The 57671-nt window shown below is 48.9% G+C and carries 44 protein-coding genes (1 of these 44 only partly in view); 22 read left to right on the top strand and 22 right to left on the bottom strand.

Translation table 11 applies throughout. From position 1 onward, the window contains the following. From ACYVGO_RS08090 to ACYVGO_RS08060, 7 genes are all read left to right on the top strand, one after another. Positions 1–651: the 3' portion of a hypothetical protein gene (locus ACYVGO_RS08090; RefSeq protein WP_460968834.1), read on the top strand. Its footprint begins 129 nt before the window's first position; only the last 651 of its 780 coding nucleotides appear in the window; its start codon lies beyond the left edge, outside the window; its stop codon occupies positions 649–651. After that, on the top strand, positions 648–1160 hold the full coding sequence (locus ACYVGO_RS08085; protein ID WP_460968833.1) for a hypothetical protein: 513 nt from the start codon (positions 648–650) through the stop codon (positions 1158–1160). Before ACYVGO_RS08090 ends, ACYVGO_RS08085 begins: the two co-directional genes overlap by 4 nt. 254 nt (positions 1161–1414) lie before the next feature. Then, positions 1415–2038 carry a hypothetical protein gene (locus tag ACYVGO_RS08080; protein ID WP_460968832.1) on the top strand — a complete coding sequence of 208 codons (624 nt, stop codon included), beginning with the start codon at positions 1415–1417 and terminating at the stop codon, positions 2036–2038. 8 nt (positions 2039–2046) lie between these two features. Further along, positions 2047–2274, top strand: coding sequence for a hypothetical protein (locus ACYVGO_RS08075; RefSeq protein ID WP_460968831.1), 228 nt, complete (start codon positions 2047–2049; stop codon positions 2272–2274). 80 nt (positions 2275–2354) lie between these two features. Beyond that, positions 2355–2987 (top strand): hypothetical protein, encoded by a 633-nt coding sequence (locus tag ACYVGO_RS08070; protein ID WP_460968830.1) that lies wholly within the window; start codon positions 2355–2357, stop codon positions 2985–2987. A gap of 138 nt (positions 2988–3125) precedes the next feature. Beyond that, positions 3126–6143, top strand: a complete 3018-nt coding sequence (locus tag ACYVGO_RS08065; protein WP_460968829.1) for a two-component regulator propeller domain-containing protein — start codon at positions 3126–3128, stop codon at positions 6141–6143. A 4-nt stretch (positions 6144–6147) separates the two neighbouring features. Further along, positions 6148–6951, top strand: coding sequence for a LytR/AlgR family response regulator transcription factor (locus ACYVGO_RS08060; RefSeq protein ID WP_142775772.1), 804 nt, complete (start codon positions 6148–6150; stop codon positions 6949–6951). Between the two features lie 93 nt (positions 6952–7044). Here the strand turns inward: ACYVGO_RS08060 and ACYVGO_RS08055 are convergent, their stop codons facing one another. Then, on the bottom strand, positions 7045–8499 hold the full coding sequence (locus tag ACYVGO_RS08055) for a serine hydrolase (RefSeq protein WP_460968828.1): 1455 nt from the start codon (positions 8497–8499) through the stop codon (positions 7045–7047). A gap of 229 nt (positions 8500–8728) precedes the next feature. Here ACYVGO_RS08055 and ACYVGO_RS08050 point away from each other — a divergent pair, with 229 nt between their 5' ends. After that, complete coding sequence (locus tag ACYVGO_RS08050; protein WP_460968827.1) at positions 8729–9214, top strand: DUF6252 domain-containing protein; 486 nt, start codon at positions 8729–8731, stop codon at positions 9212–9214. A gap of 5 nt (positions 9215–9219) precedes the next feature. Here ACYVGO_RS08050 and ACYVGO_RS08045 read toward each other — a convergent pair whose 3' ends face one another. The 3 genes from ACYVGO_RS08045 to ACYVGO_RS08035 form a co-directional block, all read right to left on the bottom strand. Further along, the gene (locus ACYVGO_RS08045) at positions 9220–11193 is read right to left on the bottom strand and encodes a sensor histidine kinase (protein WP_460968826.1); all 1974 of its coding nucleotides are present in this window, start codon (positions 11191–11193) and stop codon (positions 9220–9222) included. A 148-nt stretch (positions 11194–11341) separates the two neighbouring features. Beyond that, positions 11342–12787 (bottom strand): Gfo/Idh/MocA family oxidoreductase, encoded by a 1446-nt coding sequence (locus ACYVGO_RS08040; RefSeq protein ID WP_460968825.1) that lies wholly within the window; start codon positions 12785–12787, stop codon positions 11342–11344. Between the two features lie 135 nt (positions 12788–12922). Then, complete coding sequence (locus ACYVGO_RS08035; protein WP_142775779.1) at positions 12923–13219, bottom strand: SCP2 sterol-binding domain-containing protein; 297 nt, start codon at positions 13217–13219, stop codon at positions 12923–12925. A 114-nt stretch (positions 13220–13333) separates the two neighbouring features. On the opposite strand from ACYVGO_RS08035, the gene ACYVGO_RS08030 reads away from it, so the two are divergent. Both ACYVGO_RS08030 and ACYVGO_RS08025 read left to right on the top strand, forming a co-directional pair. Next, a complete protein-coding gene (locus tag ACYVGO_RS08030; protein ID WP_460968824.1) occupies positions 13334–13786 on the top strand; it encodes a hypothetical protein in 453 nt (150 codons plus the stop codon). Positions 13787–13891: 105 nt separating this feature from the next. After that, on the top strand, positions 13892–14347 hold the full coding sequence (locus ACYVGO_RS08025) for a DUF2147 domain-containing protein (RefSeq protein WP_142775781.1): 456 nt from the start codon (positions 13892–13894) through the stop codon (positions 14345–14347). A 117-nt stretch (positions 14348–14464) separates the two neighbouring features. On the opposite strand, the gene ACYVGO_RS08020 is transcribed toward ACYVGO_RS08025, so the two are convergent. From ACYVGO_RS08020 to ACYVGO_RS07980, 9 genes are all read right to left on the bottom strand, one after another. Then, the gene (locus tag ACYVGO_RS08020; RefSeq protein WP_460968823.1) at positions 14465–15703 is read right to left on the bottom strand and encodes an alkaline phosphatase family protein; all 1239 of its coding nucleotides are present in this window, start codon (positions 15701–15703) and stop codon (positions 14465–14467) included. 183 nt (positions 15704–15886) lie between these two features. Next, positions 15887–16969 carry an endo-1,4-beta-xylanase gene (locus tag ACYVGO_RS08015; RefSeq protein WP_460968822.1) on the bottom strand — a complete coding sequence of 361 codons (1083 nt, stop codon included), beginning with the start codon at positions 16967–16969 and terminating at the stop codon, positions 15887–15889. Positions 16970–17106: 137 nt separating this feature from the next. Beyond that, entirely contained in the window at positions 17107–17910 is an 804-nt protein-coding gene (locus tag ACYVGO_RS08010) for an SDR family NAD(P)-dependent oxidoreductase (RefSeq protein ID WP_460968821.1), read from the bottom strand. Further along, positions 17910–20024: an alpha-glucuronidase family glycosyl hydrolase gene (locus ACYVGO_RS08005; protein WP_460968820.1), complete on the bottom strand. Its 2115-nt coding sequence runs from the start codon at positions 20022–20024 to the stop codon at positions 17910–17912. Before ACYVGO_RS08005 ends, ACYVGO_RS08010 begins: the two co-directional genes overlap by 1 nt. 142 nt (positions 20025–20166) lie before the next feature. Continuing rightward, on the bottom strand, positions 20167–21366 hold the full coding sequence (gene uxuA, locus ACYVGO_RS08000; RefSeq protein ID WP_460968819.1) for a mannonate dehydratase: 1200 nt from the start codon (positions 21364–21366) through the stop codon (positions 20167–20169). Positions 21367–21486: 120 nt separating this feature from the next. Further along, positions 21487–22926 carry an alpha/beta hydrolase family protein gene (locus ACYVGO_RS07995; RefSeq protein WP_460968818.1) on the bottom strand — a complete coding sequence of 480 codons (1440 nt, stop codon included), beginning with the start codon at positions 22924–22926 and terminating at the stop codon, positions 21487–21489. A gap of 60 nt (positions 22927–22986) precedes the next feature. After that, the gene (locus ACYVGO_RS07990) at positions 22987–24315 is read right to left on the bottom strand and encodes an MFS transporter (protein WP_460968852.1); all 1329 of its coding nucleotides are present in this window, start codon (positions 24313–24315) and stop codon (positions 22987–22989) included. A 236-nt stretch (positions 24316–24551) separates the two neighbouring features. Further along, the gene (locus ACYVGO_RS07985; RefSeq protein ID WP_460968817.1) at positions 24552–25829 is read right to left on the bottom strand and encodes a mandelate racemase/muconate lactonizing enzyme family protein; all 1278 of its coding nucleotides are present in this window, start codon (positions 25827–25829) and stop codon (positions 24552–24554) included. 121 nt (positions 25830–25950) lie between these two features. Then, entirely contained in the window at positions 25951–26895 is a 945-nt protein-coding gene (locus ACYVGO_RS07980; protein ID WP_460968816.1) for an RraA family protein, read from the bottom strand. A gap of 425 nt (positions 26896–27320) precedes the next feature. Between ACYVGO_RS07980 and ACYVGO_RS07975 the strand changes: the two genes are divergently transcribed. From ACYVGO_RS07975 to ACYVGO_RS07950, 6 genes are all read left to right on the top strand, one after another. After that, the gene (locus tag ACYVGO_RS07975) at positions 27321–29849 is read left to right on the top strand and encodes a glutaminase family protein (RefSeq protein WP_460968815.1); all 2529 of its coding nucleotides are present in this window, start codon (positions 27321–27323) and stop codon (positions 29847–29849) included. Between the two features lie 56 nt (positions 29850–29905). Next, a complete protein-coding gene (locus ACYVGO_RS07970; RefSeq protein WP_460968814.1) occupies positions 29906–31828 on the top strand; it encodes a glycoside hydrolase family 2 protein in 1923 nt (640 codons plus the stop codon). A 50-nt stretch (positions 31829–31878) separates the two neighbouring features. Beyond that, positions 31879–32877 carry a family 43 glycosylhydrolase gene (locus ACYVGO_RS07965; protein ID WP_460968813.1) on the top strand — a complete coding sequence of 333 codons (999 nt, stop codon included), beginning with the start codon at positions 31879–31881 and terminating at the stop codon, positions 32875–32877. A gap of 161 nt (positions 32878–33038) precedes the next feature. Then, positions 33039–33410 (top strand): BlaI/MecI/CopY family transcriptional regulator, encoded by a 372-nt coding sequence (locus ACYVGO_RS07960; RefSeq protein ID WP_460968812.1) that lies wholly within the window; start codon positions 33039–33041, stop codon positions 33408–33410. Beyond that, on the top strand, positions 33407–35341 hold the full coding sequence (locus ACYVGO_RS07955) for a TonB family protein (RefSeq protein ID WP_460968811.1): 1935 nt from the start codon (positions 33407–33409) through the stop codon (positions 35339–35341). The genes ACYVGO_RS07960 and ACYVGO_RS07955 overlap by 4 nt, the downstream gene beginning before the upstream one ends. A gap of 16 nt (positions 35342–35357) precedes the next feature. Continuing rightward, complete coding sequence (locus tag ACYVGO_RS07950) at positions 35358–36746, top strand: M56 family metallopeptidase (protein WP_460968810.1); 1389 nt, start codon at positions 35358–35360, stop codon at positions 36744–36746. A gap of 104 nt (positions 36747–36850) precedes the next feature. Here the strand turns inward: ACYVGO_RS07950 and ACYVGO_RS07945 are convergent, their stop codons facing one another. The 5 genes from ACYVGO_RS07945 to ACYVGO_RS07925 form a co-directional block, all read right to left on the bottom strand. Next, positions 36851–37258 (bottom strand): hypothetical protein, encoded by a 408-nt coding sequence (locus tag ACYVGO_RS07945; RefSeq protein WP_460968809.1) that lies wholly within the window; start codon positions 37256–37258, stop codon positions 36851–36853. A gap of 64 nt (positions 37259–37322) precedes the next feature. Further along, on the bottom strand, positions 37323–40601 hold the full coding sequence (locus ACYVGO_RS07940; RefSeq protein WP_460968808.1) for a M4 family metallopeptidase: 3279 nt from the start codon (positions 40599–40601) through the stop codon (positions 37323–37325). Between the two features lie 111 nt (positions 40602–40712). After that, positions 40713–41213 carry an FAD-binding oxidoreductase gene (locus ACYVGO_RS07935; protein WP_460968807.1) on the bottom strand — a complete coding sequence of 167 codons (501 nt, stop codon included), beginning with the start codon at positions 41211–41213 and terminating at the stop codon, positions 40713–40715. 156 nt (positions 41214–41369) lie between these two features. Beyond that, positions 41370–41876 carry a SixA phosphatase family protein gene (locus ACYVGO_RS07930; RefSeq protein ID WP_460968806.1) on the bottom strand — a complete coding sequence of 169 codons (507 nt, stop codon included), beginning with the start codon at positions 41874–41876 and terminating at the stop codon, positions 41370–41372. Between the two features lie 147 nt (positions 41877–42023). Continuing rightward, positions 42024–42830 (bottom strand): 3-keto-disaccharide hydrolase, encoded by an 807-nt coding sequence (locus tag ACYVGO_RS07925; RefSeq protein WP_460968805.1) that lies wholly within the window; start codon positions 42828–42830, stop codon positions 42024–42026. Between the two features lie 134 nt (positions 42831–42964). On the opposite strand from ACYVGO_RS07925, the gene ACYVGO_RS07920 reads away from it, so the two are divergent. The 3 genes from ACYVGO_RS07920 to ACYVGO_RS07910 all read left to right on the top strand — a co-directional run bounded on the left by ACYVGO_RS07920 (position 42965) and on the right by ACYVGO_RS07910 (position 47712). Beyond that, entirely contained in the window at positions 42965–44851 is a 1887-nt protein-coding gene (locus ACYVGO_RS07920) for a family 16 glycoside hydrolase (protein ID WP_460968804.1), read from the top strand. Positions 44852–44942: 91 nt separating this feature from the next. Then, a complete protein-coding gene (locus tag ACYVGO_RS07915; RefSeq protein WP_142775798.1) occupies positions 44943–46961 on the top strand; it encodes a c-type cytochrome in 2019 nt (672 codons plus the stop codon). Between the two features lie 160 nt (positions 46962–47121). Next, positions 47122–47712: a hypothetical protein gene (locus tag ACYVGO_RS07910; RefSeq protein WP_460968803.1), complete on the top strand. Its 591-nt coding sequence runs from the start codon at positions 47122–47124 to the stop codon at positions 47710–47712. A gap of 139 nt (positions 47713–47851) precedes the next feature. On the opposite strand, the gene ACYVGO_RS07905 is transcribed toward ACYVGO_RS07910, so the two are convergent. Next, a complete protein-coding gene (locus ACYVGO_RS07905) occupies positions 47852–48901 on the bottom strand; it encodes a hypothetical protein (protein ID WP_460968802.1) in 1050 nt (349 codons plus the stop codon). Between the two features lie 190 nt (positions 48902–49091). Between ACYVGO_RS07905 and ACYVGO_RS07900 the strand changes: the two genes are divergently transcribed. Then, positions 49092–50159: a PLP-dependent cysteine synthase family protein gene (locus ACYVGO_RS07900; protein WP_460968801.1), complete on the top strand. Its 1068-nt coding sequence runs from the start codon at positions 49092–49094 to the stop codon at positions 50157–50159. Positions 50160–50250: 91 nt separating this feature from the next. Here ACYVGO_RS07900 and ACYVGO_RS07895 read toward each other — a convergent pair whose 3' ends face one another. The 3 genes from ACYVGO_RS07895 to ACYVGO_RS07885 all read right to left on the bottom strand — a co-directional run bounded on the left by ACYVGO_RS07895 (position 50251) and on the right by ACYVGO_RS07885 (position 54992). Further along, a complete protein-coding gene (locus ACYVGO_RS07895; protein WP_460968800.1) occupies positions 50251–51117 on the bottom strand; it encodes a glycerophosphodiester phosphodiesterase in 867 nt (288 codons plus the stop codon). Between the two features lie 20 nt (positions 51118–51137). Next, a complete protein-coding gene (locus tag ACYVGO_RS07890) occupies positions 51138–54341 on the bottom strand; it encodes a TonB-dependent receptor (protein WP_460968799.1) in 3204 nt (1067 codons plus the stop codon). A gap of 252 nt (positions 54342–54593) precedes the next feature. Then, entirely contained in the window at positions 54594–54992 is a 399-nt protein-coding gene (locus ACYVGO_RS07885; protein WP_460968798.1) for a T9SS type A sorting domain-containing protein, read from the bottom strand. A gap of 271 nt (positions 54993–55263) precedes the next feature. On the opposite strand from ACYVGO_RS07885, the gene ACYVGO_RS07880 reads away from it, so the two are divergent. Further along, positions 55264–56868: a DUF1800 domain-containing protein gene (locus ACYVGO_RS07880; RefSeq protein WP_460968797.1), complete on the top strand. Its 1605-nt coding sequence runs from the start codon at positions 55264–55266 to the stop codon at positions 56866–56868. 86 nt (positions 56869–56954) lie between these two features. Then, on the top strand, positions 56955–57671 hold a 717-nt coding region (locus tag ACYVGO_RS07875), incomplete at its 3' end, for a DUF1501 domain-containing protein (protein ID WP_460968796.1).

Genomic DNA, 57671 nt, shown 5'->3' with positions numbered 1-57671 from the left:
TTAGGTTGTGGTCTGTTGTACCTATTGGCCACCTGGTGGGCGTTCAAAGGGTTCAGTGCGCATAAACTCAGCGCGTTGGTATCAATGGGGTTTTGTGCATTTGGCTTAGGCATTTATGCCTTAGTCTTCGTCATGGAACTAGGGCACAGCAGAGCGAGGCCGGGGCAGTACGATTATGATTTCACAACGCTAAGTGTCAGCGACAAAGCAATTGTAGCCCAAATCGCACATGATGCTGGACTAAGCCTGGAAGATGCCGTTTTCACCGAACACTGGACCATGGATAAAGCAGCAAAGTCGTCCAGCGTCACCAATACATTTGGCATTTGTGTACAGAAAGGAAAGGTAGTGGCCCTTAACCTGTCGAATCATCCGGTCAGGAATCTGGCTCTATTGGCAAAACTTCCGGATCTAGGCGATTTGTACCTAAGAAACTGCGCCTTGTCGGACATGAGCGATCTACGATCCACTAAACTAGACCGGCTGGATGTATCTGACAATCAGATTATCGACTTGAACACATTGCACGGTTGCCCTACTATTCAGTGGTTGACAGCGGAGAACAACCAGTTGACATCAACCGACGGAATTGATCAGTTCAAGCAGCTGGTCAGTAGCGATTTTACTGGAAATCCAATACCCAAGCCATGATAGCCGCGCTGTTACCTTTCCGTCAACTCACGTACCAAACCGATTTAACCCCTGAGCAGATCAGTCAACGGTTAACCGAAAACGTAATTACGGGCTTTAGTTTGTATAGTAAGAAGCCCTACTACGGCGGCTTCACACCCTACAGTTTTTCGGTGCGTAAAACGAGCAGTAATATCAAAAAGCAAGGGCTTGGTCCAAGCATAGATGGAACTTATAAAAGAAGCAATGGCAAACTACTGGTCACCCTTAGTCTGCGTCCGCACACAGCCTGGATCGTTGGGCTTTGCCTGTTTGGTTTCCCACTGGTGATGTTTGCCGTTCTTGGTATTACCGAGGTTCTCAAGACTGGCGAAATAGCTGTTTTGCTCAATTGTCTTTTTCCAGCTATAGTCTTATACGGCGTTTTCTGGCTCATTTTTCAGATACAAAGTAGTTCCGATATCCGCTTCTGGGAGCACACGCTGCAGCTAGAGCCAGTAAAAGATCGGAATGTGATGTCTGATTCTTAAATCAGACATATGAGGTTTCTCAAAACCTCATGTGTGAAAATAGGTTTTGAGAAACCTTTTTGGTGTCGGTTATTAGTAACCGACACCACAGAGTGAAAATCCTGTAATCCTGTCTAAAGATCATGCACAGGAAAATCCACAGATAAACCGAAATCCACCACTTTTCCGGCGAACACCGCCTATTATACAGTTGTGCTTTTGAGAGTTACAGATTCAGCTAAGTTTGACTTAGCAAAAATCTCCTCTACATAACCATGACTGACAAACTCCAGGTACTCTGCTTCGGCGCCTTTCTGATGGCCTATTATTACTTTGTACTACGGAAGTATAATACGCTGGGTTTCCGCATGTTCTCGTTGTTTTTCTTTATCGGACTCATCGTCTCCTATTGGTGGTACAGCAGCGATCAGGATCTGAAGAATATTCAGCAAAACGGTGTTCCTACCCAGGCGCTTGTCCTCAAAAAGACAGCTAACAGCCTTGAGGTTAGCTTCACCAACCCATCAGGCAAGTCATTGGTACGAACGCAAACGGGTGGTATTTCCGTCGACGAATTTGCCGCCGTGACTGAAGGCCAAACAGCCCCCATTCTCTACAGTCCCCGGAGTGACACGTTTTATTTGACCAGTAGTTTTCAGCGGCAGCTTAACGATACCATTTATATTCTGGGCTTTGCGGGCGTTTTGTTTCTGATTGGCACGTTGTGCTGGATTTTCCTATACAAATACCGGGTTCATGCCTACGGAGATGGGTCGATTTTCGAATATGTGACGGATGAAAGTGGGAAGGTCGTGCTCGATGATGCGAAGAACGGACTCACCAAATCCCTCCGCACGTACTCAACAATGTCTAAACTTGTCCAACTCTTTAGCCGCTAACCCTGACTATGAAATCACTATTTCCCTACTTCGTGATGATTGTTTTGTTCCTGGCAGGCACCCGGTTGGTCAATCGTCAGCAAACCTATATCCGATCAATTCAGGAGTCGTCAGACGCTGATACAGCCGCACTCACAAGCATGATTGATAGCGCGAACGTCTACGTTCGTGCTGACTATTCATTGGCCTCTGGCCGGAATAAATTAATAGCCAATCGGCCAGAGACCGATGAATAGTCGGCCCAAACGTAGACGTTCGCGCCATACGCACCACTTTTGGCTCGTCAACTCAATCAACTCAATCCTCATTTACGCGAATGAAACGTTCCTCTTTTTTCACCTTACTCATCATGATAACCGCCAAAACCCTTCTAGCTCAGGATGGTAGCTGGCGGATTGAACAGGCCCAGTTACCCGACGGCAAATCCTATAACGGATCCCTTACTATTTCCCGCGTCGGCCAGTCATTTGGCGTAAACTGGACAACAACGGCAGGCAATTACAGTGGTTTAGGCCTGCTGGCCGACGGCAAATTATTTGTTGGCTATGGCCTGAACAGCGGCTACGGCATTATAGTCTATAAAACGAACACCGCCACCCAGCGAATAGAGGGCGTCTGGACTGCATCGGGTCTGGATGGTGCGACCGGTACCGAAACGCTAACGGGCCGGGATGGCAACTATGATCTGATTGGTACGAACCCAGATGGGCGGGCCTATCGCGGTAAGCTATCCCTGTTAAAAACGGGTGATATTTTTCAGGCGCAGTGGCAGGTTGCCAATAGTGTTTACAATGGCGTTGGCTTTATGAGCGGTGACTATCTAGTGATCGGTTATGGACCGGGTCAGGCCTTTGGAACGGTAGAATACGTCATGACAGGCAACAAAGCCCGCGGTCGCTGGGCAATGGGGGGCGGTAGTCAGTTCGGCATTGAAAATATTACACGCTAATCATGTAATTTGCTAACAAGTAGTTAAAGATCTGAATTAAAAACTTTAACCACAGAGGCACAGAGAACACAGAGAGTAAGGGTATGATAACTCTGTGTTCTCTGTGCCTCTGTGGTTAATCTTATTTACCATCAACGTATGCGGTATGTATTGGTGTTCCTGCTGGTTTTTACCGCCCGTTGGGAAGCGCAGGCACAAATGCCTACGCTAACGTTCGAATACCTCACCACTAAAGAAGGACTGCCCTCCAATGACGTGTGGTGCATCACCAAAGACAAACAGGGCTTTTTGTGGATCGGTACAGGTCGGAGCATTTGCCGCTATGACGGCTATACTTTTCGTACACTGGACAACGAGAAATTAGGCTACTGTTCCGGCGTATCCACTGATTCTGCGGGGACGATTTATGCATCAATCTCCACAAAAGGACTATGCACGATTAACCCCGAAACCTTGACCTCCGAAACAATCCTCCAAAATAATTTTCAGGATGCAGACCGGACCAATGACATGCACGAACGGGTATTCGTCGACTCCTATAATCAGGTCTGGATGGGTGACTATACCTCGGTGAAACGGTATGATCCAGCTCGAAGAAAACGGCGCTTGTATTCCCTTTCCTCAATAGCCAACATTCACCAGGATGCTACATTCTTTGAGGATAAGCAGCGACAGCTTTGGATCATTTCGGAAATCGGGCTCTATCGATACGATCGCCAAAACGACCGGCTTACCTGTTTGTTAGGCCAGGAAGCTAATCAGGCCACTAACAAACGACCTATTCGCCTTGAAATGGCCTTTCAGGATACACAAGGCACGATCTGGATTGGTGGCTTCGATTCTGGATTGGTTCGGTTCTCTCCACGAGATCAGTCCTTTTCGTTCCTGAGTACCGAATTTGCCAACCAGAACGTCATTTGTGGTCAGGCCTCTGTTGATGCCAATGGGCGCAAGCTCCTGTTTATTGGAACTGAGAAAGGCTTAAGTCTCTATTATCCAGACAAAAACAAGGTGTATCACCTGCCCGAATTTTATAACAAGGGCATCCATGTTAAAGTCATGTATGACGACAAAGACAATGGGATTCTCTGGATCGGTACCCGCAAAGGATTAATCAAATACCGATATCGCAATCCGGGTATTCGTACCATCGATATACCCGCCAGCGCCGTTCGCTTGCCGGTTGACGTAACCTGCGCGTTACAACTACCGGGTAAGAACGTTTTGCTAGGCCTCTCGCACTCAGGCGTACTAAACTGGCAACCGTTAACTAACCAGTTCCAGTTATGGTCTTATCCAGTTAGTACCTTTACCTATCAGATTCGATGGATTCAAAATCACCCCATAGCCTTCACCGATAAAGGTGTGTTTGTGGGTGATACAACCAGAGGCACTTTCTCCAGTTTACCCGTGGCGTCCCGTTTATTTACCTCCACCGAATTCAGAGATGGGTTACAGGATCAGAAAGGACGATTCTGGATCGCCAATTTGACGGATGGCCTACGGGTTATTGACCCCGTAACCAATACAGAGCTGACACTCTGGCCCGAATCCGTGGGAAAGCAGCTTATCCAGAACAATTACATAAAAGCCATTATGGCCGGCACCGACGGAAAAATCTGGGTGGCTACCTGCCCAAATGGTTTGTACTATTTTGATGAGCAACGAGTCAGCTTTGTTAATATCAGTGATATACCCGAAAATAAGGGCAAAAACCTGAGTGGGCTTTGTATCAATGCCCTACAACGTGGAGAAGGAGGATCAATACTGGTGGCCTGTTGGGGTGGCGTCAATAAACTGTCGTCGACGGGTAAGATTCTGGCTTCGTTTGATTACCAGCACGATCAGCTAACAGATACGTACTGTTCTAATATCTGCGATGATAAAGCGGGAAATCTTTGGTTTAGTACCAACGAGGGCATTCACATTGCCAATCTCAACACCAGAAAGATCAAGTACCTGACCACCATTGAAGGGCTAAACAGCAACGACCCGATCGGGTTTCTGAAAAACGGGGCTGATGAGTTACTATTAGGACATATCAACACCATAAACGTACTCAATATCAACGCACTGAGTCGCGCTAAGGTAATTCCTCACATCGCCATCAGTTCGGTGGAGGTCAAAGGGAAAATGCTTCACCAGGACCTCACGAAAGAGATTGTTCTTCAGCCCGACGAAAATTCGATCACGCTGAATTTCTCGACCCTGAATTTTGAGCCTGCCTCCAAAAACGTATACAGCTACCAGTTAGAAGGATATGAACCCAACTGGGTCGATCTGGGCAACCAGCATACCGTTTCCTTCACCAACCTGCCTGCACGATCCTATACGTTACGAGTACGCAGCAGCGACAGTTTCGGTCTGAAAAGTGATAAGCCACTGGCTATTCAACTTACGGTAAAGCCTTATTTCACCAATACCTGGTTTTTCAGAACCCTCATTGGTCTATTAATTGCTGGCCTGATCGTACTCATGATGCGCTGGCGCGTGAACACCCTCGCCGAACGAAATAAGCTGGATTTGCAGGTAACCGAATGGCGATTAAAAGCCTTGCAATCGCAGATGAATCCCCATTTTTTGTTCAACTCACTCAACTCCGTACAAAGTTATTTGCTGACTAATCGCGGGGTTGAGGGAGCAAAGTACTTGTCTAAGTTTTCCAAGCTGGTGCGCCGAATCATGGAAAACTCGAACCACCCCTACCTTTCCTTCGAGCAGATTATCGATACCCTGCGGATGTATGTCGAGATCGAATCGTTCCGCTTCAACCACGAATTCAGTTATTCGTTCGACATCGAAGACAATGAGACACTGCTCGATGCCCATTTACCGCCTATGCTCCTGCAGCCCTACGTTGAAAATGCAATCTGGCATGGCCTTATGCCGAAAGAAGGACCTAAAACGCTGAAAATTTCGGCCTGCATTCAAGACAACCACATTGTTTGTTCGATTGAGGATAATGGTGTTGGGCGAGCATTTGCCCCACGCACCGAAGGCCACATCTCGCGCGGACAGGAAATGACAAAAGGCATTTTTGAATCGCTCCGACGAAAAGACAAGGAAGCTAAAATAGAGCTAATTGACTTAGTTGATATTGACAATAACCCCGCCGGAACGCGGGTAAAAATGACTATTCCCATCGAAAAAGCGTAGCGTTATGAACCAACTTCGTGCAGTACTCATTGACGACGAGACAAATGCCCGCGAGGCATTGACCAACCTTCTTCGCATCCTCTGCCCAGAGGTGACCATTGTTGGCGAAGCAAAAAACGCAGATTTGGGTATCGAGTTGATCAAAAAAGAGAAACCAAATTTAGTTTTTCTGGACATTCAGATGCCGGGAAAAACTGGCTTCGATTTGCTGGCGAGCTTCGAAAAAGTAGATTTCGGGGTAATTTTCACGACCGCTTACCAGGAATTTGCTATCCGGGCATTTCGGTTCAGCGCTATCGATTACCTGCTCAAACCAATCGACCCCGACGAGCTACAGTCGGCTGTTGAAAAATTCAAATCGCAGGTGGCGGGAGTGAATCCGCAGCAGCTTCAGATTTTGCAGGAACACCTCGACTCAACCCAAAGTCCGCGGCTGATTGAACGCAAAAAGAATGACAACCAGCGCATTGCGTTACCCACCGCCGAGGGCATTCACTTTGTGCAGATGACCGATATTATTCAGTGTGAATCGCTGGGGTCATACACCAAATTTCACCTGGTCAAAGGCCCAGCCATTGTGGTGTCGAGACTGCTGAAGGAGTACGAAGAGATTTTAGATAATTACTATTTCTTCCGGGTTCACCAATCCAACATCGTTAACCTCGAACACATCAAACGGTACGTAAAAGGCGACGGTGGTCAGGTCTGGATGAGCGACAATACCGAAATCGAAGTATCGCGCCGGAGAAAAGACGAGTTTTTATCGCTGCTGTCGGATTTTTACGTGAATTCGGGAAAATTAAAGTAAACTGATAGCACGCTGATGACGCAGGTTTTTATGATTTACACTGATTTTATCCTATTTTATCATAAAAATCTGCGTCATCAGCGTGCTATCAGTCTATTTGCTTATTCTCGCCAGCATACTCTTCCCGTTTTGGTTATCGGGATTCAGCTCAATCGACTTTTTGTACATGGCAATGGCTTCGTCTTTCTGGCCATTCTTTAGAAGCGCTTCGCCGTAGCTGTCATACACATTCCAGCTTTTGGGGTACAGGTTTACATTGAGTTTAAAAATTCCGAGAGCCTCCTGCAGTTGTCGTCTGGCCATGAGTCGGTAAGCCCAGTCGTTCAGGTCGTCTTCTGATGGGTTGAAGGTGGAATTTTTCTTCTTGAGTTCATTCGCAACGTCGATGGCGTTTGCAAAGCCCCGTTTCCGTAATTCCATATGCAGCGCCGTGATTGGATCAGCCGCGGGGATGTCTGGATTATAGCAGCCCGCTAACTCATCAATGAATTCTTCCGGAAAAGAACCTGCCAGATTGGTCAACACAACAATGGCCAAATCATCATCAGGATACACAAATAAGGCCGAGCGCCCACCACCTGTTGTAATGACCGCACGATGTTTAGGCCGGGGTTTTGTTACCCAACCAACGGCCCACTGAGTAGGTGAGCCATTTTTATAGGTCCCTGGTGTCCAGAGGGTATTGAGGGCGCTCTTTGTCTTGAGAAGTTTGCCCTGTTGCAACGCTATCACCCAATGGGCCATATCTTCGGCGGTGCTGTTCAGCCCCGAGGCCGTCCGACGAAAGGGAGCAAACTCTTCAAAGGCATTAGTGAGTTTGGGCTCGGCTAGTACCTGACCGTCAATTTTTGTCGTGAATCCATAGGACTGCGTTTTGTTGAAAATCACATCGCGGGAATCGCCAAAGACCGTTCCGGGCATACCCGCCACCTGAAACTGACGCTCCTGAAACACCTGAACAAACGGCTTTCCACTCAATTTATCAATGATTTTTCCCAGTAAAGCATAGTTCGTCTGGTTATACCGATACTGCTCCCCGGTCGGAAAATCCATCGGTCTAGCTTTCGTTTTCGCCCAAATAGTTTCCTCATTAAAAGCTGTTCCATGACCTTCTTTGTCGGTATCGATAACCTGATTAACATCTGGCAGCCCCGAAATATGTGTTAATAACTGCCATAACGTTACCGGTTGCCAGGTTTCAGGTAGATTGTCGAGATAGCGGGACACGGGTGCGGTAAGCTCTAGTTTCCCTTCTTCAACCAGTTGCATAATGGCAATACCGGTGAAGGCTTTAGTGCAGGAGTTAATCGAGAAAATACGTTGATTCGTTACCGGTGTCGAGGTCTGTAGATTGGCCATTCCGTATGATTTCAGCAAGACCAGTTGCCCATGTTGAACAACGGCAAGCTGAAGGCCGGGAATCTGGCGCTCCTTCATTTCGCGCTGGATTACGGTTTCTACGTTATCGGTTGGGGCAGTCTGCCCATACAAAAAGCTACTGCAAGCAAAAACACCGAGAAGAGTTGCTACGAATCGAAGGATAGCCATAATTGAGTATTTGGCAGGAAACTCCCCATCTGCCTAAAGGTTACGTGTCAATCTCAAATTTTCAGCACGATCAGCGTCGCTGGTCTTTCGGCTAAGCCAGTTGTACCACCATTTCTGCCGGGTTTAAAGTCAAACCCGCCTACTACACAGTCTCGTCAATGGCCCCCTATTGGATGTAGTAGCTTTGATTCATCAAAAAGAACAAAAATCCAAAAGCTCTATATCAATCATGAAACTCACTCACGTAGTCATTATTCTTACGCTCATCAGCACCATTAGCATAAGCTCATGTAGTAAAAAATCGGACGATATTGTCCCCAGTCCAGCCACTACTCAAGCCACGGTAGGTTTTCAGGTAAAGGTCGATGGGAAAGCGTATGCACCTGATTATGCCTATGCGCTGGCTACGTTTCCGGGCGCTAACGGTTACTTCGCGATTTACGGCCTCGATAGCAAAACGAGCGATGTTGTTGCCCTTGCCTTACCCACAACGGCTGCTGAAGGCACCTATCCGCTGAGTGATGTCAACATTGGTATTCTGACCATCAATAAAGAAGACTTTTCGACCGTAAATGGCGGAACCGGAAGCATTACCATTACCAAGAAAACGGCGACCTACATGACCGGCACGTTTAGCTTCACCGCCTATGATGCCTCGGGCGCTGTAAAAAGAACACTAACAGAAGGTGCCTTCAACGTGAATATCCGCCAATAGATCCTTTACACCTCTACCTCTACGGTTGTGCCATTATCAGCGAAAACCCGGAAGGTGCCCCCTAACTCCTGAGCGCGGGTCTGCATATTTTGCATCCCATAATGCTGACTGGAAACGGTTCCGTTGGCCCAGGTAAAACCCCGGCCGTTGTCATGAATACGTAGGTTGATGTGTCCACCCGGACTAACCTGCAACTGAACAGCCGCCGTTGTTGCCTGCGCATGTTTAACCACATTGGTCAGGGCTTCCTGCACAATTCGGAACAGATTCAGGACCTGCGTTGACGACAGACGCTGCGTTTGTGAACCTGTCACAACGACATCCACATTCAGTCCGTCTTCCTCATGGAAATAGCGATTGATGTACTGATCCAGTCGCTCACCAAATTCCTCGACGGTGAAACTTTCCTGATGAATCGCCCAGATGGTTTCGCGCAGGAGTTTGACGGCCTCGCGGGTGTGCATCACGATATTCCGCAGGCGACTGGCCCATTGCTTCCCATCTTTAACTGATTGTTTCTCAGCCTGATCGCTAATCTGCGTCAGGTTCGTCACAATAAAGGCCAGATGGGCCCCTACGTTATCGTGCAGATCGCGGGCAATACGCTCTTTTTCGACCAGTAAGCTATTTTTTAGCGCTAGTGTCTGTACTTCGGCCTGATAGGCCCGTTGGTGCTGGATAATACTATCCTTTACGAGTCGCTCCGTCTGGTCACGATCCATCTTGTAGCGATAGGCCAGACCAATCGTTAGCATCAACACTTCAAATAAAGCGGCCGGTGCATAATAGGCGTAATTGGCAACGGGTACGTAGGTGGGTAGTAAGCCAAAATTGGAAAAAACCAGCGCGAGGTTCAGCGAATAAAATGGCAAAACGGCGATTAAATACAACCAGGCTTCGCCCACATGGTAGCGTCGGATGATACTGATCACAATGTAGGCGACAATAACCGGTAAGGGTAACCAGTAGAGCGCCGTAAACAAGCGAATCATAACCAACTCCAGCGTGGGTGTCAACGGTACGAACCACTCGGCGGTTAAAGCAATCAGACACAGTACGCCACTCCAAAGAACACCCGTTCCAACCAGATGCAATCGATGTGAGGGTGTGTTCCGCAAGTTTAGAAACGTACGAACGAAGGTTAGCTGCGAGTAAAACAGAATAAGCGGGAACAGAAAGTACACATTCTGCCGGGGCATCCAGAATTGCAGGTCGAACGCAAACTGGTTCATGAACCCATCGTTGATAAAGAAGAACCCGACCAGACCCAGCAAACAAAAGATATACTTCGAATAAACGCGATCGAGGGTCGTCAGGAAAAAAATCAGGCTCATAAACGCCACAAACGTCAGCGTAAACAGCACCCCGCCCCAGAATAAATAGCTTCCCTGCACGATCGAATCATAAGCCGATTCCCGAACGAGTTCAATGGGTACGATTTGCGTACCCCGGTGTTTCAGGACGCGTAAATAAACCGTTACGTTCTGTTGAGCAGGAATAGTGAACGGAAACCAGAAATGTCGGTGGGAGCGAATTCGTTGGGCAGCACGTGTTTTCCAACCAATTACGGGTGAGGTCGCTAGCACCTGATTTCGGGCATCGACCACAAAGAGCTGAAGTTCGTCGAAACACCAGAAATCTATTTCCGTCAGCCAGTTCTGCGGCTGCCGAGCAGCATTCTGAACCCGAAACCGGAGCCAGATGGGCGCGGCTAGTTTTGTGCCGGTAATAATACCAAAGTTAGGAACGGGCGATGTTACCGGCTGAAAAGCGGGCCCGGTTGCTAGACGGATAACCTCGCGAATGGTCTGGGTACGTGTCGAGTCGTGTAAATAAGCTATACTTCCCCGCAGCGATACCAGATCATCATGTTGAGGCAAAGCAACCACCGGCTGATTGCCCAATGGCTGAGCCATCAGGCGGAAAGCCAGTAAGCAGCAGCCCAGAAATGGTAGTAGCAATTGGCGAAAGCGTCTCATCAGTGATCGAGGTACCACTAATGTAGGCATTTATTTAAGGAAAATGGCGAAGTGGTGAAGTTAGGGAGTAGGTTGAGTGAGTGGAGTAAGTGAAGGCGTTGAGTAACCTGGTTCCTTACTTCACTCACTCAACCTACTCCACTAATTACTACAGCGTATACCCACCATTATACTGCCGTTTAACAAACTGGTTAGCGTAGTCGAAGTTGGTGATTTTCATGTTGTCGCCATCCCACAGCAGTTTTTTGCGCCCCGTAAACTTGCCGCCTTCTCGAGCCAGATAGGAACGTGTTGCCAGATTGCCCATCAGCACGGTTTCGGTAAGCGGGCCCGATTGATCGAACGAGGAGGATGTATAGGCCCCGAAACCCTGCTTGCAGGCTTTCACCCATTGTTGCTGGTGGCCTTCGGTTTTACCCTCTACCAGTGGTTTTTCGGGAGCGGGCAATTCTTTTCCACTAAACTTATCGGCGGGTAATAATTTCGGATCGTTGCCGAACAGGCCGCCCGTTAACATGCCTTTGGTACCGATGAATAACATACCGCCGTCGATTTCGCGGAATACATCGTTGTAGTCGACGCCTTCGGGCAGTTGGGGCCGGATACCGCCATCGAACCACGAAAATTTAATCTCTTTGACTTTCTTATCGTCAGACGGAAATGTCAGGTGAATGGCCGACGAGGGCGGGCAACTATCGTCGTAAAACGCTTCTTTGAAGAAATCGGCATAGACCGAACCAACACTACACTCGACCGAAGTTGGATATTTGAGCTTCAGGGCGCGGAAAGGAACATCCATAAAGTGGCAACCCATATCGCCAAGCGCCCCCGTACCGAAATCCCAATACCCCCGCCAGCGGGTCGGCATGTACGCTTCGTGATAGTCGCGGGTGGGAGCCGTTCCCAACCAAAGCGGCCAGTTTACTTCGGGTGGAATGGGCTGCGATTCACCTTTTTCTTTCGGCGATTTAACGCCCTGCGGCCAAACCGGGCGGTTTGTCCAGCAATAAACCGTGTGCACATGGCCGATTACTTTGTTCTGAATAGCCGTTTCGATAATGCGCGTGGCATCGCCCGAACTCCCCTGATTGCCCATCTGGGTCACGACTTTATATTTTTGGGCAGCCTGGGTCAGCATGCGAGCCTCGTAAATGTCGTGTGTGAGGGGTTTCTCGACGTATACGTGCTTGCCCATGGCCATAGCTGCCATGGCGATAGGTGCGTGCATATGATCGGGGGTGCTGACAATTACCGCATCGAACGTTTTGCCCGCCTTGTCGAACATCTCGCGGTAATCCTGGAAATAGGGAGCATTGGGGAACTTAGCACGGAATTTTTTAGCCTGCCGATCATCGACATCGCAAAGCGCCACGAAGTTGTCGGAACCGTTGTTGTAAGCCAGTCGGATATTCACATCGGCCTTGCCGCCACAGCCAACAGCGGCAATATTCAGTTTATCGGATGGTGCAATAATGCGGGAACCATCCGCGGCTGTTCCGCCCAGTACATGACGCGGAACAATGAAAAAACTCCCAGTTACGGCTGTAGCCGCAGCCAGCGTACTGGTTTTCAGAAACTTACGACGAGAGGGCATAGTATAATGAAGAATTATGAATGAAGAGTGAAGAATACGTGCGTATACGGTGAATGTAGTAAGTCCAAAAACTAGCGCTACTACTGATTCATCATATTTACTCTTCATTCATCACTCATAATTCTTCATTAGAATCTACCCCATTATCTGCCCCATTTTCATGGCGATACCCATGTCGCCTTTAATTTTGAGTTTCCCCATCATCACAGCCATCATCGGGTTGAGGTCGCCAGTGCTCAGTTTAACGAGGTTATCGAGGCTGATCTGCAGTTCGCAGTCGGCGGGTTTATCATCGTTTGAGACAACCGCGGGCGATTGCGTAGCGTCGATATACACAACACCCTGGTCAGTTACTAGCTTGACCGTAGCGTTGATGTTGTCGGCATGTGTAACTTTGTTCCGAGTTTGCTCGGTTAGTTCTTGCAGAGTCATCAGATTTGGATTTCGTTGTTGATTAACAAACTCAGCCGCGAAAATAAGGTTTCTACGTAACGCGGACATCCTGTCCGTTTAAATTCTCCTGCGGACAGGATGTCCGCACTACTTATGCGCTCTCAATTTTTAACTCTCCTTTGCATTCTCACCTTTCTCAGTTGTGCCTGGGGTTTATTCGATTCAGGGGTGTCGTTTTTCCAAACCGACGCGGTATCCGAAACGACCTATGTAGAAAGTACCAATAAGCCTCCAAAAGAGGAAAAACAACCTCAGAAATACTTTGAAGACCGATCGGCAGGTGATGCGCCCACGCCCAGCGATCCGGTACAGGTTCGGTCGTTAGCGATTGCCCAATTTATATACGCCTTGTTAACCCTCATTGGTGCTATATTAATGTTTCGGCTCCAGCGAATAGGGTTCTGGATTTATGTAGCAGGCATTGCTGTTGGCCTTATCTTGCCCATTATACTGGCGGGCTTTGGGGCGTTGAACGTCTCCTTCGGGGTGTTTTTCAGTATGCTCTTTGCCGGATTATATTGGGTATCACTGAAGGAAATGCATTGACGATTTAAGCGAATTCAGACATTGTAACCCAGCTATGGTGAATTAATTTTCCTACGGAATCGACAATTACCCCTCTTCATACGTTTATACAAAAAACACTCACGTATGAATCCGTTACGCTTAACTACATTGCTTCTGCTCGTTTGCATTTCGTTGACTTCATTCGTGACCAAAGCCGACGATCCCGATGCAATTTTGGGCAAATGGCTTAGTTCAAAAAAAAGAAATCAGGTCCAGATTTATAAACATGGGAATAAGTACTTTGGGAAGTTGGTCTGGATGTTGGAGCCTAATGACCCAGTTACGAATAAGCCTAAAGTTGACAAGGAAAACCCCGATGAAAAGCTACGCAACCGTCCGCTCATGCAGGCAGTTTTAGTGACCAACCTAACCTACAAAGGCAATAATCAGTGGGGCGATGGGGAGATTTATAACCCCGAAGATGGCAAGACCTACAGTTGCGAAGTATCGCTCAAAGGACCAAATGCCATTGATTTGCGAGGCTATGTAATGGGGCTAAGTTTTCTGGGGAAATCCAAAACCTGGACACGAGTACAATAGAATTGGATTTGAGGTTATTCGTAGGATTTTTTTGTCATCTCGACGCAAGGAGAGATCTCAAGGTGGTGATTTAAGATCTCTCCTTGCGTCGAGATGACAAAAATAAGGTACTACACCTTACTCAACAATCCAGCGGGACAGGTGATTATATCGCCCTTCCAGCACAATTTTGAAGAACCCTTTGGGAAAGGCCGATACATCAACTATAGCCGATTCTGCCTTCACCGGAAATTCACCAAGCAATCTGTAGTCGTCGCGCTTGCCTTCTTCGAAGTGATTCGTGGTTGACATCCAGACTTTCACATTTCCTTCTGGTTCTACCGATTTCCAGTTCAGCGCAATCTTACTACCTTCTTTTTTAACGACCGGCTCTGTTATTGAGAGTTTGCCCGTTAACGGAACACCGTCGATTTCAAAAGCCTGTTCTTTCGGAATCGTCATCTGCAAATGACGAGCTATCGTTGGCATAATATCGACAATGCCCGGAGTATTCTTTTTGAACTGGCTATTCAGATCTTTGGCATTTGTCACTATCCAGGTAGCGCGTTCGCGGTCTGACTGCCCGCCGTGATTTTTACCCGTGTCGGCACTGCGCCCGTGGTCGGTGGTGATGAACAGTTGCCAATCTTCGCCGAATGTCTTCTGCCGATATTGGATGGCTTTCCAGATTCTCCCCATCTGCTCATCCATGATCTTGACGGCTTTATAAAATTGCTCGCTATCGCCGTACTTATGCCCCATATCGTCGGTGTATTCCAAATAGATCCACGACAAATCCGGGCTTTCGTCCTGAATATAGCGGGCGGCTTCATCAACCACTTTCTCATCAATCTGATGAATGTATTCCGACTCTTTATCGTGCTTATAAAGCAGCGTATCATGTTCCAGCCCATCGAACGAATAATCAATTCGTAGGTGGCCCGTTTGGGGAAGATCTTCGCCAACGAGCTTCGTACGATTGTCGAGCCAGGTCGAGAATACGGCGCTTTTCTTGGATGGATACTGGCTTTCGAAGAAGCGAAATATAGTCCAGTACTGATAATTGGGGGCTTTTATGCTGTTATCCCAGACATTGTGCTTGTTCACCCAGGTACCAGTAAGCAGGCTATTATACCCCACCGCCGAAATGGTTGGCGTTTGGGAATACGTACTTTTTTGTCCGCCGACATAAGCGCGGGCATAGCTTCCTTCTTTGGCAATCGCTTTAAGATTGGGCGTGGGTTGCTTTTCAATCACATCCGCCGGAATCCCATCGACAATGACGAACAGGGCTTTTTTAGGCTTCGTTTGTCCCCAGCAATACAGTGGAATGGAAAGAACGCAACAAAAAAGTAGTAGAGCGAATGGGCGAGTCATAGAGATATGTGATCAGCCAAATTTTTTGTCCACAGAGGCACAGAGAACACAGAGATTCAACAACTAAAAATCAATATTCATACATACCTCTGTGTTCTCTGTGCCTCTGTGGACAAAAAATTTAGAGCGAGAGCGAAAAACCCCCAAAGTAAGTGAAGTCTTGATGATGCCCGAAACAGCGGCTTAAAATTTCACAACTTCATAATATGCCTTTTTTGGTTTCAGATTGGCATCGAATAATAGCGGGTAGTTCTTCCGGCCTGCAACGGGATAGGTATCCAGCCAGGAGTGTTTATCCGATACATTCCAAAAGGTTACGCCCGTGATTGCCTTTTTCTTCTCGCGAAAAATACGGAACACGTTTCGGTACTGTTCCATTTGCTTTTGCTCCATTTCGGGCGTGAACGCATCCGATTCGTCAGGGCGTTTGGCTCGTCGGTCGCCCTGCTCCGCGGGATAGACCGATACGTCCAACTCAGTTATTTGCACTTTTAAGCCCAACGACGAAAATTTATCGATGGCAGTCTCTAAAGCTAACTCGCCCGGCTCATAGATTGACCAGTGCCCTTGCAGACCTACACCATGAATAGGCACTTTCGCATCGACTAATTTTTTCAGAAGCTGATAGATCCGGTCGCGCTTGCTGGGACGCTCGGTATTGTAGTCGTTATACACAAGTTGCGCGTTGGGATCGGCTTCGTGGGCGTACTCGAAGGCTTTGGCAATAAACTCTTCCCCACAAATTTGCGACCAAGGCGAATCCCGCAAAAACTTCTGAGCGTTATCATCGATGGCTTCGTTGACCACATCCCACTGGTAGATTTTGCCTTTGTAGCGCGTAACCACTGCTGTGATATGATCTTTCAGTCGCTTCAGGAGAACCTCCTTCGATACCGCTTTACCCTCCGCATCGGTAAACAGCCATTTCGGGGTTTGTTGATGCCAGCATAGGTTGTGCCCACGTACTTTCAGGCCATGTTTTTGCGCAAAATCGACAATGGCATCGGCGTCTTTCCAATTGTAGGTATTTTCCTCAGGGTGAATGGGCCCCATTTTCATCGCGTTCTCTGCCGTCATGCTATTGAACTGCCGAAGGATCAACTCCGATTCAGGACCAACCAGGTTGCGCGGCCCAACGGCGACGCCAATTGGAAAAAAGTTTTTATACGCGTCTTTGAGCGTTGGCTCTGCGAAATGTGGTTTTAGCGCTGGGCTTAGTAGTAACGTAACGCCCAGAAGTGCAGAATAGATGAAGCGTTGAGTCATGGTTGTGAGCAGCTTTGTGTTTACATTATCGAATCTTATACACCGTATTACCCCTAAATCCCCTGAAGGGGACTTTGCTCGTGCTTGGACAAAGTCCCCTTCAGGGGATTTAGAGGTATTTTATCGTGCTGGCGTTTTTAAAACCCAATCGAATTCCCCCCATCTACCGGCAGCGAAGCACCAGTAATGTATTTTGCGGCTTCGGAGGCCAGGAAAACGGCCGCCCAGCCAATGTCTTCGGGCTGACCAAATTTCCCCATCGGTGTCCGGCGCATGGCACGGGCGAAGCGGTCAGGATCACCACCCATCGCGGTCTTGCTCATGGCTGTTTCAATAAAGCCCGGTGCAATGGCATTCACCCGAACACCGTTGCCGGAGAACTCCGACGCTAGCACTTTTACCATGCCTTCAACGCCCGATTTAGACGCGGCATAAGCAGCTACCCGGTCGATACCATAATAGGCGGCCATCGACGAAATCATGATAATAGAACCCCGTTGGCGCGCCATCATCCGCCTGGCACATTCCCGCGTCAGGCTAAAAACCGAATTCAGGTTTGTGTGTACGATTCGGTCAAAATCCTCATCGGTGACGTCCAGCGCGGGCTTTTTCATGTTAATCCCGGCATTGTTCACCAGTGTATCAATTGGGCCATACGTAGCTTCGATCCGTTCGACCAGATCATCTAGGGAAGCCCGATCTGTTACGTCATTGACCATATAATGCGCCCGTTCGCCCAACGATGCAACGGCTTCCTGAAGAGGTTGCTCCCGCCGACCGGTGATAACAACACTACCCCCAGCCTGCACCATACAACGGGCAATATCGAGACCGATACCGCTGCCTCCTCCTGTGATGAGCGCTAACTTACCTTTGAGCGAAAAAACGGAATAATTGGATGACGGCTGACCGTCGGGCTGGGTAGTTTGTAGGTGTTCCACTAGCGTAATTTATAAATTTCGGATAAGCGTTTAACATCGTCCAGCGTCCGTTCCGGTTTTGGGAAAGGGGCCGGAATGGGTTGTTTGGAGTACGTCTGTAAATACAGCACCCAGGAATCGCGCCACCAGATGGCTTCCTTGTGCTGGGTAGCCAGACGACCCGTTACATCGGCAAAAATAGCTGGATCGACGGCGGGTTTGACCTGCGCCCACTGCTGCTGCATCCAGCCAACCGAATCGGCACCGGTGTAGAAGCGGGTGCAGAGTTCATCCCAGAGCGTTCGTCCAGAGCTTAGTTTCTTTGTCCAGGGCACATGGTGAAACCAAAGCAGATACGGTAACGGACAGGTTTCGGGGTTATTCCATTTCTGTTGTACTTCTGGCCGGTATTGTGCCAATGCATTGCTCCCCGTTGCTGTTCGATCAAAACCCAGCCCAATAGAATCGGCCCGATGGTAATAAATGGCAGTCCAGTCGGGACGAGGGCTTTTTTCCTGCCAGGGTTCGGGGGCAAAGTGTATTCCTGCCCAGGGACGTGACAAACCGATTGGCGTGTTATAATCGACGTAAATATCCCTTGATTTCAGCATCAAGTTCGTAATGGTCTTGACCGCTTTCGGCTCACTCGTGAGTGTCATTTTAACCCACTCGTTCGCAATGGCTTCTGACGATAAGGTGTGATCCCACGCCAGTCGCCCGTAGGCGTACCAATTGGCTTGTGCCATCGGGTTACCGGTCCAGTTTCGGTCGGAGCCTGTATTAGCCACGCCCGCAATAGCGGTCATTGTGTACTTATGCAGGCTACCATCAACAACACTGGCCACCGTTGCCCCGCCGGATGGTGAGCCTTTCCCATGTACGTAGGTATCGGTATCCAGGCATTCTTTAAAAATCGGCGCTTCATACACCCAATGCGTTGCAAAGCCCGTGTACTCTTGCGTAATCTGAAACTCCATCGACAGGGGCGTTTTGGGCATATTTCCGAACAAAGGCGAAAACGGCTCACGTGGCTGAAAATCAATAGGGCCGTTCTTCACCTGGACGATCACCTTCTTGTCGAATTTACCATCCAGTGGCGTAAACTCTTCGTGTGCGGCTTTGAATCGATCAGCATTGGGATCGGCTTTGTAGACGAAGGCCCGCCACATCACGATACCATCGTAGGGCGCGAGGGCTTCGGCCAGCATATTCGCTCCATCGGCATGGGTACGTCCATAATCCTGCGGACCTGGTTCACCTTCGGAGTTGGCTTTGACCAGAAATCCACCGAAATCAGGAATGAGTTTGTAAATCTCTTTGGTTTTGTCGGCCCACCATTTCCGCACCTCGGGATCGAGCGGATCGGCGGTTTTTAGGCCGCCAATGACTTTAGGAGCGGGGAAATAAACTGACAGGTAAATTCGAATACCGTAAGGCCGAAAGACGTTAGCCAGGGCAGCAACCTTTTCTAAATACTCAGCGGTTAGAAAGCGGGCACTGGCGTTTACATTGTTCACAACTGTTCCATTAATGCCCAGCGAGGCATTGGCGCGGGCGTAATCGCGGTAACGCGGGTCAATCGTTGCAGGCAACTCGTACCATTTCCAGAGCGACTCACCGGCATACCCACGTTCAATGGTTCCGTTGGTATTGTCCCAGTGATTGAGCAGACGATACTGGATTTTGGGGATATTGATCAAAGGCAGGCTTGTTAATGACCGGCCCGTCTGTATATATCTCAGCAAGGCAAACGTTCCATAAAGTACTCCTACTCCTTTGTTCGCCAGTATATAGATATTATCACTATTCGACATCGCATAACCATCATCTTTATAATTAATATGGTTACTAAAGTCTTTATGTTCATTTAGATAAACCCCGCCTTTTCGCTTGCCAAGATCGGTAATGATCGGCACTGACTTACCTAGTAGTCCCTGTAACCCGAGTTGTAATTCCTGAGCCGCATTCATCAAGATCGGACTTTGATTACTGACGGCAATAAACTGTGCAGAACGGGCATATTCCTCCCGTTTGGCTACGTCTTTGATCAGGTCATATTTCAGCCAAAGGCGATAGCCATCGTCGCCGTAGGAAAGTGTGCTAATGAGTAGCAGGCAACATATCAATCGTTTCATTTTTTCTGATTTTCTGGCGCGGGTATTCACCCGTGTCTTTCCATTTCGTCAGCATTTGCTGACGCTTAACTTGATAACATGCCAGTGAATACCGGCGCTCATGAAAAGGCACGAGTAAATACTCGCGCCAGTTTCAAAACCTTTACAAACTCCGTTCAATGCCCATTTCCAGACCTCGTAACTCTGCCAAACCCCGCAATCGGCCGATGGCTGAATAACCGGGGTACGTCTTTTTATGCAGATCGTCGAGCATCTGGTGACCGTGATCAGGGCGCATGGGAATCGTGGTTACACCAACACCCGCTGTTGAGCGTCGCTTCTGCTCCAGCACAATTTCCTTCACAACCGCATACATATCCACATCGCCTGCCAGATGGTCGGCTTCGTGGAAGTTCCGTGGGTCTACTTCACGTTTGGTGGTTCGCAGATGAATGAAGTGAATACGTTCACCGAAGCGACGGATCATGCCGGGCAGATCGTTATCAGGCCGGATACCTAAGGAACCCGTACAAAAGGTAATACCGTTGGCCGTTACATCACTGGCCGCCATTAGTTGCGCTAAGTCGGACTCGGTGCTAACGACACGGGGAAGACCTAACAGTGGACGCGGTGGATCATCGGGGTGAATACACAAATTGACGCCTACTTCCTGCGCAACGGGGGCAACTTGTTGAATAAAATAATACAGATTCGTCCGAAGTTCAGCATCGCCAATAGTGGCGTATTCATTTAGTAGACCCTGAAATGTATCGAGCGAAAAGGCTTCTTCGGAACCGGGTAAACCCAGCAGGACAATGTTCGATAGGTCGGTTATCTGCTCGGCTGTCATCCGGCTGAATTTCTGGTGGGCCGACTCAATGATTTCGGGTTCGTAATCTATTTCCGCACCGGGGCGTTTGAGGATGCACAAATCGAAAATCGCAAAGTCCTCCCAAACGAACCGGAGCGCCCGCGACCCATCGGGCATTTCGTAATTCAGGTTCGTACGCGACCAGTCCAGCACCGGCATGAAATTGTAACAAACCGTGTTGATGCCACAGGCGGCCAGATTCCGAATCGACTGTTTGTAGTTTTCAATATAACCTTCTCTCGATGGCCGACCTTTTTTAATGTCTTCGTGCACAGGCAGGCTTTCGACTACGGCCCAGTGCAAGGGCGAATAGCGCTGATTGCCCGCTTCAACCAGTTGTTTGCGCTCGTTAATGGCCTCGACCATCCATAGGTCACCCACCGGAATCTGGTGAAGCGCCGTAACAACACCCGTGCAACCCGCCTGCCGAATATCCATCAGCGAAACCGGATCATTCGGTCCGAACCAGCGCATCGTTTGTAACATTCCCATAATTCATATCCCTGAATTAGTTTTTGTCATGCTGACGAAGGAAGCATCTCAATTTACCATGATATACTTGTATGGAAAACTTAAGATGCTTCCTTCGTCAGCATGACAAAAACAGAATTGCTATTTTTTTAACTTAAATTGTCTATTTGCAAACTCCAGAAACACAGGCCAGTCGAGCGAATCGACGTGGCCACCTTCGTGGTTTCGAAAGGCTAACTCGCCATGTATCAGGGAGACATCGGGCGCTGGCATCTCGGTTGTACCAACGCCTTTTTTGCCGAGTAATTCATAAACCGGGCTGGCTCCCACACAGGCCATAAATTCGCCTTTGGGATCGGCCCAACTATCTTTTGTGCCGCCTGTGATAAACAGGGGTCGGGGAGCAATGAGCGCCATCAGCTCGTGGGCATCGACCGGCATAGCAGCCCAGTTTCCACCATATTTCAGGAAATTACCTGCCATCCAGTGGTATTCGCCCGGACCCGCTACGTTGTCGATCGTTTCGCCCCAGCTTCGTTTTTCCAGCGAAGCACCCAATGAGCCTGAGCAACTCGCAAAAACAATGGCCCAACGCGGGTCCAGTGCTCCGGCCAGCAAGGCGGTTTTACCCCAGCGCGAATGCCCCTGCACTCCAATCTGTTTGGCATTGATCGTGTTGTCTTTCTCAAAATGATCGAGGACACGACTGAGGCCCCAACTCCAGGCCGCCAATACACCCCATTCGTCGGGGGTGCGGTCTTTGCCTCCGTTCATCAGGCCAATAATGCCTTCGTGCAAACCCGCTCCATTGTCTGCCTGAATGGCCCCGGTGTTTACCGTTGCCACCGCCCAGCCTGCATCAATCAGTTTTTCGATGTTTGCCATAGGTTGCGGAAATGAACCCCAGACAATGACCATCATCGGAATTTTGCCCGATGCATTGACCGGGCGGTAATACGTAACAGGGATGCTGGGGGTTACTGATGGATACCGGGAATTATCAATGCTGCCCAACATGTTTTTGCGAAGCGCTTTCCCACTGAGTACAGTGCTATCGACTCCCGAAGGCGCAAACGTTACCTTGGGTGTATTCGTCGGCGTTTTTCCGTAAATCTCGGTTAGGTACTCGTTCAGGATTTCGGGGCGACGTTGCTTCCACCAGGTGTTGGCGTCTTTTACCGGTTTGCCATTTTTCAGTTTTAGCGGATCAGGCAGTGTATAGTTATTCGCTTTAGCTTCCTCATAATTCGTCCAATTGCCCCAACCTGACCGAACGTGCGTGTTTCCTGCTTCGTCGTACCAGTTCGTTGAACCTTCTTTGGGCTTAACGTGCGATGGGCGTTTAGGATCGTCGGCAGGCGGAGGTAATGCTGGCAGTTTCAGATTGAGCTTATCCATCATCGTCTGCCAATCGGCCTGACTGGCCACCCGCACTTTATTCATATACGCCGTCCGTTCGTCCGGCGTCATTTTCTGGAAGTTTGGGGCCTGGGCATTCGCGTTGCGGCTATGCAAACCAACAAGCACGCATACCCAAACTATTAATCGACAAAACGGGAACAAGTAGGTGTTGTTTTTCATAGCTTATGATCTGATCGATGGCGCGAACTAAGACGACGCGTCATCAGACACAAGTCAGGTTTAAGAACCTGACTTCACTAAAGAAGCACGACTGAAAACGAAAATATAGAGCATGGCCCAGGCGACTAAATAGGCCAAACCAGCGATATAAAAAATGATGTAGTATCCTTCTGACAAGCTTCCCAAGGCCTTGTAGTGATCCAGAATACGCCCGACGAGCAACGGAAAAACGGCACCGCCTAATGTTCCAGCCATCGTTCCTAAACCAACTACCCGGCTCAATACCTGCTTCGGAAACTGATCGGCAGCGACGGTAAAAATATTGGCCGACCACGCCTGGTGAGCCGCTACCGCCAATGATAAAATGGCAATTACCGGCCACATGCTGCCCATTTGGCTTATAGCCATAACCGGCGTTATACAGATCGCGAATAAAGCCATCGCCCACTGACGAGCCCGCGTTGGGTGCCAGCCTTTCTGGATTAGCGTAGATGATAACCAGCCACCGCCAACGCTACCAATCGTAGCCGCCAGGTAAATGACGATCAGCGGAGCCCCTAATTTTTTCAAATCCAGGTGATAGATGTTCGATAAGTAAGATGGCAACCAGAACAAGAAAAACCACCAGATGGGGTCCGTTAGGAGTTTTCCACTCATGAATCCCCAAATAGCGCGATTGGCGAAGATTGGGTAGCGCGTTGGCGTCGTATCGGCAAGAAGATCGGTAGCAGCGGCATCGCCAGCCACGGAGGGTTCAACGGCTTGCTCTCCGGTAATGTGAGCCAGTTCTGACGCGCTCACCCGTTTGTGGCGGGCGGGCACTTCATAGTAAAACCACCAGGCAATGATCCAGACAAATCCCAGTGCACCGGTTGCAATAAAGGCCATTTGCCAACCCGCAACCAGGGCAATCCAGGGAACAATAGCAGGGGCAACTACGGCACCAATATTGGCTCCTGAATTAAATATGCCAACCGCCAGCGCCCGCTCTTTCTGTGGAAACCATTCGGCCACCGTTTTAATAGAAGCCGGGAAGTTACCTGCTTCGCCAATACCCAACAGAGCACGAGCAACCATAAACCCAGCCGTACCACCTGCCAAGGCATGCCCCATGGCCGCAAAGCTCCACACCAGAATAGCCCCGATGTAGCCAATTTTAGTACCAATCCGGTCGATGATATACCCGGCCAATAGCGTACTGGCTCCGTAGAAAAAAGTGAAGACGGTTACGATATTGCCATAATCGGATTCAGTCCAGCTAAACTCTTTTTCCAGGATTGGCTTCAACAGACTGATCACCTGCCTGTCGAGGTAGTTAATGGTCGTTGCGAAAAAGAGAAGACCGACGATTATCCAGCGATAATTGCTTGAACTTGGCGCGCCACCCATTGAACTCGGGAGCACAGCAGATACAGGAGTAGATTTGGTTGTCAATGGAAAATTTGATCAATGAGTTTTAGTAAAAAACATTCATCCTGGTTAGATACTGAAGTTGTTTGAAAGTGGCGTCGGTTACTTATAACCGACGCTGGTAGGTTTCTCAAAACCTAAAGGTCAACAGTAGGTTTTGAGAAACCTACCAGCGTCAGGTTTAAGAACCTGACGCCACAGATACGTAACAACATCTACACAAAAAACGGAACGTCTTTCGGTGCGTATTTCTTCATGCCTTCTTCGTTGATTTCCACCCCAATGCCCGGTTTATTGGATAGCGGAATGAAGCCTTTCTCCACCATGGGTCCATCGAAGGTGACGATTTCTTTGAACATGGGCTCCTCGTGGAAATAGATCTGCCATTCCAGAATCAGGAAGTTGGGCACCGACGCACAAACGTGGCTCGACGCCATCGCACCCAGATACGACGCTACCATGTGTGGCGCAAAAGGCACGTAATAGAGATTGGCTAAGTTGGCAATCCGTTGCCCTTCGCCCAGGCCGCCCGCTTTCTGCAAATCGGGCATGATAATGTCGACGGCTCCGATTTCGAGGAGTTTGCGGAATCCATGCGCCAGATAATGGTTCTCCCCCGCGCAGATGGGCGTGTTCGACGCTTCCCGAATTTGCTTATACGCTTCCGGGTTTTCGGCAGGGATGGGCTCTTCCAGAAACAGCAGATTTAGTGGCTCCATCAGTTTAGCCACCCGCCGACCCGTGGTCATATCATAACGTCCGTGCATGTCTACGCAGATGTCAACCTTCGGGCCAACGGCTTTACGGACACCGGCAATCTGGTTGTACATCCGCTCCAGTTCGCCCTGACTGGCTGTCCAGTTGTAGGCGTCGTATTTGTTGGGGTCATTACGTTCGTCGATGTCATACTTTACCGCGTTGAAGCCCATATCGACGGCTTTCTTAGCGCTTTTCCCGAAGGCTTCAGCGCTGGTGTCCGTTTCGCGATAGGCCCCTGTATCGCAGTACACCCGAATTTTGTCGCGAAACTTCCCGCCCAGCAATTGATAAACCGGCATGCCTAACGCTTTTCCGGCTAAATCCCAGAGCGCCGTTTCCACAGCCGACAGCACCGATATATACATACCCGCCTGAGCACCCTCAAAAAAACCAGATTTCCGAACATCCTCAAATAGCCGGTTGACATTAAGCGGGCTCTTGCCTTTGATCCGTTCGCCCATCAATTTCACCAGGTGATAGGTCCCAACGGACGCATCGACGGCTTCACCGCAGCCCCAGATTCCCTGATTGGTGTGAATTTTGACGAACAGGCTGTGCCCGTTACGGATATAGCCGCATTTGATATCGGTAATTTTTAGGTCCGACGGCGCGGAGGACTGTGGCGCGTGGTGAACAGCCGTTTCCAGCCCCTCACCGAAACTGGCTAACGCGCTGGCACTAAACACACCGGCTAAGGCACTCTTTGTCAAAAAGGAACGTCGTGATGTTGTCATGATTTAGGGAAGGAGAAAAGTTTATGTATTAAACACAGAGACACGGAGAACACAGGATTATAACTCATTGATTTTTATCAATATACCCTCTGTGTTCTCCGTGTCTCTGTGTTTAATAAAACTACCATGTACGGGTTTTTAGGTAATCCTGAATTTGCTCTTTGGGAACTGGAAGTTCGCTGACGTGGTCGTTAAGCCATTTTGAGAAATCCTTTTCAATCTCATCCGACCAGCGCGAGTCAATCTGACCCGGTGTGTATTTCTGCTCGCGTAGTCGCAGGTGACCGAACATGTCGCGCAACCGAATGATCTCGGAGGTTTTCACCACTTTTTCGGCCAGATGGGGCGGAATGAACGCCACGCCCCCATCGCGACCCAGTACCACATCGCCCGGCATCACCATCACTTTACCAATGCGCGTTGGGCGATTGATGCCTACCAGTGTTGTGTTTAGATCACCCTCAGGATTGTGGTGCGACGGGTGGTAGCTCCTGAAATAAGAGGTGAAACCGCCAATTTCCTTCAAGCCAGCCACATCCCGAAGGGCACCTTCATATACAATACCGTTACCCGTTTTGGCATAAATTGAATTGCCCAGATTGTCGCCAATTGTCGGCCCATCTTCGTGGGCTCCAAACTGGTCAACCACATACACGTCGCCCCTGACAAGCATATCAATTGGCCAGGCATTCTGCGATTTTACACGACCATCTTTGGTGTGCCCTTTCTCGTCGGTTACCCGATGCACATCCGGTCGACCGGGCATAAACGTAGCTGTGAGGGCACGACCTACCAGCACGCTATCCGGGTTGATCGTTTGCCAGTCACCCGCGTACTGGTATCGATATTTTTCGCCTTTCATGACGGCCCAGGCTTCTTCGTGGGTCACCAGTTTCATGCGCTTCAAAATGGCATCCGGCACTTTCGGACGGCCATCCGGGAAGCGTTCACCTTTCCAGTCGGGCGTTAGGAAGATCAGTTCCTCCTTAGAAATCTGCTGCGCAAACGACACCGATGCCAGGCCGGTGACTAACAGCCCAATAGCCAGTACAATTACCTGTTTCATCGTCAATGAAAAGAAATGTAAGAGTTTAGATTCGGCTGAAAGAAGTAACGGATTTACCAGTTCTACCCTGACAAACACATGAAATTATATTGATGAACGATGCTTTATGCAACTAGTGCGTTTATTGCATAAAGCATTCCCCTTTAGCAGTGCATATGAGGCCTATTTTATGCAACAAGCCATTTTTTTGCCTTACTTTTAATTTTCAGAATGGCCCATCGTGGGTGTGATCACCAAGTCAAAATCCATCTCTAATAAGTAAAGGAGCCCATTCCGTTGGCTTATAGAAGGTAAATGGACAATGTAAAATGAATAATGTACAATGAATAATCAGTTGGTCAGTAAGGTTTGTGATTATCCATTATACGTTTTACATTATTCATTTACTTAGCTACGATGGAAGCTCCCCCAAAACAAACTTTTTAATGCGTAAAAATCCCAATCTCCACCTGTTATTTCTATCCCTTTTTGCGCTGTCATTCGGGCATACCTATGCCCAGACGCTACGTCCACCCGCTTACCCGCTCATTACCCACGATCCTTATTTCAGTCTCTGGAGTATGACGGATAAACTCACCGATTCGCCTACGCGCCACTGGACGGGCAAACCTCAATCATTGGAAGGCATTATTCGGGTCGATGGCAAGGCGTACCAGTTTCTGGGAGCCGTACCCACCGTTTATGAAGCCATTTTGCCAACGGCTGAACAGAAAGCCTACACAGCGCAATACACCCTCACCAAACCCGAAGCCGGTTGGGAGAAATCCGACTTCAACGCCAGCGGCTGGAAAACAGGGCCAGGACCATTCGGCGATACGCCCGAGGCTAAAACCAAATGGACCAATAGTGATAATGCCGGTATGAAAGACGGCATTTACGTTCGGCGTGAGTTTACTTATGATGGTAAAGCCGACCCTGCCAAACTCCTGCTGTCCATCAATCATGACGATGATGTGGTCGTTTATCTGAACGGCACCAAAATTCTTGACAAGCCTGATTACGTCAACGAATATATCTACCTGCCCTTATCGGCAGCGGGTCAGAAAGCCTTGCAGAAAGGCAAAAATGTGCTGGCAGTCCATTGCGTGAGTCCGCGGGGCGGATCGATTATCGATGTGGGCATTCTGAACCCCATTACCGAATCGGCTATCTCAACCGCAACTCAGACGGGCGTGACGGTATCGGCAACACAAACCAACTACACCTTCACGGCCGGGCCTGTAAATCTGGTAGTTACCTTCATGTCGCCCTTACTGCTAGACGAGCTGGAAGTGGTTGCCCGGCCCATTACGTACGTTACATTCGAGGTACGCTCCCAGGATCGCAAGTCGCATTCGGTACAGGTTTATTTGAGTGAGTCCGGCACAATGGCAACCAACACGGTCGGTCAGGAAGTGGTGATGAAAGCGGGGCAGGCTCCCGGCCTGATTTATCAGACAGTAGGCACCGAAGCGCAACCTCTTCTCGCGAAGAAAGGCGATAATGTGCGCATCGACTGGGGGTACGCCTATTTAGCGGCTCCACAAGAGCGGGGCAATCAAACGGCCAATGGCATGGCTCCGGGCCTGAAACACGCCTTTCTGATGAATGGGCAGCTCCCAACCGATAACAAAGCGGCCGTACCGGGCAATAAACCCCGAGCCGCGGCCGATGTGGCCGTCGCCAGCGTACTCGATTTTGGCAACGTAACGAAATCGGCCGAAAAGCATCTGATGCTGGCCTACGACGACTTGTATTCGGTACAGTATTTCAAGCAGAATCTGCGTCCCTGGTGGCGTCGGGATGAGAAAACGAACATGCCCACCCTGTTGCAGGCCGCCGAGAAAGACTATGATCGACTGCGCCAGAAATGTTCAAAATTCGATGATCGACTCCGTTCCGATGCCCGAAAAGCGGGAGGTACAGATTATGCGGATTTGTGCGTACTGGCCTACCGTCAGGCCATTGCCGCCCACAAAATTGTAGCTGGCCCAAAAGGAGAAACACTTTTCCTGTCGAAAGAGAACTTCTCTAACGGCTCTATTGGTACAGTGGATATTACCTATCCCTCGGCTCCGCTATTTCTGCTCTACAATCCGACGCTATTGAAGGGTATGATGGAACCTATTTTCCAGTATTCGGAAAGTGGACGCTGGAAAAAGCCGTTTGCGGCACATGACGTGGGAACCTATCCGCAAGCCAACGGCCAGACCTACGGCGAAGATATGCCCGTTGAAGAGAGCGGTAATATGCTTATCCTGGCCGGTGCCATTGCCGGAGCCGAAGGCAACGCCAACTATGCCAAACAACACTGGAAAACCCTGACGACCTGGGTTGACTACCTCAAAAAAGACGGTTTCGACCCTGCCAATCAACTCTGCACTGATGACTTTGCGGGTCATATTGCCCGAAACGCGAACCTATCCATAAAAGCCATTTTAGGTATTGCGGCCTACGGAAAGATGGCTGCGATGTTGGGCGATAAAGCTACATCGGAGAGTTACCTGAAAATGGCCCGCGATATGGCTGTTAAATGGCAGCAGCTCGCTCTGGATAAAACCCCATCCGATAAGGTGCATTACGACTTAACATTTGAGAATCCTACTGACTCCTGGAGTCAGAAATACAACCTGGTCTGGGATAAACTCCTGAATCTAAATGTATTCCCAACCGAGGTCACACAAACCGAAATTGCCTATTACCTGACCAAGCAAAAGCCGTATGGTCTTCCACTGGACAGCCGTAAAACGTACACCAAGTCGGACTGGATTATGTGGACGGCAACGCTCGCCAAGTCGGACCGCGATTTCGAAGCATTCATCAAGCCCGTTTGGAAATACGTCAACGAAACGCCTTCACGGGTACCGCTCTCCGACTGGCACGAGACCACCAACGCCAAACAGGTTGGTTTTCAGGCCCGATCGGTTGTAGGAGGGTATTATATTAAGATGCTCGAAGGGAAATTGAGCAAGTAATTTTTTGTGTTTTTTGTCATGGCCCCCTAAACAACCCTTATCCTAAAACTACATTCATGCCATCAGCCCGATTTCTCTCTAGTACCCTTAGCCTTGCCCTGCTCGTTTCTGGACTAGCGGTTGCCCAAACACCTGCTCAAAATCAACCGCGCGCTGCTCCCATCATGAGTCGTTGGGAAAAGCAAATCACGCCCGAAAATGCCTGGCGCGAGTACCCGCGTCCGCAGATGGTACGGCAACAATGGCAAAACCTGAACGGCATGTGGGACTATGCCATCACACCCAAAACGGCCCCGCAACCAACCCGGTACGATGGACAAATTCTGGTACCCTTCTGTTTGGAATCGACCGTTTCGAAGGTTAACAAATCACTCACCGCCGATCAGCGATTGTGGTATCGACGGGAAGTTAGTTTACCCAACGATTGGGCAGGACAGCGGGTGCTATTGCATTTCGGCGCGGTCGATTATGAGTGCAGCCTGTGGGTTAACGGTGGGCTGGTGGGTTCGCACACGGGTGGTTCCGACGCATTCAATTTTGACATTACCGATTACCTGAAAGACGGACAGAATCAGCTGGTGCTGGGTGTAACAGACCCGACGTCGGATGGTGAGCAACCGCGCGGTAAGCAGTTGATGGATCCTCATGGCATTTGGTATACGCCTGTTTCGGGCATCTGGCAAACCGTCTGGATGGAGCCCGTTCCGAAGCAAACCTACATTGAGGAAGTAAAACTGACACCCGAGCTGGATTCCAGCCGCCTTCGGGTGGAGGTATTGCTCGATAAGCCCGCGAATAATTTTACGACGGCCATTCGCGTGACGGCTTTAGATGGCAACCAAACCATCGCCACAACGCTCGTCCGGGCGGGAAGAACCGCCTGGCTGAACGTAAAAAATCCCAAACTATGGTCGCCGGATAGCCCGTTTCTGTACAATTTAAAAGTTGAGCTGGTTACCGTAACTGATCCGTTTGGTGATACACCCCGCAACAAACGCCCACGTCAGGATGCCCCGCTGAACACAGCGTTCGCCAATGCAACGGTTACAGGTAATCCGCTCGATGTGGTAACGGGCTATTTCGCCATGCGTAAGATTGCGGTCGGAGCAGGTCCGGTTGCCAACCAGCCCGTACTGTTGCTAAACAACAAGTTTGTGTTTCAGAACGGCCCGCTCGATCAGGGCTGGTGGCCTGGCGGTTTGCTAACGCCCCCATCTGACGAGGGTATGGCATTTGAGATTGATTTTCTCAAAAAATCGGGATTCAACATGCTTCGGAAACACATCAAAGTCGAACCCGACCGCTATTACTACCTTTGCGACAAGCTAGGCATACTAGTCTGGCAGGACATGCCCTCGGGCTTTCTGGAAGGCCAGAATGAATATCCCGGCGATCAGTCGGAGCCAATTCGTCGGTCAAAGGGTAAGGAGCAATTTGAACTGGAACTGCGTCGGATGATGAACCGGCTACACAACCATCCCAGCATTGTAACCTGGGTAGTGCACAACGAAGGCTGGGGCCAATACGACAACAACCGGCTGGCCAATTGGGTAAAAGCGATGGACCCAAGCCGCACCGTCAACGCATCCAGCGGCTGGAACGACCTAGGTGCGGGTGATTTCTACGACATTCATACGTATGAAGAAGAGCCCAAAGCGCCAGCGCCTAAAACCAATCGGGTGGTTGTGATTGGTGAATTTGGCGGCATTGGCTGGCCAGTGCAAGGTCACCTCTGGAACCCGGAAATGCGCAACTGGGGCTACCAGACCTACCAATCGGCCGATGTGGTGCAAAAAGCGTATGAGAAGAAATACGCCAAAATCGTTGAATACTACAAGAAACAGGCTTTATCGGCAGCTGTTTACACGCAAACAACCGACGTAGAAGGCGAAGTGAATGGCTTGTTGACCTACGATCGGGAAGTGATCAAGATTCCGATTGAAACGCTTCACAAGATTCACGCGCCCTTGTTTAAATAGCCGCGTGCTGGCGCGGGTGTTCACCCGTGTCAGCTGACAGTCTCTTAAACATGAATAACTTCAGAAGTCTATTTATAGCTGTTACGCTAATCGGGATACTATCGACGCTCGCAATAGCACAATCGTCAAGCCCAAAAATGCGGTTCGGCGATACAACGCATCGAAAATCGGGCTATGCCAAAGACCCGCATGTGGTTTGGTTCAAAAGTCGTTATTTGATGTATTACTCCGTACCGCTCTACAAAGATTCGACCGGGGCCGATCATTGGGGCATCGGTATCGCCGAAAGCCAGGATCTGACGAACTGGCAAAAAGTCGGCGAAATTACGCCCGAGACGGACTATGAGAAAAAAGGGCTGTGCGCTCCCGGCGCGCTCGTTCGCGATGGGAAGGTGAATTTGTTTTATCAAACCTATGGCAATGGACGAAATGACGCCATCTGCCACGCGGTGTCGACCGATGGTATTCATTTCGACCGAAACCCAACCAATCCAATTTTTCATCCGGCTATCAGCGACTGGTCGTGCGGGCGAGCTATCGACGCCGATGTAGTCAGGTTTAACAATCAGTATTTCCTGTATTTCGCGACCAGAGATACGTCGTATAAAATTCAGCAATTGGGTGTGGCTGTAGCGCCAGCCAATACGAACTTCAACCGTGAGGACTGGAAGCAGGTAGCTAACGACGGGCCCATTCTAAAGCCCGAACTTCCCTGGGAGGGCGAGTGTATTGAGGCTGCATCGGTAATTGAGCGTACGGGTACGTTGTATATGTTCTACGCGGGTGCTTATAATAACTGGCCGCAGCAAATCGGTGTGGCCCGAAGCCAGGATGGCCTGCACTGGAAACGTGTTCAAACCCAACCATTTCTTACAAACGGAGCACCTGGCACCTGGAATTCCAGTGAATCGGGCCATCCACACATTTTTACTGATAAAAACGGGAAGACCTATCTGTTTTATCAGGGCAACAACGATAAAGGGAAAAGCTGGTTCCTGTCCAATATTCCAGTCGGTTGGACTAATGCCGGGCCGGTTTTGCAGCCATAAACACCCTGCTAGTTTATAGAATTTTTCATGCTCAAAATGCCCTTTTCTGAATCAGAGAAGGGCATTTTTATTTTTTCCCAAACAAATAACTAATAGATTAGTTGTAAAACTAAATCATTAGTCATACATTTCGACCCTATTCGTTAACTCTACTGTAAATCATGCCAATACGCGACCTTACCAAAGCCGAAGAAGAGATAATGCGGGTACTTTGGCAACTAAAAAAAGCGTTCGTTAAAGACGTCCTGGTCGAACTCCCCGAACCAAAGCCCGCCTACAATACCGTCTCGACCATTATCCGTATTCTGGAGAAAAAGGAACTGGTTGGCTACACCGCTTATGGGAAAACGCATGAATACTATCCGCTCATTACAGAAGAGGAGTACCGACGTTTCCAGACTGAGCAACTCATGGCGAACTACTTCGATAATTCGCTCAAAAAGCTGGTGTCGTTTTTCGTGAAAGACAAAAACATCAGCCTGACCGAAGCCGACGAGATTATCAAACTCCTAAACAAACAGAAAGACCAATGAACGCCCTTGACTATCTCCTGAAAGCTAACCTCTACGGCTTGCTGTTTGCGAGTTGTTATTGGCTACTGTTGCGTCGGCACACGTTTTTCAGCCTTAACCGGGCTTATTTGCTAGCCTCAGTCATTCTATCCCTGATTCTGCCATTAGTGATTCTGCCTACGCAAACGGTAGAAACGCTTCCCGTCACCATGCCTGTAGGCGTTATTGCGCTGCCAGTTTCAACGATTGTGGCCGCACCAGTTGAAACTGGACCAGATTGGGAGCAACTGAGCATATGGGCCTATGCGCTGGTCGCATTAGTATTGTTGGCTCGGCTAGGTATACGTGTTGGGCGTTTAGTCAGGTTGATTCGGCAGTCGCCCCGGCACGTGTATGACGACTACATAGTGGTTCTGCCAAATGCCCCAACCATCCCTACGTTTTCATTTTTCCAGTACGTTATACTAAACCCTGCCGACACTCGTAATGAGCTGATTATCCAGCATGAGTTGGTGCACGTTCGGCAATGCCACAGCGCCGATGTATTGGGCATGGGTTTGCTACAGGCGCTTTTCTGGGCATGCCCAACGCTCTGGCTCATGGATCGAATGCTCCGTCAGGTGCACGAATTTCTAGCCGATAAGCCAGCCAGCCGCCCAACTGAATACGCCCAGTTTTTAGTGGCTTATTCCTTCGGAACGCAGCTTGGCCTGAGCGGACCTGATACCTTAACAAATAGCTTCTTCAATCCCTCGCTTCTGAAACAGCGTATCATGATGCTGCACCAGAAAGCGACAACCCGATGGGCACTAGGCAAATATGTATTGATACTTCCTTTGGCATTCAGTTTATTGGCGATGACCACCGCACGGGAAGAAATTGCGGCTGTTATGAGTCAAGCTACTGAAGAGACGATTACTGTTTCGGGTAAGGTGACAAGCAGCGTAGATGGCAAGCCATTGCCGGGGGTTAATGTTATCCTTAAAAATACATCTCAGGGAACAACCACAGATACAGAAGGCAAGTATAAACTAACCAATGTTCCTAAAAATGCATCGTTAGTGTTTAGTTTCGTTGGTTTCATAAGTCAGGAGGTGGGTGTAAAGGGGCATAGTTCTATTCTTGTAAGTCTAGCCCTTCAATCCAGCAAGCTAAACGAAGTTGTTGTTGTCGCTTACGAACCAGCCCATGAGCCTCTGACGACAACCCAGCCAACGGCAGCCAAACCGGACAGCCAACCTAGCCGAAATGGAGAAATTTTCACCATCGTAGAACAAGTCCCTGAGTTTCCAGGTGGCATGCAGGCATTAGGCCAATACCTCGCCCGCAATTTACGCTATCCGGCAGAAGCTCAACAAAACAAAGTTCAGGGGCGTGTTTTTGTCCGGTTCGTTGTCTCACAAACGGGTGATATCCAGAGCTTACGCATATTAAAAGGTATTGGCAGTGGGTGCGATGAGGAAGCTGTGCGCGTGGTGAGCCAGATGCCAAAATGGATTCCGGGTAAACAGAATGGGCAACCTGTAGCTGTACAATATAATTTACCTATCCAGTTCTCGCTGGATAAACGTGAGGATAAACGAACTGGGCAGGTCACCCCCAATACGGAGAAGGGAAAGGGCTTTGTGCTTGACAAGACCACTACTAGTCAGCTATCGCTCAATGATCTTAGTACATCAGGTAGTAAAGAACGATATGCCATGCGGCTGCCCGACTCGCTACGAAATTCAGGGACATCTGTACGTCTCCATGGTAATTGGCTAAATGGTGAGGAGCCACTCTATATCATTGATGGTGTTGAAGTTGAGAAAGGGCATGAACCCAAACTAGATCAAAACCCTAAGAAGCTTCAGAATTTAAATCATAATGACATACAGAGCATTGAGGTATTAAAAGATGGAGTAGCCAGGGCCACTTACGGCGAAAAAGGAAAAAAAACGGCGTCATTTTGATAACCACGAAAAAGAAATGAATACGCTCCCCTATCTCTTAACCGCCAGCCTGTATCTCGTACTTTTCTATGGCTGCTACTGGCTGCTTCTCCGCAGAAATACGTTTTTCGGCCTGAATCGGGCGTATTTACTGGCATCGGTTGCATTGTCGCTCCTACTTCCGCTGATCGAGTTACCAAGTGGAACAGCCGATGCTTTTCCAGTTGGTGATCTCACCCTGCCCACGTTTGTCGTTAGCAATGGAGCAGCGAATCAATCAGGCATGCTGACCACAACGCAGTGGATTTGGCTCTTGTATGGCCTTGGCGTACTGGTAATGCTCGTGCGGTTAGGCTTAAATCTGAAATCGGTATTTAGGCTCATCAATCGTGGCAGCGCGGAACATACACCAACGTTTATTCTCGTCCGGCTACCAGACGATTCCAGCCCTTCGTTTTCGTTCGGACGGTATCTGGTTCTGAACCATACCGATTCCCTCACGGAGCCCGACGCACTCATGCGTCATGAAGAAGCACATATTCGGCAGCGCCACACCGCCGATATTTTATTTCTGGAGCTAGTACAGGCGGCATTGTGGTTCAATCCTGTGGTATGGCTGTATAAACGTGCTTTGCAGGAAGTCCACGAATTTCTGGCTGACCGGACAGTCCTGAAAACGCCCCAGCCCGATTATCCGCGTCAATTGGTGGCTTACGCACTCAACATGCCCATTGCAGCACTGACAACCCCTTTTGTTTCTAAATCAACCCTCAAACAACGAATCATTATGTTGCAAAAACCTGCATCTCATCGCCGGGCATTGCTCGGTTACGCCCTGATTCTTCCAGTAGCTGCTTGCCTGGTTATGTGTACGCAATCTGGTCAGGATCAATCGCAGGACGCAGTTGTACCTGTAACAGAACAAGCCGCAGCCCGAAAAGCCGTGAAGGTTGATGGCGAAGTTTTTACTGTCGTTCAAGAGCAACCGGTGTTTCCAGGAGGCATGAAAGAATTAGGCGCGTATCTGTCTGAAAATTTGAAGTATCCGGCAGCTGCTCAGAAAGTAAAAGCCGAAGGACGCGTATTTGTTAACTTCATCGTCACGAAAACCGGGGAGGTTACGGATGTGAAGCTACTAAAAGGCATTGGCTTTGGTACTGGTGAGGAAGCTATTCGTGTAGTACAAAATATGCCTCGCTGGACACCAGGAACGCAGAACGGGAAAGTTGTAAATGTTAGGTATAACCTACCAATTAATTTTACACTGGAGGATAAAAGCGAGCAAGCGGGTTTAGATAAGTTTGAGCGTTTTATAGTCAATGGAAAGGCCAGTACAAAAGAGGCTGTATTTACACTTTCGCCCAATAAGATTGCTAAAGTAAACATCGATAAGGACAATAAGACCATTGCTATTACAACGAAATAGGGCTGCCTGGTAGCTTTTATTTACGCTTAAAAACTGTGGCTGTTCATTGCCTGACATCAGGTCAACGAACAGCCACAGTTTTTTTATAATGCCAAGTTAGAACGCTATTTCAATTTGTCCTGTAGGATAGTCAAAATCAAGTGCTGTGTCTGTTGAATATCGGCTACTGTCGTTTCTAAACGAGCCTGACCGCTTTTTAGCTCAGATACATCTGACTTTAAAACAGAAATATCTGCTTCCACTCGCTCAAATCGCTCATCTACCTTATCAAATCGCTGATCAACACCATCAAATCGTTGGTTAACGCTATCAAATCGCTGATCAACGCCATCAAATCGTTGGTTAACGCTATCAAATCGTTGGTTAACGCCATCAAATCGTTGATTGACCTGATCAAATCGTTGATTGACGGTTACGGTTAAATCAGCCAGACCTCTGACGATCGTTTCAATCTGCTTTCCCTGGTCAACAGAAAGGTTTTCTAATTGCTCTACGCGCTCTTCCAGATACATACTCAAATATACAGTTTTATTTGATTCAGCTACTAGGACGCAAAAAAATTGTAAACGTCATTCATTACTCCTTCATTATCTTCTTAGTAGCGGTTCCGCTTGGAGTTTGAATTTGCAATAAATACAAGCCCTTTGGCAGACTTCCGACCTCAAGCGTGGCCGTACGCTGGCGAGTGCGGATCGTGGGCCGTGCAACCGTCGCCCCAGTGAGTGTCTGAAGGGAAAGTTGTTCAATCGTTTCCGTACCGGGCAATTCAACAGTCAGCGTATTGCCAGCTGGATTTGGGTAAATAGACAGCGCATCTGCCCAGGCAGGTTCGGTACCCGTTACGGTCAGTACATTGAATGTGCGCTCCACAGCCGAAGCTGCCGAAAACTGTTCGTTACCGTTCTGGAAAGCCTGTATTGTAACAGCACCCACGCCAGTAAATTTCAGCGTTGAGCCACTCAGCGTAGCAGGGCCGCTTTTTACCAGAAAACCAACCGTTAAATTCGATGAACAGGTTGCTTTCAGCGCTAGGTCACCCTGATTGGAAAACCGGTCTGGGATCGCGTCGAAGGTAATCGTTTGGGCAGCCTTAGCCACACGAGTGCCTTGTGTGTACCAGACGGGCCATTTTCCGCCTTTGTATAACACCGTGGCCGAGCCTGATGGCGTAATTTTATCCGCCTTCAAACTGATAACTGAAATATCTTCACTTGCGGTAGATTCCGTACTGAATACCAATACATTATCCTGACGAGAATAGCTCGGAAACCCCAGGGTGTTATTCTCGTAGACAACATTCACTTTCCCCGCACTCAGGTCAACAGCCACTACCTCATAAGTATTACTCGTTTCATTCAGATAATCGAACGCGATCACATCGGGCGAGTTTTTGGAAAAGGATGGATTTCCAATACTCTCGCCCTCGTCCAGGTTAGCAAATAACTTCTCAATGTCGCCTTTGGCAAAATCACCAGTACTGTTGCTCCAGACATTAATAAAGCCAACATCCCAGTAGTCGATAGCGTCGCCGGTATTGTTTTTAAGGGCATTGTAGGCATCATAAACAATATTTTCGCCCGTAAAATCCCACTCGAACGAATCGGCATACTGTACATCACCCGTTTGCACACCCTCGGTGTAAGTTGGATTATACAATGTAAACTCAGCCCATTTCTTTTTCGCGTAACTGTATACGTAGATTACACCATCCTTATCGGCTGTGAGTGCGGCTAGTTTGGTACCGTCTTTCGAGATGGCGACGTTGTCCCAAATGGTCTCATTGGAAATAATCGTTTCGGTTGGCGTGCCTGTCAGGCTAACCGAGCGAATACGCTTATCCGTCGTTACATAATAGGCGAACTTTCCATCATCGGTCACGCTGGGGCGATGGACCAGGCCCAATGCAGATTTAGCGTCAAATTTTGCCGGAGAAACCCCCACGGTTGTTGAGTAAAGTTTCGATGTAGTAGCATCCGCCAGCAAAAGCAAGTCCTGCCCCGAAGCAACGGGCACATCAGGCTGCTTACCTGGTGTGGACGTCCCGTCGGTAATACCCACCGCGTCGAAGGCGTTTTTAGCGGCAGTAACCTCAGTCGGTCCGTACAAGTCGCCAGCGGCTTTGATGACAGCCAGGCGTAAATCCAGGAACTGAGATGTCCGTACCAAATACTTTGTTAGCGCCTGATAATAAACTTTCTCGGCTTTCTCCTTCCCAACAACCGTCGCGAATTTATAGAACGCGAAGTTGGGAATACCACTGTTACTATGCACCCCTCCATTATCATCGCTGGTCGTTTCATACTGCGACATAGTGGCCGGTTGATACCCATTCGGATCTTTGCTTTTACCTCCCTGATTGGGATTTGAGAGGTTCCGGAGTGCACCCGACGGCAGAACGGCAGGCGTGGCAATCGTTTCACCAATTGTCCAGTTATCGCGGTCGATCATGGCTCCGAACACATCGGCAAATGACTCATTAATGGCTCCCGACTGACTCTTGTATTGCAGATTGGCCGTATTCTGAATCACCCCATGTGTCATTTCATGTCCGGCCACATCAAGCCCTCCGGCTAGTGGTTTTAGGAGTTTTCCATTGCCATAGGCCATAATTTTGCCATTCCAGTAGGCATTATCCATAGATTTCCCATCATCGTCGGGCATGTTAACGACCGAAACCATTGTTTCTCCGGTACCGCTCAGGGCGTCCCGATTATGCGTATTCTTATAGTAATCGTAGGCAACGCCCGCATTGTAATGAGCCGAAATCGCATTTGCATTCCAGTCAGTATTGTTGGTTGACGTAATCTGGTAGATCTTCTGATTGTTGCCAAATGTATTTCTTGCATCCACTGTCCAGAGTGCGCCAATCGGACTATCGGGCATTTTTGATGTTGTCGGTTTAAACATTGAGCGCGATGCATCAATCAGGTAATAACTATTTGTCGTTTGCTGATATGTCTGGAAGGAGCGCGTTGCCCCGTTCAGGTCTTTACCCGACGCTTTAATGGGTCCCACAAACGAGCAGGTATGATTGTATTTATCCAGAACATCACCCGTTTGCGCATCAATGACGTATTCCCAACGTTCGAGCATGTTCGGTCGAACGGTTACTGCGTACGCTAGTTTTGCACCACCGTCTGGAGTTGGAAAAACGCATAACTCTCCTTCCGATGATTTCATGTTCAGCATATTATCACCAAATGACCGAACGTTCGATGTTTTACGCACATCGGTAAGCGCTTGTGCTGAGGCATCAACCAAGGTCAGCTTCGGCGTTACGGAAAGGTCCGTTGCTATGGGTTGGTAGCGTCCATTGAGCAGCGTCACTTCATGATCAGTCAGGTGCGCAACGAGCTCGGAACCAAGCACGGGTACTCCCCGATGCGTTTGTGCCAGTCGGATGTGCATCTGCCCTACCTCATCGGTTTCGGTACGGGTGACCGTAAAATTTGCTTCCGGATTATCGAGTTTCAGCAACCCACGTACCTGCCCCATAAACTGGTAGGCAGCTGATGCAGCCGCAGCCGCCGAAAGTCGGGCACCACTTTTTTTGGCCTGGCTAACAACCGAATTTGGGTCGGTTTTTCGCTCAATGAAGATAGGTAAACCCGTTACGGTGTCTCGTACAACCCGCAGGCGTAAAGGCTCCAGCGTTACTGGTGAACCTCCGGTTTTCGTCAATGTCTGCCGACCGGCTCTGTCTTTTGGCAGTGGGATCGTTAAGGCATTCAATCGTTCAGCCAGACCAGCCGTTGGGGCTGTTGTTTTCAGCTTACGGCCAAAGCCCGCACTGGGTTGTTGTGCCCAGGCCGATGTAGCCGTTAGAAGAGTCAGGAAAAGAAGAAGTGGTTTCATAAGGGGGTAAGGTTTTTTGGTATATGGTTTGAGGTTTACGGTTGGCTGGCGCGTCAGTTGCTTGTGCGCCAGCCAACCGTAAACCTCAAACCATATACCAAAAACAGTTTTCTATTTCAAGCGCAACGAAGCCGGGATCATGGCCATGAACGAGTCGTAGACTTTGGGGTAATTAGCAGGAACAGTTTTTGTCTTGTTTACAGCGCCCCAGGCAACTTTATAATTCAGTTTACCTTTTCGCCATTGAACAAACTTATAGATATTGCCGGGGTTATCGAATTTGGTCGTTTTGATTTTACAGTTCACTTCAACTGATGTAAACACCCGCTTCGTATTAGCCGCCGTTTGCTGGCCGATGAATGTATAAACCGTATCACGGTTGCGTCGGCCATAGAGTTTCCCATTCTCCAGCAAATAATAGGTTGCCGAAGCGCTTGTAAATCCGCCCCCACTGCCTACCACAATCTGGCGCAACTTGTAGGTAACCGGTGTACTAGTGGTAGCCGTTTTACGAACGTTCGGCATCTTGTCGCCAGCCGCCCGGATACCCTGCGCAACAAGTTGATTTGCTATAAGCCAACTAAAAAATAGTGTCAGGAATAGGTACTTCATTAGAATTATCTAAAAGTCTGGGACTTACAAGGCTTGCGTACAAACAAGGCTTGCGTACAAAACAAAGGTAGAGTAACGCCCTACCTTCGTCAATACTGCATTTGTATGATTTGAGGTAAACAGCGTATGAGACGGTATATAAGATGGATGAGTCACCTAAGGAGGTGTCATCTGGCCATAAGTCGTCTGCGAAATCGTAACAGATTTTCGGAATAGCCCACGTCGAATCTTCACCTGCAATAAGTTATCAAAATCACCAGCCTCAATTTTGGTTAGGGTAGGCTGGGCGCCTAACCCTTTAGCGATTTCCAAAATCGTGTTGCTATGACCTACCACCAGCACCGTTTTGTTTGTACTAACGCCAACCCGATTAACAATAGCCTCCGTAGGTTTCGCAGGATAATCGACCACCTGAATACCTAACCGCTGGGCCAATGGCAGAACCGTTTGTCGGGTACGCCGATAAGGGGTTGAGAAAATGGAATCAATGTGCCGATTCCCCAACGTTTCGGCTAATGCGGTTGCCCGTGCATAACCCGCCGGACTAAGGTTCGTTGTGTCCGTTTCGTTCACCTTTTCGCCATGACGAACAATATAAACAGTGGTTGTGGAGCAGGCGGTAGAGACAGCGATCAGGAAAGCAAACAGAGTAAAGAAGCGCATAATTTTATCTACCTACGGGCTTTAGCCCGTAAGAAAAATGATTGTTGTTAGTTACCTAAACACGAGCTAAGCCCGTAAGTACAATGATACAAAAAAGCCCCCGGCTATTTGCCGGAGGCTCAATCGTTGTTCGTAAGCGGTCAATGCCTATAACTCCCGAATCCAGATGTTCCGGAAACCAACTGGGTTGCCGTGATCCTGCAGCAGAATTGGACCGGCGCCGTGTGGTTGTACTTTTGGATAACCAATGTACTCCGTAGTACCCCGAATGGCAGCGTGGTTCTGCACGATTATTCCGTTGAGCAACACCGTTACGTATGCATAGTCGGTCATCATACCCGCTTTGTTGAATTTAGGGGCCTGATAAATAACATCATACGTTTGCCACTCACCGGGTTTGCGGCTAGGATTGGCCAATGGAATAGACTGCTTGTAAATCGATCCAACCATGCCATCTACGTACGTTGGATTGTTATAGTTATCCAGTACCTGTAGCTCATAGCGCCCCTGTAAAAAAACACCACTATTACCGCGGCCCTGGCTAGTACCTTCCACTTTTTCAGGCGTTTTAAACTCCAGGTGCAGTTGAAAATCGTTGAACTCTTTTTTCGAACGAGCCGAGAATCCTTTGGTCGAATACATCACCCCATCCGTTACGGGCCATTTTAGCGGACCTTCGTTGGTTTTTTCCCAGTTAGCGGGCGAATAGCCTTTGATGGCTACCCATTCATCTGTGTTTTTACCATCGAACAGCACAATAGCATCAGAAGGCGGAGTTGTACCGGATGTATTGGCAGTTACAGTACCAGGGGTAATAACGGGTGGGACCGGCTCCCAAATTTCGGTCGACTGGGGAGTTTGTTTGCTGGGGTCAGTTTGGGCCACAGCCTGATTGGTGATGGCAAGACTCGCTAAACCAACACAGATAGCAAGCGATACATGTACGTTTTTCATAAAAAATTATGTAGAAATTTACGCGGGTTAATGCATTCTCGGGTAAAACGCCCAAATATAAGTCTAACTGTCAATCAGCAGTCTTTTATAGGGAAAAAATGTAACTTTCGCCCTTCAAACTCATGATAGCTTATATGGTAAATCTACCTATGTCAGCTCGCTTTAGCGGGCTGCTCGGCGTAAGCTTGGCAATTGGTATCGGACTGGCAATAGCCCAACCCGCTCCCATGCCTGGTGTTACGCTCCCTCTCAACGATTTAAGTGCCTTCTCAAACCCAACGCCCAACTGGCGTATTGTTGGCAGCGTCCGGGCTGATCTCAACAAAGAGAACACGCTGCTTACCGACAAAGGCACCGGTGTGCTGGCCAACATTCCCCTGGCCCATCCCACGGCCGATCCTAAAAATCCCTATAAATACGATCTCTTTACAACGTTACAGCATGGGGATGTCGACCTGGAATTAGATTACATGATGGCCTCGAAGTCAAATTCAGGGGTATATCTGCAAGGGCGTTATGAAATCCAGTTACGCGACAGTTGGGAAATACGCACGCCCAATGTACATGACAATGGGGGCGTTTACGAGCGCTGGGACGAAAAACGGCCCGAAGGCCATAAAGGCTACGAAGGGCATGCGGCACGCCAGAACGCTAGTCGTGCACCCGGCTTATGGCAGCACATGAAAATCTCGTTTCAGGCTCCACGGTTTAACGCAAACGGCCAAAAGACCGAAAATGGCCGTGTGATTCGGGTTGAGTTGAACGGCGTCATTATTCAGGAAGATGTGGAACTGACAGGCCCGACCCGTGGCTCTGCCTTTGCCGATGAAAAAGCCCTTGGCCCACTCCGTATTCAGGGCGATCATGGCGCGGTAGCGATCCGAAACATCCGCTACGTCACCTACGACAAACCCCGGCCCGAATTAATGAACTTGAAATATGCCGTGTATAAAGGCAAGTTTCAGAAGGAGCCTGAATACGACAAAACGGCTCCTGAATCAGAAGGTACTTCTACGGTGTTGTCAGCATCGGTTAGTCGTATTCCGAATGAGTTTCTGATTCGCTATACCGGCACGCTACGCGTTTCGGAACCCGGCGAATACCGCTTCAACCTCGGCGTTCCAGGCGGTGGGGGTATGATGAAAATCAATAACCAATCGGTCATTGCTCCCGGCGAATGGAACGCCAGTGGTAAAGCAACCTTGCCTAAAGGTGATCTGCCGTTTGAGCTGCTCTACGCCAAATTTGTTGATTGGGCGCAACCCGCACTAGGCCTTACAGTAGCAGGTCCTGGTATCCGCGAGTACGTCATTAGTGACGGTCCTGGTGGTACTGGCGAAGAAGTGGACCCAATTATGGTGGATGCACCAACGAACACAATCCTCCGCAGCTTTATGGATATGCCGGGCGAAAAAAACACCCAAGGGAGAACATTACGTGTAACCCATGCCATTTCGGTGGGCAGCCCTGAGCAAATTCATTATACCTACGATCTCGATAAGGGGGCTTTAGTGCAAGTCTGGCGTGGCGCATTTCTGGACGCTACACCCATGTGGCACGAGAGGGGCGATGGTTCGTCGCGCCCAATGGGGATGGTGCAGCGCCTGGGTGCTCCTGTCTTGTTTCTGAGTAAACTCGCTTCCCCACAAGCCAACTGGATTGCCGATACAACCGGCTCTTCATACCACCCGAAAGGCTACGTACTAGACGATAGCGATCGCCCAACCTTCCGTTACCAGAGTTATGGGGCATCAATCGAAGATAAAATTCGGGTATTGGGCGAGGGCAAAGGTATTCAGCGCGAAGTGACCGTAACCAATCCAGCCAGCGATCTTTACGCTCGTCTGATCAGCGGCACAAGCATCACGGCAATGGAAAATGGCATGTATCTGGTCGATGGCCAGGAATACATTCGGATCGACGACGTAGCTGGCGCGAAACCCACCATTCGGGACGCCAACGGACGGCAGGAGTTAATTGTGCCAGTAAAGGGGAAGTTGACCTATTCGATACTATTTTAAATGGATAATGGCCAATGTATAATGAATAATGTCCACTGACATAAAACACATTATCCATTGCTCATTATCCATTATTCATTGATACATCATTATGAAAAAGATACTCACAACCCTCTTTACGATAGCCACCCTCACGGCGGTTATGGCGCAGGAATCGCCGAAGGAGGAAGATTTTTTCAAGATTCTGAAAGTAACCGCGCCCGAAGGCACCCTGCTCGAAGTCGGCGGTATGACCGTATTGCCGAACGGAGATCTGGGCGTAGCAACGCGTCGTGGCGATGTCTGGATTGTGGAGAACCCCACGAGCCGTAAGCCTTTCTTCCGCAAGTTCGCGTCGGGTTTGCACGAGATTCTAGGCTTGACTTATAAAGATGGGGCTCTTTACTGCGCGCAGCGTGGCGAGTTGACCAAAATGATCGACTCCAATCAGGATGGTAAGGCCGATGTGTTCGAGACGGTGTATGCCTGGCCACTGTCGGGGCATTACCATGAGTATAGCTTCGGACCCAAGATCGCTCCCGATGGCAATTTCTTCGTAACGGGCAACGTAGCCTTTGGTGATGAAGAATGGTGGCGGGGTGAGAGCCGGGTTCCCTGGCGCGGTTGGACTATGAAAATCAGCGAAAATGGCACCATGCAGCCCTGGGCTACCGGTATGCGTTCTCCTTGTGGCTTGGGCATCTTCGATGGTGAACTCTTCTACGCCGATAATCAGGGCGACTGGATGGGCTCGGGTGGTGTTGTGCATGTAAAGAAAGGCGCTTTTGTGGGTCACCCCGCCGGATTGCGCTGGTCGGGTATGGCCAACTCACCCGTTAAACTGACAACGGAACAGTTTACGGCTAAAGTTGATGAACGGCGTCGCCGGGATGAAAATGGTCGTGCCATTAAACCCGAAAACGTAGTCAACGAAACGCCGAACCTGCTTTACGCCATGAAAGAGCAGTTCCCGAATGCAGAGATTCAGACGCCTGCCGTTTGGTTGCCCCACGGTATTCTGGGTATTTCGAACTCCGAAATTCTGGAAATTCCGCAGGGAGCTTTCGGGCCATTTTCAGGCCAGTTGCTGGTTGGCGATCAGGGTATGAGTAAAATCTCGCGTGTGTTTATGGAAAAAGTGAATGGTGAATACCAGGGCGGGGCCATCGAATTCCGAAATGGGTTCCGATCGGGTGTGTTGCGGATGGCCTTCGCGAAAGATGGTTCACTGTTTGTTGGCGAAACCAACCGGGGCTGGGGTTCGGCCGGTGATGCGAATGAAGGACTGCAACGGCTGGCCTGGAACGGTGCCATCCCTTTTGAAATGCGCACGGTGAAAGCCATGCCCGACGGTTTCGAAGTCGAATTTACAAGCCCGGTTGACCGCAAGTCGGCAGAGGATTTGGCGTCGTACCGAGTGGAGAGCTTTTTGTACAAATACCATGCGGTTTACGGTAGCCCAACCATCAACAAAGAAGCGCTACCCCTCAAAGGGGTGAAGGTTTCGGCGGATGGCCTGAAAGCCCGGTTGATCGTTGGCGACCTACGCAAATACTACATCCACCAACTAACGCTGGATGGCGTTCGGGGTGCCACAGGATCATACTCACTCGTTCACCCGATTGCCTACTACACGCTCAATAACATTCCCGATGGCGAAAAATTAGCCATGAGTGAGGTAAGCACGAAGAATTCAGCAGCGGCTCCGGCACCAGCCTCGACAACGTCAGCAACTACAGAAACAAGCAAGAAAGCACCAGCCAAAGCAGGTGGTAAGCCTGTTACAGGTGGTAAGCCGAAACTGGTAGAAGGTCAGGCCGTAACGATGGCAAAAGCCCCGACCTATGAAGAAGTAAAAGGCTTGCTTAATCGCAACACGTGTTCGGCCTGCCATCAAGCCAACAAACGACAGGTGGGACCCGCTTTCTCGGAAGTAGCCAAGCGTAAGTATACTAACGACCAGATTGTGGACTTGATCTACAGCCCCAAGCCACACAATTGGCCCGACTATGCTACCGAAATGCCTCCTATGCCACAGGTTCCTAGAGCCGATGCGCTGAAGATTGCCGCCTGGATCAATTCGCTGGCACCAGCTAGTGGAAGTACGTCGAAAGGCGAGCCGAAGCCATAATTTCTGGCAGCTACATAGCAAACTTCTAAAACACAAATAAGGGCGCAAAGGCCCTTATTTGTGTTTTGCACTAAGTCCAAGATTATTTTTTCAAAAATCAATCCAATTTTAATCGTTCTTTAATACATTTGAAAAACGTTATACATGTTCTTTTCAAACTATGAAACTTGTTTCTATTCTACCACTCTTATTCCTGTTAGGCACTTCTTCAGTATACGCTCAGAACGCTCCTACTCGTGAAATTGGCCTACGAATCAGCAGCTTCGACAATATAGGTCTCATTTACAAAAAGCAACTCAGCGAAAATACGTACCGGCGTTATCGACTGGCTTTTGGCAATCTAAGTGCAAATTTCATCGGTAGCAATTCACTGATCGGGTTCTCAGCAGGAGGTGCTATTGGTAAAGAAAAGCGCAGACCCATCAATGATAAACTTCAGTTTGTGTATGGCACTGAGTTAATCGCCAGCATAGGGCTAAATTCGTCCAGCACCGGAAATTTGACCATTAGTGATGGAAATGGCGGTACAACTACCTACACAGGCAGCAATCTTTTAATTGTTACGCCTTCTGTTGGCGTAGGCTTCGTATTGGGTGCACAGTACAATTTTAATCCGAAATGGTACCTCAGTGCAGAATTGATTCCGTCCATCACCGCCAGTGGCTCCTTTGGCAATGGTTCAAGCCTGTACAGTTTTCAGGCGGGGTTCAACTCTTCGAGCGCCGGAATTACGGGAGCCTATCGATTTTAATGGTTTCACGTATCTATCGTTTTCGACGTTGTTATTCTGATTGGGCCCGGTGGCAAAATTGTCGCTAAAAACAGTCGGGGTGAAGAGTTGGGCAAGAAATTGGGGTAACTCCTGGTGGCCAAGCCCTGATTTTTGCTGGTTATTTCGGTACACCTACGCTGTATAAATCAAAGCCACCTTTCCCTCCCGGCCGATTGGAGGAGAAAACCATCAGCTGATTGCTGAATCCCTCAACAGGACATAAAATTGGTCGATACTCGTCGGAAGAAGTGTTGATAGCTTTACCAAAATTAACCGGTGCTGACCAGTGATCACTATCCCATTTACTGTAATACAAATCGTATCCACCATATCCGCCCGGTCGGTTTGAGGTGAATACTAACGTATTCCCACTAATAAATGGGCATTTATCATCAGCCTCCGTTGATAACTCGGGTACACGCTCGATGGGCACATTCGTTAAAGCCGGTAACCTGGTGTGTAGTTCTAGGGGCGATATAGCTGGGAGTGTGGCCCTATAAATATCAAATGAGCCTTCCCTGTTCGATGTGAAGTAGATGGACCTATACATCTGGTCAAAGCTTGGATAGGCATCATCGGCTGATGAATTTAAAAACGGAACCAATACGGGCTCCACAAATTGCTTATTACTCACCGGGCTTGATAAACCAGCTACAGATTTCGCGGAGTCCTGATAATTATGCGACAGGTAGATATCCAGCTTACCACCCCGGTCTGACGCGAAGAACATTAAATATTCGCCATAGTGCGAGTGATAGGCCGAGGCAGGCAATAAATCGTGATCGTACGATCGTATATAGGGTCCAAGTTCATTAGCAGATGAATTAACTACCCCCGCAGCCCAGGTTAAGGGGTTTTGCTCTGCCACAACATCCCAGCCTCCATATGGATGATTGTCAAGCGTAAATTTCCCGGTTTTAAGATCAAACCACGTATTAAGTGATTCGTGAATCAGATTAAAATCAGATCGGCCACCCCGCTTTGAGGAAAAAATGAATGCGATTACGTTTCCTACGACATGGCTGGTGGAATTATAATCGTCATACGGGGAGTTGATATCACCAAGATTAGCGGGTGTCTCCGGAAAGAGCCCTGCGCTATAACTCCGGTCAAATAGATCACAGCCAACCAAGACCAATAGGCAGGCAAGGGCGAGTAGACGTTTCATCGTTGAGAATCAGTTTCAGTGCATAGATACAAACTGATAGCAAATCGTTGTAAAACAAACCAGTCGACAGTGAATAAAATGGTTTTAGTATGTCAGAAACGAAAACCGATCTTTACTTTTACCCGATCATGACAACTAAAGTCCTCTACAGTTTTTCTCTGTAACAGCGCCTTTCTTCCTATTAATCGACATGACTTCATCTACCGATGCCGGCATCAAACCGGCCATTCAGGAAAAATTTGAACACCTCTGGCATTTGGTGGGCAACACGCCCATGCTGGAACTCTTCTATACCGACCGGGGACAGCCGCGTTCGCTCTATGTCAAATGCGAACACTACAACCTGACAGGCAGCATGAAAGACCGGATGGCGCTTCATGTGCTCCATCAGGCGTATCGGGAGGGCCATATCAAACCCGGCGACCGCATCGTAGAAGCCACCAGCGGTAGTTCGGGCATTGCGTTTTCGGCAGTAGGTCGGGCGTTGGGGCACCCCGTTACGATCATTATGCCCGCCGGTATCAGCCAGGAACGGATTGATATTATTCGAAGCCTGGGAGCCGATATTGTTCTGTTTACGAAAGAAGAAGGCGGTTTTATGGGTGCCATTCGCCGGTCGGAGGAATTAGCCGCCAGCGACCCGAATGTGTTTTTACCCCGCCAGTTTGCCAACAAATACAACGCCGAAGCCCACCGCCTGACAACCGGCAAAGAAATCTGGCTGCAATTGCAAGGTGTTGATATTACTCCCGATGCTTTTGTGGCCGGTGTTGGTACCGGCGGTACTGTGATGGGCGTAGGACGTTACCTAAAATCACGCAAACCCGACATTCGGATTCACCCACTCGAACCTGCCGAATCGCCAACGTTATCGGTAGGCTATAAAACCGGAACGCACCGGATTCAGGGCTTTTTCGATGAATTCATCCCGGATATTCTGAAGCTGGATGAGCTGGACAAAGTAGTGCAGGCCAACGATGGCGATTCGATTTTGGTTGCGCAAAAACTGGCGATTCAATTGGGCGTAGCCGTCGGAATTTCATCGGGTGCGAACCTGATTGGCGCGATCAATCTTCAGCGCGAAATGGGCCCCGATGCCCGCGTCGTGACCATTCTGTGCGATAGCAACAAAAAATACCTCAGCACCGATCTAGTTAAGGAAGAACCAATAAAACCTGGCTACGTGGCCCCCGATATTGAGTTTACCGACTACCGACCCATCAGCCGATTGCTGGTAGGAAGGCCGGGAGTATTTTAACTACGTTTGTTCTTCCGACGATTGAATGACTCTCAAGCATTCTATTATCAGAAGAACAAACGAAACACCATAACCCTGAGCGAATTCTGTTTTACAGAAACAAATTAGGGTAATCTGAAATGATACCGTCGACACCTAACTGGATGAGGCTGTCTATGTCAACTTTGCTGTTTACTGTCCAGGGAATAATTACCATACCTTGCTGATGGCAGGCTTTTACAACCTCTGCGGTTACCGTTTTGTAGTATGGACTGTACGCATGCGGAGTGAAACCCAATGTAGCTAAATTATCAGCCAGTGATTTGGAGTTGGCCGTCAGGTAAGACAGAGGAATTTCAGGCGATTGCTTGTGGATCAACTGCAACGGACGAACATCGAACGATTGGATAGTCAGTTGCTTACCCAAGTTCTTAGCTTTGCAAACCGTCAGTACCAGCTCGACAAATTCCTTTGGTTCCGGATGATACACCCCATCCGTAGTCGGCATTGACTTAATCTCGATATTGAATAGCGGCAAGGGTATCCCTTTCGCTTTGGCGTAGGTATTCACCGAGTCGATCAGGTTGGCAAGCAGCGGTTTGTAGGCCGGGAATTTCTGCTGCTGCCCGAACTGAGGATGCGGTTTACTACCTACATCGAACTTCTTTATCTCGGCGTACGTCAGCTGATACAAATTAAGCTGCTTCTGCTCCTCAGCCGTAACCGGCTTGCCGTCTGGTTTCAGCGCGATGTCTGCCGACATATACGTATCATGCGATACAACCACCTGTTTGTCTTTCGAGATCACGACATCCAACTCCAGTGTTTGAACACCCAGGTCGAGCGCTTTTTTCATTGCCGGAATGGTATTTTCTGGCATGAGCCCCCGGCAACCCCGGTGCCCCTGACGATCCAATTTGGGTTGAGCCATCAGCACCTGCGAACACAACAGCAACCCCAATACGCTTATATTTTTCATGGTCTGATCGGGGTGGATTCTTAAAAACTATAACGGGCACCCAGTTGAAGTTGATACGGATCACCCGATGGCGTTACCACACCTGCCGTATTTACCCGGTATACAAACTGTTGATTCGTCTTATCAAATCCGGCAATAGCCGGGGTAGTTGATGTGGCTGGAATACCCAATGCATATAACGCCTGGGTACCCAACGACTTATTGGCACCCCAGGTCTTATTCAGCAGGTTGGCAAAGTTGAACACATCTGCCGATAGCTCAAGGGTGTGCGTTTTATACAATCGAAAACGTTTGCTGGCCCGGATATCGAATATGCCATAAAAGCCGTTGATGCCTCCATTCCGCTCCGCAATTTTACCCGAGTAAGCATTGATATAATTCTTGATACTCTGACTCGCGTCGGGATTATCCAGAATGGCCTGTAACCCTGTTTTTACATTAGCAGGAACTGCTTCACTATTTCTGTCGAAAATAAAGGCCAGGTCATTCGTTCCGGCAACGAAATCGGCATTGCTGTTGGCACCCGATAATAACGTATACCGCGTTCCGCCAATTCCCGAATACCGAATGCCCACCGTAATACCCAGGAAGCTGGGTAAGGTACCGTAGAAGACAACCTTATGACGGAACTGATTATCAGAGTACGACATTTTAGTAAGGTCCCGTGGGTCGTCTTTAACAGGTAAAGACAGCGTAGCCGTATTGGCTACGTTTCCGTTGAACGATGTATTGTCTTTCGTATCATTCCAGGTATAGCTTACCGAAAACTCAGCATCTTTATAGTACTGGTAGGTAGCGTCGGCAACGAGGGCAAACTGATTAACTTTCCCCTGGCTGTTCAGCTCCAATACCCGGCCTAGTTTCTGACTAATACGCCCCTGCAGCCAGTCACCTGCACCGTTTGTTGGCATTGTGCTTAGTGGCACATACACCCCCCGATTGTCTTCATTGGCCAATCGAAAAAATGGATCGGTCACCATGTTCCGATCGACATACATGTAGTTATGACGAGCCAGACTAGCGTATCCAGCAATACCCACTTTTAACTTATCGGTCAGGTAACGGCTATACGAGAGGTTGGCTTTGTACAGAACAGGTGTGCGGGCATCGGCCCCGGTCATGTTAATGGTAGGGAGTTGAAAAGCATCCAGTGATGGAATGCTGTTGTAGTTAGCCCGATAGGCTGCGAAATCAGGCGTTGGGATATTTGGTGCCCGGACATCTACCGTAGCCAGGTGTTTCCCATCGAACGTAAGGTTATTGATAACCACATAGTTGTTGATATCGGAAGCAAATACCCCCGCCCCGAAACGAACAAAATCCGTATGATTTTCATTGACATCCCAGGTTAACTGCAAGCGCGGTTGCACAACAAAGGATTTAAGTTTATTGTCGGTGCGAAGTTTAAGCTCATCAAATACCAGTTGATTCAAAGGAGACGATGGATAGTGAGCGTAGTCGAAACGTAAGCCAGCCGTCATCTCCAGGCCCAGCGCCAGTTTCGTGCTCATTTGACCGTAAAGTCCAGCATTCAGGGTTTTACCAACAACACTGGGGTCGGCTACCAGCGGCACCTCCCGGTAATAGCGGTAGGGCTGTAGTTTCTCAAACTTATCCAGGGCCGTCAGCCCGGCAGCGGCATCGACGGTATAGTGGAATCGACCGTTTACTTCACTACCGTACAACGAGTGAGCCCGCGTATACATCAGGTCAAGGCCAAATGTGTACTGGATTTTGTCCGTATTATAATACAGATTATCAACCAGTTGCAGCACATTATTATCAAAACCCTCCTGCGCAAACCGGTGGCCTCCCATCTGGATGTTTGTAGACCGGGTGGCACCAGCAATCGTTGATGTAACCCCTTCCACAATAGCTCTGGGAATATTAGCCGCTGGTAATTGATCGCCAGGGCTACTTTTCTGGTAGGTGTACAGGTGTTGAAGTTTCAGTTCGTTCGTAACCTTTGGCGTCAACGAGGTACGCAGCGTAGCCAATAGACTGTTATCCCAGTTAAAATCATTTCCCGTCGATTCGTAGATGTTGATGGTCGTATTATCAACCAGCCCAAGCTTGTTCAAATCCCGGGTGTAGTTATTTCGAATCGTCAGCAGGTTATTCCGATTGATCTGCCAGTCGATCCGGGCAAAAGCGGCATCAGAACTCCGGGGCTTATCAAATGAACCATACTGGGGTGTACTGGCAGTTCCGTATTTAGTCCGGGCAATGTCCACAAATCTGTCGAGGGTAGCTCTGGTTACATTGAACCGGGTCTCATCAGCGGCAGACTGCACGTCTGCAATAATCAGCGGGCGCGAGTCCTGCTGGTGATCCCAAACGAGAAAATAATGTAGTTTATCCTTGATAAGAGGACCACCCAGCGAAAAACCAAACTGATTGGTTGAAAAGTTGATTTTGCGATCGTTCCCCCGGATATCATACGGGCTTGACAGCCAATTGGCGCGCGTATAATTGAATATACTGCCACTCAATTTGTTAGTACCTGCTTTTGTAACTGCGCTCACGGTACCCCCGCCACTACGTCCGTAAATAACATCGTACTGGTTGGTAACCACTTTAAATTCCCGAACGGCTTCGATAGAAATCGAGTAAGGCGCACCGCTTCGGCTCGTGGTTGCCCCCGCAGAAGTCGGGTTTTTGGCATTCATACCATCAATGGTGTAGTTGGTTGATGACCCAAGCTGCCCTGAAATGTTACCTCCTCTACTTAATGGGGACAAGTCCATTAAGGACGTAAAATTTCGTCCGTTGACCGGAAGAGAAGCAATTGACTTAGCCGAAATGGCAGTGGCGGCTCCCAGATTTTCAACTTTGTTTTTGAGACCAGAGGCCACTACCTGGACAACCTCAAGAGTCTGGCCATTCTCCTCCATGTTGAGGTTTACCCGGATAGCATCGCCCTGATTCAGAGCATAGCCTGTTCGTTCCTGATTGCCAAATCCAACAAATGTAGCGAGTACTGTATAAGGCCCGCCCAATGGTAATTCCTTAAATGAGTATTCGCCCTTTGCATTCGTTACCGTTCCAGTTGTAAATCCGGTCGATTCGTTTCGAACCTGAACGGTAGCCCCCGGCAAGGGTGATTTTTGCTTTTCTGAAATAACCCCGGAAATGGAAGCCTGGGTAGTTTGTGCTGCTATTTTACTGATGAAGTAGAACGAAAAGAGAAACAGCCAAATGGCAAAAAGTAGGTATTTTTTCATGCGGCAGATAAGTAAAATTTCCGACCACAAAGAGAGTACCCCTACGTTTCTTTAATGTTATTTTAATATTACTAAATCATCATTTTTACAGCATTTAGATAACCGAATACTACATAAAGATAATTAGCGTATAAACGTCAATTTGTTAGTGAATGACTACACCGAATCGGTCTAGTCACCACCTATGTTTACACAAAAAAGCCGACCCTGCTTCGTCAGGGTCGGCTTTTTTGTGTAAACATGTGGCCTTTATTACTTCATCGCGATAACACGACTAGGCGCTTGTGGTTGTTGGGTAGAGATTGTTACGCTATGCATCGTTTTTTCAATACCGCTTGTAATCTCTACCTGATAAACGCCATCGGGCAAATCACTCAGATTCAGTCGGGTGCGGTATTTGCTTTCGTTTTTACCCAGGTGTTTGCTGTATAAAACTTCACCGGCTGTATTCGTAAAGCGAATGTCTACAGCACTACCGGCTTGCTTATCCAGTGCAATGCTAAGTTTACCACTATTCGTTGTGTAGATGGCCGATTGGTAGGAACCTTCAGACGATGGACGACCACCTGGATTAGTTTCAGCGAACGATGCGGCCGATGTAACAAAACCCAGTGTAAGAGCGAATGCGAGTGATTTGATAAGCGTTTTCATGATGTTTATGTTTTATGTTGTTGTTTACCGTTTAGCAGGATTGTTCCCGATTAATGAATCAAAGGTATAGGCTATAGATGGTACTATGCATTACAAACTACTGGAACGGTTAGCCGACTTGATGAGTGGCAGGAAACTAAGGATGGTTGAGCGAACGGGATGGTTGGTTGAGCGTACGTTTTCGTTAAACTTCTGTTAAAAGCGAGCCGGTTCGCTCCATTTCGAGTTAAACAGGTAGCTGAGGTATTGTTAACTACCATGAATCAACGGTATGGAAAACACAGACACCCAGGTTCAACTTGAGCCGTTTCGGGCTAAATGGACGGCTGACGACGTAAAACATCTGCTCCGACGGACAATGTTCGGAGCGAAACCCGACGACGTTTCGCATATACAGACGCTCTCGCTCCGCAAGGCTCTCAACGAATTGCTGGCCGATGAGCCCGCCCCTACCCCACCTATCAATAACTACAACGATGATAAATTCACCGATGATGAAATCATGCCCGGCGAAACCTGGACAACATCCATTAACTATGATGGCATGAATAACGGTCGGCGGAAAAACTCGTTCAAAGCGTGGTGGCTGGGACTGATGCTGAATCAAACCCCTACTCTCCGCGAAAAGATGGTAGTATTCTGGCACAATCATTTCGTTACGGAGACTAACATGGTTGACAATGCTCTGATGTGCTACCGGAATAACGCATTGATCCGTACGCACGCGCTGGGCAATTTCAAAGACCTGGTAAAGGCCATGACGAAAGACCCCGCCATGCTGAAATACCTGAACGGTACATCCAACAACAAAAAAGCACCCGACGAAAATTACGGTCGCGAATTGCAGGAGTTGTTTACCGTGGGGAAAGGACCCGGCTCGCACTATACCGAAGCGGATGTAAAAGCAGCCGCCAAAGTCTTGACCGGCTTTCGGAATGATACCACTACGTTTGTTAGTCTGTTTGATCCCGGTCGGCATGATAGTAGTGATAAAGTGTTTTCGGACTTTTATCAGAACACAACAATCAAGGGCCGACGAGGTCCAGAAGGTGAACAGGAACTGGACGATCTGCTCACCCTGATTTTTGCGCAGGACGAAGTAGCACGCTTTATCTGCCGAAAACTCTACCGGTATTTCGTCTATCATCAGATCGACACCGATACCGAAGCAACTGTTATTACACCTCTGGCGGCCGTTTTTCGAAAAAACAACTACGAGATCAAACCGGTGCTGCGTGACTTGTTAGGGAGCCAGCATTTTTTTGCCGCAACCAATCGGGGAGCCCTCATTAAAAGTCCGCTCGATTATACCGTGGGGCTTTGCCGGGAATATGGGATCACATTCCCCGACGCCACAAACTATACCGATCAGTATGGGTTGTGGTTAGCCATCCAGAACCAAACCGCCAGCATGCAACAGAATATCGGAGATCCACCGAATGTAGCCGGTTGGCCCGCTTATTATCAGGAACCCATGTTCGATAAACTCTGGGTAAACTCCGATACGCTCCCCAAACGCAATGTATTTTCGGACAACATGACCAACGGCAACATTGGCCGTAATGGAAAAAAGTTAATGATCGATGTAATTGCCTTCACGCAATCCCTGCCTAATCCTGCCGATCCGGTGGCACTTATTGATGATGCCGTCCGGCGACTCTATGCTATTGAGTTGCCGGATAAAGACAAGCAATATATCAAAACCAGCATTTTGCTATCAGGCTTACAGGGCGGCATGTCGGATCACTACTGGACGCAGGCCTGGCAAAACCTGACTGTCACGCCCGATGATGCAGCTAATAAAACCAACGTAACAAAGAAGTTAAAAAGCCTGTACAAATACCTGATGAATTTGCCTCAGTATCAACTAACATAAGGAGTAGCGGGAGGAAGGGGATGAAAGGGAGAATGAACAAACCCTTTTCGTCCCCTTCCTCCCGCTACTCCCTTTCCTCCTTTTTTATGCAACGCCGAAACTTCCTAAAACATACGGCCATGGCTGGGGTCATGTTACCCCAGTTCCTGAATGGCTATTCGGTTCGGGCTATGGCCCAGTCATCGTTAATGCCCGCTATTGGGCATGATATACCGACGGATCGGGTACTGGTGCTTATTCAGTTGGTAGGTGGTAATGATGGACTAAACACGGTTATTCCTGTCGACCAGTATGGCGCTTATCAGGCTGCCCGGCCCAATATTGCATTGCCGCAGACCAAAATCTTAAAACTGAATGGATTTGATGCAACGGCTCTGCACCCTGCCCTGTCCGACATTCAGCAGTTGTTCAATGACGGGAAAGCCGGTATTGTTCAGTCAGTTAGCTACCCCAAGCCAAATTTCTCCCATTTCCGGGCCACCGATATCTGGATGACCGGCTCCGACTCCGATAAAATCCTGAATACCGGCTGGGCCGGACGCTACCTGAACGACTCGTTTCCGGGCTTTCCAGAGAAATACCCCACCGAAACCATGCCCGACCCACTAGCCATTCAGATTGGCTCCGTCATTGCATCGGCCTTTCAGGGGCCAGCGTTTCCAATGGGGCTAGCCATTAGCAATCCCGCTAATTTTTACGACCTCGTTGAAGACAAAACGGAAACGACGCCAAACACGCGATGGGGAGATCAGTTGGCTTATCTGGAAAAAGTCTCCCAGAAAACGGACCAATATGCGGGTGTG

Source organism: Spirosoma migulaei (genome assembly GCF_054776855.1).
This window is presented reverse-complemented; position numbering and strand designations above follow the sequence as displayed.

Coding starts and splice junctions, on each gene's coding strand:
- ACYVGO_RS08085 (WP_460968833.1), top strand. CDS start 648: ATGATAGCCGCGCTGTTACCTTTCCGTCAACTCACGTACCAAACCGAT.
- ACYVGO_RS08080 (WP_460968832.1), top strand. CDS start 1,415: ATGACTGACAAACTCCAGGTACTCTGCTTCGGCGCCTTTCTGATGGCC.
- ACYVGO_RS08075 (WP_460968831.1), top strand. CDS start 2,047: ATGAAATCACTATTTCCCTACTTCGTGATGATTGTTTTGTTCCTGGCA.
- ACYVGO_RS08070 (WP_460968830.1), top strand. CDS start 2,355: ATGAAACGTTCCTCTTTTTTCACCTTACTCATCATGATAACCGCCAAA.
- ACYVGO_RS08065 (WP_460968829.1), top strand. CDS start 3,126: ATGCGGTATGTATTGGTGTTCCTGCTGGTTTTTACCGCCCGTTGGGAA.
- ACYVGO_RS08060 (WP_142775772.1), top strand. CDS start 6,148: ATGAACCAACTTCGTGCAGTACTCATTGACGACGAGACAAATGCCCGC.
- ACYVGO_RS08055 (WP_460968828.1), bottom strand. CDS start 8,499: ATGGCTATCCTTCGATTCGTAGCAACTCTTCTCGGTGTTTTTGCTTGC.
- ACYVGO_RS08050 (WP_460968827.1), top strand. CDS start 8,729: ATGAAACTCACTCACGTAGTCATTATTCTTACGCTCATCAGCACCATT.
- ACYVGO_RS08045 (WP_460968826.1), bottom strand. CDS start 11,193: ATGAGACGCTTTCGCCAATTGCTACTACCATTTCTGGGCTGCTGCTTA.
- ACYVGO_RS08040 (WP_460968825.1), bottom strand. CDS start 12,787: ATGCCCTCTCGTCGTAAGTTTCTGAAAACCAGTACGCTGGCTGCGGCT.
- ACYVGO_RS08035 (WP_142775779.1), bottom strand. CDS start 13,219: ATGACTCTGCAAGAACTAACCGAGCAAACTCGGAACAAAGTTACACAT.
- ACYVGO_RS08030 (WP_460968824.1), top strand. CDS start 13,334: ATGCGCTCTCAATTTTTAACTCTCCTTTGCATTCTCACCTTTCTCAGT.
- ACYVGO_RS08025 (WP_142775781.1), top strand. CDS start 13,892: ATGAATCCGTTACGCTTAACTACATTGCTTCTGCTCGTTTGCATTTCG.
- ACYVGO_RS08020 (WP_460968823.1), bottom strand. CDS start 15,703: ATGACTCGCCCATTCGCTCTACTACTTTTTTGTTGCGTTCTTTCCATT.
- ACYVGO_RS08015 (WP_460968822.1), bottom strand. CDS start 16,969: ATGACTCAACGCTTCATCTATTCTGCACTTCTGGGCGTTACGTTACTA.
- ACYVGO_RS08005 (WP_460968820.1), bottom strand. CDS start 20,024: ATGAAACGATTGATATGTTGCCTGCTACTCATTAGCACACTTTCCTAC.
- uxuA (WP_460968819.1), bottom strand. CDS start 21,366: ATGGGAATGTTACAAACGATGCGCTGGTTCGGACCGAATGATCCGGTT.
- ACYVGO_RS07995 (WP_460968818.1), bottom strand. CDS start 22,926: ATGAAAAACAACACCTACTTGTTCCCGTTTTGTCGATTAATAGTTTGG.
- ACYVGO_RS07990 (WP_460968852.1), bottom strand. CDS start 24,315: ATGGGTGGCGCGCCAAGTTCAAGCAATTATCGCTGGATAATCGTCGGT.
- ACYVGO_RS07985 (WP_460968817.1), bottom strand. CDS start 25,829: ATGACAACATCACGACGTTCCTTTTTGACAAAGAGTGCCTTAGCCGGT.
- ACYVGO_RS07980 (WP_460968816.1), bottom strand. CDS start 26,895: ATGAAACAGGTAATTGTACTGGCTATTGGGCTGTTAGTCACCGGCCTG.
- ACYVGO_RS07975 (WP_460968815.1), top strand. CDS start 27,321: ATGCGTAAAAATCCCAATCTCCACCTGTTATTTCTATCCCTTTTTGCG.
- ACYVGO_RS07970 (WP_460968814.1), top strand. CDS start 29,906: ATGCCATCAGCCCGATTTCTCTCTAGTACCCTTAGCCTTGCCCTGCTC.
- ACYVGO_RS07965 (WP_460968813.1), top strand. CDS start 31,879: ATGAATAACTTCAGAAGTCTATTTATAGCTGTTACGCTAATCGGGATA.
- ACYVGO_RS07960 (WP_460968812.1), top strand. CDS start 33,039: ATGCCAATACGCGACCTTACCAAAGCCGAAGAAGAGATAATGCGGGTA.
- ACYVGO_RS07955 (WP_460968811.1), top strand. CDS start 33,407: ATGAACGCCCTTGACTATCTCCTGAAAGCTAACCTCTACGGCTTGCTG.
- ACYVGO_RS07950 (WP_460968810.1), top strand. CDS start 35,358: ATGAATACGCTCCCCTATCTCTTAACCGCCAGCCTGTATCTCGTACTT.
- ACYVGO_RS07945 (WP_460968809.1), bottom strand. CDS start 37,258: ATGTATCTGGAAGAGCGCGTAGAGCAATTAGAAAACCTTTCTGTTGAC.
- ACYVGO_RS07940 (WP_460968808.1), bottom strand. CDS start 40,601: ATGAAACCACTTCTTCTTTTCCTGACTCTTCTAACGGCTACATCGGCC.
- ACYVGO_RS07935 (WP_460968807.1), bottom strand. CDS start 41,213: ATGAAGTACCTATTCCTGACACTATTTTTTAGTTGGCTTATAGCAAAT.
- ACYVGO_RS07930 (WP_460968806.1), bottom strand. CDS start 41,876: ATGCGCTTCTTTACTCTGTTTGCTTTCCTGATCGCTGTCTCTACCGCC.
- ACYVGO_RS07925 (WP_460968805.1), bottom strand. CDS start 42,830: ATGAAAAACGTACATGTATCGCTTGCTATCTGTGTTGGTTTAGCGAGT.
- ACYVGO_RS07920 (WP_460968804.1), top strand. CDS start 42,965: ATGGTAAATCTACCTATGTCAGCTCGCTTTAGCGGGCTGCTCGGCGTA.
- ACYVGO_RS07915 (WP_142775798.1), top strand. CDS start 44,943: ATGAAAAAGATACTCACAACCCTCTTTACGATAGCCACCCTCACGGCG.
- ACYVGO_RS07910 (WP_460968803.1), top strand. CDS start 47,122: ATGAAACTTGTTTCTATTCTACCACTCTTATTCCTGTTAGGCACTTCT.
- ACYVGO_RS07905 (WP_460968802.1), bottom strand. CDS start 48,901: ATGAAACGTCTACTCGCCCTTGCCTGCCTATTGGTCTTGGTTGGCTGT.
- ACYVGO_RS07900 (WP_460968801.1), top strand. CDS start 49,092: ATGACTTCATCTACCGATGCCGGCATCAAACCGGCCATTCAGGAAAAA.
- ACYVGO_RS07895 (WP_460968800.1), bottom strand. CDS start 51,117: ATGAAAAATATAAGCGTATTGGGGTTGCTGTTGTGTTCGCAGGTGCTG.
- ACYVGO_RS07890 (WP_460968799.1), bottom strand. CDS start 54,341: ATGAAAAAATACCTACTTTTTGCCATTTGGCTGTTTCTCTTTTCGTTC.
- ACYVGO_RS07885 (WP_460968798.1), bottom strand. CDS start 54,992: ATGAAAACGCTTATCAAATCACTCGCATTCGCTCTTACACTGGGTTTT.
- ACYVGO_RS07880 (WP_460968797.1), top strand. CDS start 55,264: ATGGAAAACACAGACACCCAGGTTCAACTTGAGCCGTTTCGGGCTAAA.